Origin of the sequence: Burkholderia sp. Bp8986, assembly GCF_003854225.1 — a bacterium.
Lineage (GTDB): Bacteria > Pseudomonadota > Gammaproteobacteria > Burkholderiales > Burkholderiaceae > Burkholderia.
This window is the reverse complement of record NZ_QTQM01000001.1, coordinates 287,561-344,144: the sequence shown is the minus strand read 5'-3', so window position 1 is coordinate 344,144 and position 56,584 is coordinate 287,561. Positions and strand designations below refer to the sequence as shown.

The window sequence follows — 56,584 nt, the reverse complement described above, 5'->3', positions numbered from 1 at the left end:
ACTCGCTCATCTCCTTCAGGAACGGCGCGTAGCCAGTCGCATAGTGATCCAGAATGATGAACCCCTGCATGCGGATGCGCTTGCGCAGGATCGTGCCCATCAGCGCCGGCACCCGATCGCGGCCGCCCGATACCGCGGTGTCGTCGTACGCCGCGTCGTTGTAATGCGCAATGATTCCGCACACCGGTACGCGCGCATGATCGTTGAGCAGCGGCCACACCGCGTCGAACACGGCTCCGCCGACGTTCTCGAAATAGACGTCGATGCCCTTCGGACAGGCTTCCTTCAGCCGGGCGGCGAATTGCGGATCGCGGTGATCGACACACTCGTCGAAGCCGAGCGTGCCCTTCACGTACGCGACCTTGTCGGCACCGCCCGCGACGCCGACCACGCGACAGCCCTTCAGCTTCGCGATCTGGCCGACCACCGCCCCGACCGCCCCGCTCGCGGCGGCGACGACCACGGTTTCGCCGGCCTTCGGCTCGCCGATCTTCAGCAGCCCGGTATACGCGGTTAACCCCGGCATGCCGAGCACGCCGAGCGCATGCGACGGGTGTGCGAAGTCGCGGCCGAGCGGAATGAGACCGCTGCCATCGGACAGCGAATAGTCCTGCCAGCCGCCGCTCGCGACGACCAGGTCGCCTTCGCGATACGCGGGCAGGTTCGACGCCACGACACGGCTGACCGTGCCGCCGACCATCACGTCGCCGAGCTCGACCGGCGGCGCATACGACGGCGCGTCGCTCATCCGGCCGCGCATGTACGGGTCGAGCGACAGCCAGATCGTGCGCAGCAGCATCTGGCCGGCACCGGGCACCGGTACGTCGCCGGTTTCGAGACGAAAGTCGTTCGGGGTGGGCGCGCCGACCGGGCGCGCATTCAGAATGATTCTGCGGTTTGCTGCCTTGCCTTGCGGCATGGGAACCTCCGTCAACAGGAAGGGACGTGCACGGGGCACGATCGGATCAACGTTGGACAACCGTGATGCGCGAGGCTGCGGCGTTGCCGGCGAATCAGCCGGCGGCCGGGCCGCCGCCTCGCGGGTAAAACAATGTGACTTCAGCGTAAGTAGACCAGTCGTCTAGCGCTCACGCAAAAAACAAGGCGCGCCTGCGCGCGCCCACATTACGACTGCACTCCGTCAGGCTCGAAGGACGGCAGGTTCAGCATCCGCCGTGTTTCGAGCATCGCGCGTTCGAGCGGTTTGCGGTTCCGGTGAATCTTCTCCAGCAGCGTTGCGCCCAGCCACAGCTCGTAAAGGATCGCGGCCGTATGCGCCGGATCGTCGACACCGCCCAGCGAACCGTCGGCCAACCCGGCCTCGATCCCGCCCGCGAGCCGCTCGATGATCTGGCCGGTGCCGCGCCGCAGGACCGCGCGCATCGCCTCCGACAAATCGGACACTTCCGCACCGAGCTTCACCGCGAGGCACTTGCCTTCCGGATCGTCCGCGCACTGGGTGCGCAGCCAGTTGCCCCAGTACGTCATCAGGCGCTGCGCGCCCGTGCCGGCCGGGTGCTTGAGCAGGTTGTCGAGGTGCTCGAGATAGCCTTCGAAATACGATTCGAGCAGCGCCTCGCCGAACGCCTCCTTCGAGCCGAAGTAATGGTAGAACGAGCCCTTCGGGATGCCCGCCGCGGCGAGAATCTCGTTCAGACCGACCGCCGAAAACCCCTTGTGGAGCATGATCGGCTTCGCGATATTCAGGATGTGCTGGCGGACTTCCGCGCCTGAAGATGCATTCATGATGGCGTATCTTAGCAACGATTAGACCGGTCGTCTAGTAACGTCGAGCCGGCAAGTTGAGCGGCACTTTACCCGAATCGCACCGCGTCGCGGACACGTCGTCGCCGCACCGTGGCGCCCACGTCACGCGGGTTTCGGGACGCGCTTCCTCGCGACCGGTTTCGCCGCACGCAGGGCGCCGCCCGCCGGTCGACCCGGCGCCCGGCGCGCGGGGGCGCGTGACGCGCGTTCGGCACGCAATGCGTCGAGTTCGCCGACGTACGCGGCATTGGCCGCGCGGGCCCCGTCGAGCTGGCCTTCGAGCATGCCGCAGCGGTGTTGCGTGTCGGCCAGTTGCGCCTGCAGTGCCGCGAGATCCTTGCGGTGCTGCGTATCGCGCTGTTCGGCACGAGCCGTGGCCGCGTCGAATTCCTTCTGAACGCGTGCGGCCGCGAGCCGTTCGCGGTCGATCTCCTGAAGCGCTCGCTTCTCCGCTGCACGCAAGCGCTCCTCGGCCCGTCCCGCGTCGTCGCGCAGCCGGTCGAGTTGCGACGTGAAATCGGCGCGCGCCTGCGCCAGCGCGCGATCGGCGTCCGCGTTGTCGGACTTCAGCCGCTCGATTTCCGCTTGCAGCGCGCGGCGCGATGCTTCGTCGGCCGCCCTCGCCTGCTCGAGTTCCTGGATGCGCACCTGGGCCGCCAGCAACGCGCTCGTGCGGTGCTCCAGCGCGGTTTCGGTGCGGGACAGGTCGGCTTGCAATGCCGCGACCTCCGCTTTCGCCGCGGCCCGCTCGGCTTCGACTTCGGCGCGCAGTGCATCGAGCGCTGCGGCGGCATCGGCACTCGAGCGGCGCCACAACGCGGCGACGAGTTCGCCCGCTGCCGCCTGCAGATCGGCCGGCAAATCCGGATGCTCGATGCGCACCCGGCTCTTTTCCCGCAACTCGGCCCAGAACTCGCCGAGCACCGCCGTCGGCGTGCTCATGCTGCCCTTGCGCACGAGCTGGTAAAGGCGGTTCGCGGTGGGCGTGACGCCGAAACGGAAGAACATCAACGCGCAGACCTCGCGATAGAGCTCGCGGGTCTTCGGGAAATCGGCTCTCAGGCGGTCGATTTCGGCGATCAGGCGGGATTCGTCGGCAACGAGGTCGGACATGACGGTTTGAGTCGGTAGTTTCGTTAATAATATAACGTAAACCGTTAAATATCCAATTGTCACACCCTAATTGTTTGACATTATTTCTATAATGTTGAAATGAGCGAGGCGTGTGGCGTGTGGAATCGAAGCAGATCGTTTGCACGATTTTGTAATCGCCAGACCAAAGAGCCGCCAATTACCGTTAGTGGGGAGAGATACAAAACCCTGCGACCAAACGGCTAGTACGGTGCTCGCCCGGTGGCGTCACGCGCGCTGCTTCATCAGCCCTGCCAGAAGGGTCAGTGCTTCTGTCAGATCGTCGAACGACGGACCGCCGAGGCAAAGTCGAATTCCGCTCGCCCGATCCTCCGGGTTCACCATCATGGATTCCGGAGGGGTCACCTTGATACGCATCGCTGCTGCGACGGATACGACACGATTGGCAGCGTCACGCTCCATCGGCAGCCACGCGTTGTAGGCGCCGGGATGCGAGACCACTTCGCTCGCGCCGAGCAAAGAGATGGCCAGATTGGATCGACGCCGCGCCTCATGGTGCAGGTCCCGCTGGATCGAGGAGATGACGTCGGTGGCCAGCCATTCCTCAACCACTGCGCAAGAGAGCGCCGACGGCGCCATTGGCAGGTCCCGCAGCGCGTCTTCCGCTGCGTCGTTGAGTCCGGCCGGCAGCGCGAGCACGCCGATCTGCAAACCGGGGCCGAGCGATTTGGACAGCCCGTTCACATGCAAGGTGATCTCGGGCGCCAACGCCGCAAGCGGTGGCGAAGCCGGCTCTGCCGACGCATAGACGCCGTCCTCGATGATCCACGCGCCCGCCCGGCGGCAAATATCCACGATGGCCTGCCTTCGTTCCGTGCCCATCGTTGCGGTGGTCGGGTTGTGCAGCGTCGGCGTGAGATAGACCGCCTTGCTGCCGGTCAATGCGATGCCGTCGAGTGCGTCCGCCAGTGCCCCCGGCGCCATCCCCTGCGCGTCGGTCTCGACGCCCTGCATCCGATATCCGTTGCGCCGAGCCAGCGCGATCGCGCCAGGATAGGTGATCCGCTCGGTCAGAAGCAGCCCCTGCGAGCCACAGGCAAGATCGAAGGCCAACGATAGCGCCTGACGGGCGCCGCTCGTTAGCACCAGATGCGTCGGTTCCACCATCAGGCCCAGCGTTTCGAGCCAGCGAGCCAGCACACGTCGGTGCTCCATATGTCCGGCGGGCGGGGCATAGAGATTGAGATGGTCCGCATCGATCTTGCGTGCGATCCCCGTCAACGTTCGCGCCAGCAAGCGCGCGTCGAGCATGGCTGGCGGCACATTGGACGAAAGGTCGATCTGGCGATCGTGATGCGCCTGGCGGATCGCCACGAAAGTTCCTCGGCCCTTGATGCTGCGCGTCAGGCCTCGCCGTTCAAGCGAGGCATAGGCTTTCGTCACCGTGCCAAGGCCAATCCCCAGTTTCAACGCGAGATCGCGGTGAGCGGGCAGACGGTCGCCTCCCGTCAGCCGCCCCTCGATGATGTCGTCGGCCAGGGCGAGGACCAACCGCTCGGCGGTATTCGCGTCGATGTCGGCAAGTCGTGGTGACCAAGGGGATTGCAGAAGCATGTTCGCCGCCCAGATATTAGTGTCACGTGACACTATTTATGAAAGCAACAAGCGTAACATGCGCGATGTGATTGGATGAGGTCATGCATTTCTGGAGGCGCCTGATCGCCATGACAGGCGTGTGGAGAGTCGAATGTTGAGCCATGTAACTGTTGGGGCGCGTGATCTTGGGCGGGCAGGCCGTTTCTATGACGCGCTGCTCGCTCCGCTCGGACTGAAGCGTCGCGTCGTCACGTCCGATGGCGGGCCTCCGGCGCTTTGCTGGGTAACCGGTCAATCGCCGCTGCCGCGCTTCTATGTCTACATCCCGTACGACGGTGAGCCGGCGACCATCGGCAACGGCAGCATGGTCGCCTTTCTGGCCCCCTCGCAAGAAGCCGTGAAGACGGCCTACGCGAACGGTCTCGAGCACGGCGGGACGGACGACGGTGCACCCGGGTTACGCCCCCACTACGGTGACGGCTACTTCGGCGCGTATCTGCGCGACCCCGACGGGAACAAGGTCCATATCGTTCATCGCGGAGACCTCCAGCCGTAACGCTGGAGACGCCCCGCATCTTTGGAGAAACCCGAATGATCGCCAGTCAGATCGCACTCGCCTACGGCACCTATCTGATCGCCACCGCCAGCCCCGGACCGAGCAACATGGCGATCATGGGAACAGCGATGCGCGACGGCCGTCTGCCGGCCCTCGTTCTGGCTGCCGGCGTCATCACGGGCTCACTCTTCTGGGCGATCCTGGCGGCGACCGGCGTTTCCGCCGTGCTGGCGGCCTATGCCGAGGCGCTTTTCGTCATCAAGATGGTTGGGGGTGTCTATCTGCTCTACCTGGCGTTCCGCACGGGCAGATCGGCGCTGAAACCGGGCTCCGGCTTCGCGAAGATGGAACCAGGACGCTCGACACCTCGCTATCGGCGGCTCTACCGCCAGGGCATTCTCATGCATATCGGGAACCCGAAGGCGGTTCTGGCCTGGATGGCAATCATGTCCCTTGGGCTTCAAGAGCACGCCCCCGGCGGCACCTTGCCGGCGATCATCGGTGGTTGCGCGTTCCTCGGCGTCATCGTGTTCGGTGGTTATGCGGTCCTCTTCTCGACCGCTCGGATGATCGCCCTGTATACCCGTCTCCGGCGCTGGATCGAAGGCACGCTATCCGCGGTGTTCGCCGCTGCGGGAGTCAATCTGCTTGCCTGGCAACGTTGATATCCCGGCTTGTCGGCGCCATCACGAACTGACCTGAATTGAAAGAGCGATGTCATGACCTTTGCGATCCATATGATCGATGTCTTCGGCGCCGGGCCGCTTTCGGGCAATCCGCTGGCGGTCGTCATCGGTGCCGATGCCCTGGCAACGGATGACATGCAGCGGCTGACGCGGTGGTTCAACCTGTCCGAGACCGCTTTTCTCTTGCCACCCACGCATCCTGAGGCGGACTACCGGGTCAGGATTTTCACGCTGGACAGGGAGATGCCTTTTGCCGGGCACCCGACGCTCGGCAGCTGTCATGCGTGGCTCTCGACGGGCCGCGTGCCGAAGAGCGAAGCGGAAATCGTCCAGGAATGCGGAGCCGGGCTGGTTCCGATCCGACGCAATCACGAGCGGCTTTCCTTCGCCGCCCCGCCGCTGATCCGCTCCGGCGCGCCGACACAGGATGAATTGGACCAGGCCCGGCGACTGCTGGGGATCGAATCCGGCGATGTCCTTGATGCCGCCTGGATCGACAACGGTCCCGGATGGCTGGGCATCAGGCTGGTATCGGCGGAAACGGTGCTCGCCCTCAATCCGCTCCGCGGTTGGCCCGGCCGGATCGATGTCGGCGTTATCGGCCCTCATGCAACAGGCGGCAACGCGGCCTTCGAGGTTCGCGCCTTCTTCAGCGACCATCTGGGCACCGTCGTCGAAGACCCGGTCACTGGAAGCCTCAATGCTTCAATGGCGCAGTGGCTGTTCGCGACAGGTGTGGTTGACGACGACTATGTCGCCGCCCAGGGGACACGCCTCGGCCGCCATGGCCGCATTCATTTGACCCGCGACGAGGCTGGTCAAATCTGGGTCGGCGGCAAGACCCGCACGCATGTCGAAGGCCGGCTCGGCGGCCTTTGAAAAGGCAAACGAGAAAGCGGCAACCGGATGTACGGGCGAGCCTCTTTTGCATGATGCCTCCATCGCCGAGCGTCACGTGCCCCGTCGACCGTTGTCGCTGGCTCGCCAGAGGAATGCGGCCGACTCCGACGGATCGACATCGGCCTCTACTTATCCCAGCGGCACCACGCTCCCGAGCAGGATTCGCACGAGTGTCGCCTGGCGCGTCACGCCCGTCTTCGAGAAGATCGCGCGCAGGTGCGTGCGCGCCGTGTTCTTGCTGATCCCCGATTCCTCCGCCGCCTCCTCGAGCGTCAGCCCGTTCGTCAGCAGCAGCGCGAGCGACGTCTCGGCGGGTGTCAGGTCGAACAGCTTGCGGATGATTTCCTGCGCGCCTTGCGGCTTGCGGTCGGGGTCGCGCAGGAACAGCGTGACGGCCGGCCGGCGCTTGTTGTCCTCCGACCAGTCGGACAGCAGCACGGTGCGCACCAGCAGCCCGAGGCGCGGCTTGTCGAAGCCGCGCGTGATCGGCATCGCCTCGACGATCGCCGCGGCCGTGCCGTGGTGCCCCATCACCGCGTGGCGGATCAGCCGCTTGAGCGTGCGGTTCTCCTGCGCATCGGTCGCCTCGATCGTGCCGCGCGCAATCGTCAGACCGTTGTTCTGCTTCAGGATCTCGTCGGCGACGCCGTTCATGTCGATGATCGTGCCGTTCTCGTCGAGCGTGATCGTGCCGATCTGCATCCGGTTGATCGCGTTGGCATAGATCGACCGCTCGACCTCGGCCGTGTCGAGCCGCGAATGCAGTTCGACCGCCCGCTTCAGGTGCGGCAGCAGCAGCGCGCAGATCGCCTTGTCGCGCGCGGAGAACTGCTTCGACGCATGATTGCGGCACACGCGGAACCGGCACTCGACGCCCGAAGGCGTGCGCAGGTCCGCGCCGAGGATGTAGCGCACGTCCTGCGGCTTCAGGAACTGCTTGTACAGTTCGCTCGACAGCCAGCCCGTATCGCCGAACACGTCGTCGACCGTGACCACGCGATCGGCCGGCAGGCCGACGAACGGGTCGAGCGAATAGTAGTAATTGTTGTACGACGCCTCGCCGTCCCCCGGCACGACCGGGCCGAACTCCGATGCATGCACGGACAGCGGCGCGCGACGGTCGCTCGCGGCCGCGCGCAGGATCAGCGTCACGTAGCTGGCCTGCAGCAGCCGGCGAACCATCTCGAGCGCGCCGGCCCACGGCGGCGTTTCCATCGGCCCCTGGTAGATGCGCGCCATCAGCTCGCTGAAATCAGCGACGCCGATGTCGGCCTCCTCGCTCGTTGACTGGCTCTCTTGGGGGGCCCATCTCGTCTCCATCAGCACGCTCCATCCTCCATGCAACTTGTGTTCGGTGCGATTCATCCGCGCCGCCATGATTAAGACGTGTCTTAATTCCGGCGTCATCGGGACATTCACTGAATGGTGAGCTTTGGCCATCCGGACGTGCGAACCATCGTCCAATCGGATGATGTGGCGCCCTGCCCGCTGCGCTGGAATGCCCGTCAGGCCGTGCCGGCAAGCATCCGGCGCGGGCTCAGGGAAAACCGCGATGCGGGTTTACCTGATTCAGACCGCATCCGATTCAGACAGGAGTTCCAATGCCGCTCGACCCTCAGGCGCAGGCGCTGCTCGCCGCGCTCGCCCAAGTGCCCGCGATCGATTTCGATCGACTGACCGTGCCCGCGTACCGTGCGAGCCTCGCCGGAGGCAGCGCGTTCGCGCCCGGCGACGCGATTGCCGCCGAAGAGGACTGGCAGATCCCGGCGCCGGGTCGTCAGTTATCCGCACGACTGTATCGGCCCGATGCCGACGGGCCGTTGCCGCTGACCGTGTTTTTCCACGGTGGCGGCTTCGTCGCGTGCGGAATCGATTCGCACGCGAACCTGTGCCGCAGTCTTGCCAGGCGGGCGCGCACGCTCGTGCTGTCGGTCGATTACCGGCTCGCGCCCGAAGCGCGCTTCCCGGCAGCCGCGCAGGACGCTTGCGACGCGGTGCGCTGGGCCGCCGCCGGTGCGCGTGATCTCGGTGCGCGCGCCGGGGCGATCGCCGTGGCCGGCGACAGCGCGGGCGGCAACCTGGCCGCGGTCGCCGCGCTGCAGTTGCGCGGCTCGGGCATCGCGATCGCACACCAGTTGCTGCTGTATCCGGTCGTCGATTGCGCGACCGAGCATCCGTCGTACGAATCGCTTGGCGAAGGCTATTTCCTGACGGCGGACGCGATGCGCTGGTTCAAGCGCCAGTATTTCGACGACGGCGCCGACCGCGCATCGCCGCTCGCGAGCCCGCTCGGCGTGGCGGACCTGTCGGGCGCGGCGCCGGCCACCATCGTCAGCGCGGAATTCGATCCGTTGCGCGACGAGGCCGAAGCGTACGCACTGCGTCTCGCGCAGGCCGGCACGCCGGTCTCGCTCGTGCGCTGGCCGGGCCAACTGCACGGCTTCGCGAGCATGCTCGGCGCAATCGACGCGGCCGATCGCGTGCTGACCTTCGGCGCCGACGCGCTGCGCCGCGCCTTCGACGCGACGGAGGCGCAATGACGCTCGCCAGTACGCCGGAAATCGTCGACGAGCTGCGTGCGGGGCGGATGGTCCTGCTCGTCGACGAGGAGGACCGCGAAAACGAAGGCGACCTCGTGATCGCGGCCGATCACGTGACGCCCGACGCGATCAACTTCATGGCGCGCTTCGGGCGCGGGCTGATCTGCCTGACGCTGACCGCGGAGCGCTGCGAGCAACTGCGTCTGCCGCCGATGGCCGATCGCAACGGCACGCCGTTCGGTACCGCGTTCACCGTGAGCATCGAGGCGGCCGAAGGCGTGACGACCGGCATTTCGGCAGCCGATCGCGCGCGAACGATCCGCGCGGCGGTGCGCGCGGGCGCGCGTCCCGACGATCTCGTGCAGCCCGGCCACGTGTTTCCGATCGCCGCGCGCCCGGGCGGCGTGCTGGTGCGCGCGGGACACACGGAGGCCGGCTGCGATCTCGCGGCGCTCGCCGGGCTCACGCCCGCGTCGGTGATCTGCGAGGTGATGAACGACGACGGCACGATGGCGCGGCTGCCCGAGCTGCGGACGTTCGCCGCGCATCACGGGCTGAAGATCGGCACGATCGCGGACCTGATCCATTACCGCCGCGAGCACGAGTCGCTCGTCGAACGTGTCGGCGAACGGCCGCTGCATACGCCGTGGGGCCGGTTCCGCGCGATCGAGTATCGCGACACCGTGCACGGTGCGCCGCATCTTGCGCTGGTGCGCGGCGAGCCCGATCCGTCGACACCCGTGCTGACGCGCGTGCACGAATGCCATTCGCTGCTCGACCTGCTCGACGCGGAACCGTCCGCGCATTCGTGGCCGCTGCACGCGGCGCTGCAGCGGATCGACGCGGCCGGTTGCGGCGTCGCGGTGCTGCTCGACTGCGACATGCGCGGCGACGCGATGCGAACGCCGGCCGGCCACGCACGCCGTGACGGCCGCGTGACGGGAATCGGCTCGCAGATCCTGCGTGAGCTCGGCGTGCGGCGGCTGAACGTGCTGTCGAGTCCGTTCCGGCTGCCGGCGCTGTCGGGGCACGACCTGGAAATCATGGCGTTCATCCCGCTCGGCAACGACGATCCGGAAAGCGCGGGCGCCGCCGATGCGAGCCCGCTGCGGGCGGCGTGATGATGCCGGGCTGACGGGCTGACAGGCGCGTGCCGCGCGTCCTGGCGCCGCCCCACGGGTTTCCGCTTGACAGGCTATCGTTTGTTTTTATGAAATACAGTCTCGGGTTTGTATTTTGACGATACATACCATAGACTGTATTTTTCGATTACAAACGATCGCCTGTCATTGCGCGGAGAGCCCATGGCATTCCCTGTCCAGACCTTGAGCCAGTTGCGCCCGATCCTCGTCGGCTTCCGGAAGTCGGCGGGGTTCACGCAGGCGCAGCTCGCTGCCCGCCTCGGCGTGACGCAACAGTCGTACGCGCAGCTCGAAGCCAATCCGTCCACGGTCAGTATCGAACGTCTTTTCAAGGTGCTGAACGTGCTCGGCGTTCGCCTGGCGCTCGAGCCGGGCACGCCGGACGACGCAGCGGCGCCAGCTGGCACCGCGCCGGCGCCCAAGCGCACGCCGGCCGCGCGCGGTCGCTCGTCCGGTTCGCCCGGTTCGTCCGAGCTGCCGGCTCGCCCGCCGGCCGCTGCGAAGGCCCCATCCGCCGCCACGCGGAAACGGCCCGCCGCCGCCACGCCCGGCAAGCCTCGGGGCACCACACGGGAGGACTGGTGACGATGGCCCGCCGCCCCCGCCACGACCGCCTCGATCTGTGGATGAACGGCATCCCGGTCGGCTACTGGGAAGTCCGGCGCGGCGTCGAGCGCCTCGTCTACCTGCCGGCGTGGGTCGACGATCCGCAAGGCCGTCCGCTGTCGCTGTCGCTGCCGTTCACGCCGGGCAATCAGCCGCACCAGGGCGCGATCGTCGCCGACTACTTCGACAACCTGCTGCCGGACAGCCAGCCGATCCGCCGCCGCATCGCGCAGCGCTACCGGCTCGGGTCGACGGCGCCGTTCGAACTGCTCGCGTCGATCGGCCGCGATTGCGTCGGGGCGCTGCAGTTGTTGCCCCCGGACGAAGCACCGGTCGACCTCGAATCGATCGACGGCACCGCGCTCGACGATACGGCCGTGGCCGACGTGCTGCGCCACGCGACCGCCGCGCCGCTGCCCGGCCACGCGGAGCCGGACGGCGAGCTGCGCCTGTCGATCGCCGGCGCGCAGGAAAAAACCGCGTTATTGCGCGACGGTGATCGCTGGCTGCTGCCGGCGGGCAGCACGCCGACCACGCATATCTTCAAGCTGCCGCTGGGGCGCGTCGGGAACATGCAGGCCGACATGCGCACGTCGGTCGAGAACGAATGGCTGTGTTCGAAGATCGTCGCCGCGTACGGCCTGCCGGTCGCCACGTGCGACATCGGCCGGTTCGACGACCAGAAGGCGCTGATCGTCGAGCGTTTCGACCGCCGTCCGTCCCGCGACGGCACCTGGATCCTGCGGCTGCCGCAGGAGGACATGTGCCAGGCGACCGGCACGCCGTCGGGCGCCAAATACGAATCCGACGGCGGCCCCGGCATCGCGACGATCATGGGCATCCTCGCGAATTCCGCCGAGGCCGCGCGGGACCGGACGAACTTCTTCGTCACGCAGTTCGTGTTCTGGGTGCTCGCGGCCATCGACGGCCACGCGAAGAATTTCAGCATCGCGCACCTGCCCGGCAACACGTATCGCAGCACGCCGCTGTACGACGTGCTGTCCGCGCATCCGATCATCGGCACGCGCCGCAACCAGCTGCCGCCGCGGCGCGCCCGGCTCGCGATGGCCGTGTGCGGGAAGAATCGCCATTACGTGATCGGCGACATCCAGCCGCGTCACTGGATCGCGCAAGGCGCGCGTGTCGGTCTGACCGAAGACGTCGTACGCGCGGCCATGGCCGATGTGGCGGCACGCACCGAACCGGTAATCGCCGGCGTCGCGTCGCGCATTCCGGCGGATTTCCCGTCAGACGTGGCCGATGCGATCTTCGACGGGATGCGCCGCCAGGCGCGCAAGCTGGGCGCGGCCGACTAGGCGGTGCGGGCGCCCGGGCGGCGGATCATCCACGTGGACGATGCGATCCGGCGTCGGCTCCGCACAATGGTCGCCATCCCCATTCCGACGCACGCCCGACATGGAACCTGCCGCCCTCGATACTGCGTTCAGCCCGCTGCAGATCGGCCCGCTGACGCTGCGCAACCGCCTGATCAAATCCGCGACCAACGAAGGGATGACGCCGAACGGCGTGCCGTCGCGTGCGCTCGTCGGGTTTCATGAACGCATCGCCGCGGGCGGCGCCGCGCTGACGACGGTCGCGTACTGCGCGGTCAGCGACGACGGCCGCACGTTCGTCGACCAGGCGCGGCTCGATGCGCCCACGGTCCGGCAATTCCGCGCGCTGACCGACGCGGTGCATCGCCACGGCGCGGCGGCGTCCGCGCAGATCACCCACGGCGGCTGCTTCACGTTCCTGCCGTCGCTGTCGACCAAACGTCCGTTGAGTGCGTCGGGCGGGTTCAACAAGGTCGGCGTGATGAGCGGCCGCCTCCTGAAGCAGGCGATGACGCGCGACCAGATGACCGTCATCGCCGACGAATTCGCACGCGCGGCGCGCCACGCGCGCGACGCGGGCTTCGACGCGGTCGAGATCCATATGGGTCACGGTTATCTGCTGAGCCAGTTCCTGTCGCCGCTGTACAACCGTCGCCGCGACGCATACGGCGGCGATGCGGCGCGTCGCGCGACGTTCCCCGTCGAGGTGCTGCGCCGCGTGCTCGATGCGGTCGGCCGCGATCTCGCCGTGGTCTGCAAGATCGGCGTGACCGAAGGCGTGCGTGGCGGCGGAACGCCCGACGACGCATCCGAGATCGCACGGCGGCTCGAGGCCGAGGGCGCGCACTTGCTGGTGCTGAGCGGCGGGATGAACGTCGAGTCGGTGTGGCAGCTGTTCGGCAGCCCGCTGCCCGGCGAGGCGCGCGCGAACGCCGACAACGCGATCGTGCGCACCGCGATGGCGCTGCAGAAGCTCACCGAGCCGAAGATGGGCGCGTTTCGGGAGATGTATTTCCTCGAGCATTCGCGGCAGGTGCGAGCGGCCGTCCGGATGCCGCTCGCCTATCTCGGCGGCGTGCGCTCGCGCGAGAACGTCGCGCTGGCGATGCGCGAAGGATTCGACGCGGTGGCGCTCGCCCGCGCGCTCGTGTTCGAGCCGGGTTTCGTGAACGAACTGCGCGACGGCCGCATCGCGCAATCGGGCTGCACGTCATGCAATCGCTGCGTCGTGTCGATGTACACGCCGGGCGGTACCGCATGCGCGCTCAAGGCGCCGAACGATCCGGCGCCGAACCGTGTGCCGGCCGCGGGCGTGTGACGTTACGCGGTCGCTGATTTCTCAGTCGCACTCGCGGCCGTGGCCACTACCGCGACGACGCCCTCTGCCGCTCACCCGGCGTCGCGGGCGCGGGCCAGCGCCGCGAGGTTTCCTTCCCCGAATCCGTGGTGCCCCTGCCGCTGCACGATCTCGAAGAAGATCTCGCCGGGCCGGCGCTTGACGAAGGTCTGGAAGAACAGGCGCGGCACGCCGTCGTTGCCGATTTCGCCGTCGACCAGCACCGCGCGGCGGCGCAGCGCGTCGAGATCGACGCCGTGCCCCGGCAGCCGCGCATCGACTTCGTCGTAATAGCGCGCCGGCGGTTCGATGAATTCGACGCCGTTCGCGCGCAGCGCATCGACGCTCGCCAGGATGTCGTCGGTCGCCAGCGCAACGTGCTGGACGCCTTCGCCCGGATGGTCCGGCAAATACGCGTGCATCAGCTCGGTGCGGCGCGTGCCTTCCTCGTAGACCGGAATCCGCACCGCGCCGCACGGCGACACCATCACGCGCGACTCTTCCGACACATGCCAGTGCGCGTCGATTTCATGGATTTCGCGGAAGTGCAGCAGGTCGTGATAGAAGTCGAGCCACTCGCGCATGCGCCCCGCGCCGACCGTCTGCGTGAAATGGTCGACCTGCTGCAGGCCCGTGCCCGCGCAATCGAGATCGGTATGCGCGGTCGCGATGTCGATCGGCCGGAAATCGATGTCGAAGATCGAGATGTCGCCGACGCCGCCGCGCTGGCCGTCCCGCCCACGCCAGCGGTCGACGAAATAAAGGTGCGAATCGCCGATCCCCTGGATTGCCGGAATCTTCAGCTCGCCGACCCCGATCCGCTCGCCCTCGAACGCCCACGCGCCGAGCTCGATCGCACGCTCGAACGCGCGCCGTGCGCTGGCCACGCGCAGCCCGATCGCGCACACGCCCATCCCGTATTCCTCTGCATAGCGCGCAGCGAACGAATCGGGCTCGGCGTTGATCAGGAACTGCATCTGCCCTTGCCGGTACAGCGTGACGTTCTTGCTGACATGGCGCGCGATCGCCTTGAATCCGAGCTGCTCGAAGCGTTGCGCGAGCGCGTCCGGCACCGGCGCCGCGAACTCGACGAATTCGAGTCCGGCCATCCCGAGCGGATTGGCGGCCGGATCGGCAACGGGCGGCGTATCGCTGGACAGGGGGTGGGAATTGCCGGGCATTACAGTCTCCGGGGTATGCGGTCGATGGGGATGACGCCCGGCGCGTGCGGCATGCCCGGCCGATGGGGTGGCCGGGTGTCCGCCCGATTCGGGCAGGGTTTTGATGGTCCCGATTTTAACCAGATCGTTCACGCCGGCACACCCTGGCCGAACGGGATACGAATGCCTCGCCTAGTGCAAACCCGGGATTCGTTCGATAATCGCACATAAAAGAGCGATAATCGCGCATTTTGTCCAATCGGCCAATTGCCGTCGCGCGGCGCGCGCCCTATTCTCCGTCCACCCATCGACTTCAATGCAGCATCGGACGCGGCGCCGCCACGATTCCACGATGCGCCATGCCAGGAGACTTCGCCATGACCCCAACCTTCGACACCCTCGACGCCGCCGCCGGCACCCGCGCGCGCAGCCAGGCCCGCAAGGCCGCGATCGGCAGCTTCGTCGGTGCCGTCGTCGACTGGTACGACTTCCTGCTGTACGGGATCGTCGCCGCACTCGTCTTCAATTCCGAATTCTTTCCGAAGGTCAGCCCGACCATGGGCACGCTCGCGGCGTTCGCGACCTTCGGCGTCGGCTTCCTGTTCCGGCCGCTCGGCGGCGTCGTGTTCGGCCATTACGGCGACCGGCTCGGCCGCAAGCGGATGCTCGTGCTGACCGTGATGCTGATGGGGCTGTCGACCGTCGCGATCGGCCTGCTGCCGAGCTTCGCGACGATCGGCTGGTGGGCGCCCGTGCTGCTGGTGCTGATGCGTGCGATCCAGGGCTTCGCGGTCGGTGGCGAATGGGGCGGCGCGGCGCTGATGGCCGTCGAGAGCGCACCGAAGCAGAAAAAGGCGTTCTACAGCAGCGGCGTGCAGGTCGGCTACGGCGTCGGGCTCGTGCTGGCCACGGGGATCGTGTCGATCCTGAGCCATACGCTCGGCGAGGCCGCGTTCAAGTCGTGGGGCTGGCGCCTGCCGTTCGTATTCAGCATCGTGCTGGTGCTGATCGGGCTGTGGGTCCGCAAGAGCATGGACGAGTCGCAGGAATTCGTCGAGAAGGTCGAGCACGGCAATCGCAAGCTGCGCCTGCCGGTGCTGGAGGCGCTGACGCGCCATCCGAAGGCGTTCCTGCTGATCGTCGCGCTGCGGCTCGCCGAACTGTTCACGATGTATATCGTCACCGCGTTCGCGCTCAGCTATTCGACGTCGAACCTCGGCATGTCGCGCGACCTGTTCCTGAACATCGGCCTGCTGGTCGGCGCGGTCAGCTGCGTGACGATCCCGTGCTTCGCATGGCTGGCGGACCGCTTCGGCCTGCGCCGCATCTACCTGATCGGCGCGCTGATCGGCCTCGCGTCGGCGGTGCCGTTCTTCGTCGCGCTGGAATCGCGCTCGATCGCGTGGATCGTGGTCTTCTCGATCCTGCTGGCCAATGCCGCGCACGACATGATCGTGAGCGTCCAGCAGCCGCTCTTCACCGAGTTGTTCGGTGCGGAATACCGCTACAGCGGCGCGGGCGTCGGTTATCAGTTCGCGAGCGTCGTCGGCGGCGGGTTCACGCCGTTCATCGCGGTGGCGCTGGTCAGCCTGGCCGGCGGTTCGTGGCACCTGGTCGCCGGCTATCTCGCGGTGGGTTGCCTGATCTCGCTGGTGGTCGCCGCGCGGATGCGGGCGGCGGAGTGAGGAGATGACCGGAGGGCCGGCCGCAATACGCGCCGGCCATTTTCACACCGGCTACTATCCCCGGCGAGCCGGACGGGCCCGGCCCTCGCCCAACGTCAAACACGGTCAATCCCGCGCGCAGAAGCCCTTTTTGCCCTCTGAACATTCCACGTCACCCGCCGACCAATGGCATCATATGGGCCTACGTCAGTCACAGATACGCCCCCATATCATGTCGAATCTCATCGTCCACGGCGGCACTCCGCTGCGCGGGGACATCAAGCCGTCCGCGAACAAGAACGCCGTCCTGCCGATCCTGTGCGCCACCCTGTTGACCGATCAGCCGCTGCGCCTCGTCGGCGTGCCGGACATCACCGACGTGCGCAAGATCCTCGACATCTTCCGCACGCTCGGCAGCGACGTGTCGGTCGACTTCACGACCGGCATTCTCGAACTCCACCATCGCAACACGACGTTCGACCCGGCCGTTCACCGCCTGCCCGAGGCGATGCGCTCGTCGATCATGCTGATTCCGCCGCTGCTCGCACGCTTCGGCGTCGCGCGCCTCGAGAACGACGTGAAGGGCTGCACGCTCGGCGTGCGCGAAATCGATCCGCACGTCGAAGTGTTCGAGCGCTTCGGCGCGCACATCCAGCGCACGCCCGATTCGCTGATCGTCCGTGCCGACGGCCCGCTGACGGCCAACGATCACTGGCTCGACTACGCATCGGTGACGACCACCGAAAACTTCGCGCTGTGCGCGACGGCCGCCGGCGGCACCTCCACGCTGATGAATGCGGCGTCCGAGCCGCACGTGCAGGAGTTCTGCCAGTTCCTCGCGATGATCGGCGTCGCGATCGAAGGCATCGGCACGTCGCGCCTGTGCGTGACGGGCGGCGGCAAGCTCGGCGGCGGCGAATTCCGCTTTGCCGAGGATTTCCACGAAATCGCGACGTTCCTCGCGCTGGGCGCGATCACCGGCGGCGACATCACGGTGCGCAACTCGTCGCCGGAGCATTTCCCGCTGATCGACCGCACGTTCGCGAAGTTCGGCGTGACCGTCACGCACCGCGACGGCTGGTCCCGTGCGGAACGCGACGGCCCGCTGCGCGTGCGCCGGCCGTTCACGCAGAACATCCTGACCAAGGTCGAAGCCGCTCCGTGGCCGTACCTGCCGGTCGACCTGCTGCCGATCTTCATCGCGCTCGGCGTGCGTGCGGAAGGCAGCGCGATGTTCTGGAACAAGGTCTACGACGGCGCGCTCGGCTGGTCCGGCGAACTGTCGAAATTCGGCGCGCACGTGCTGCTGTCCGATCCGCACCGGCTGATCACGTTCGGCGGCCTGCAACTGACGCCGGCGCGCGTCGAGAGCCCGTACATCATCCGTGTCGCGATCGCGCTGCTGATGGTGGCCGCGAGCATCGAAGGCCGCTCGGAAATCATGAACGCGCTGCCGATCCGCCGCGCGCACCCGCATTTCGTCGAAAACCTGCGTTCGGTCGGTGCGAACGTCGAGTGGACGAGCAGCGAGTAATGGCAATCGGGATGCGGCGGGCGTAACAGGCGCGCCGCATCCGCCGCTTTTTGCATTCGACCGGCGGCGCCGACGCGCCGCTGCCCCTCTTCAGCCATCGGCCGCCGTCGGGTGCGTATCGGCCATGCTCCCGCCTCATTTCCCGTCCCGGCATCGACGTCGTTCGCGTCGACGTGGCAGCATCGATCACACCATTACGGTCACGCCCCTCGGCCGGGATTGCTCGAGCGCATGAGCTGGATGTCGCCGGCGCCAATGCATTGCATCGCTCGCCGAACGCCAGATTCAGACCTGTCCGATTGCCCAAACACCTGTCGAAGCCATAGGCTGCGTTCCTGCCCAAGCGAATAGCCGCACACACGGCAACTCGCACTTCAACCGGAATGCAAGCGACATGGAACCTCGATTCACACTGATGCAGATGCGCGAAGTCTGGATCGATGCGTATCGCCACGCCGACGTCGAGCAACTCGATTTCGTGGCAAGCCCGCACTTCTTTATCCAGCACGAAAATCGCTTTCGTCCGAAAGCGCAGTTTCTCGCTCGAATGCGCGCCCTGTCGGCCGAACGGGCGACGGTCACACGTCGTGTTGCATACCGGGATGACGCGATACAGATCGCCGAGCACGCGCAATGGGCGACGATATCCGGAACTGGATTCGTCTGGCACGACGGAACGATGGATTCTCGCTTCGATTTTCTGGAGCTGTGGTGCGTGAGCGACACCCGATGGCGGATTGCCGCGCTTTGTCACGAACACACGTGAGCCCGAGAACCTCGCGCTGCCTGACCGCCCGTCGCGACCAGAACGCCGGACGAGCGCGTGCCCGAAACCGCCGGCGCTCAGACAAACGGATTCCGCAATACTGGATCACCCTCCACCCGCAAGCCGTCATGCATATCTTCGGTGTACAGGTACTCGCAGCCCTCGATCGAGGCCGTTGCCACGATGCACGGGCTGCAAGGCCGCACAGCCGGCCGAACGGATAGCGCCGGCTGGCCGCATGTCGCATTGTCCGCCGCGCCGCGCGATAATCGCCCACTCCCGCACGAACACCGCGCACGACGCGCCCCCGACCATGAAAAAGCCCGACCTCGACCGACGCGACTGGATTGCCGGCCTCGAAAAGGGCCTGATGATCCTCGAGGCGTTCGACAGCCAGCACGCGCGGATGACGCCGACCCAGGCCGCCGCCCGCACCGGCCTCACGCGCACAGCCGCGCGGCGCTACCTGCTGACGCTCGAATCGCTCGGCTACGTGTACACCGACGGCAAGCTGTACGGCCTCACGCCTCGCGTGCTGCGGGTCGGCTGGTCGTACTTCGATTCGGCGCGCCTGCCGCGCACGGTCCAGCCCTATCTGCAGCAACTGAGCGCGTCGCTGAACGAATCGGCGTACGTGAGCGTGCTCGACGGCTGGGAACTCGTGTTCATCGCCCGCAACGGCGTGTCGCGCGTGATGACGACCGGCTTCGTGCTCGGCGCGCGCGTGCCCGCCCCGCTGACGTCGCCGGGCGTCGTGCTGCTCGCGCATCAACCGGATCGCGAGGCCGTCCGCACGTGGCTCGACGACACCGAACTCGCGCCGTTCACGCCGCACACGATCACCAACAAGGCACGCCTGCTCGAACAGGTCGACCACGCGCGCGACGCGGGCTTCGCGGTGATCGAGCAGCAATTGCAGGTCGGCGTGCGCGGCATCGCGGTGCCGCTGAAGAACCGTCACGGCGAAGTCGTCGCCGCGCTGAGCACGAACATGCCGATCGGCGCGGAGACGACCGACGCGGCCGTGCGGCGCGTGCTGCCGCATCTGCAGGAAACCGCGCTCGCGATGCTCAACGTGCTTTAGGGATTCACGCGAGCCGCGCGCACGTCATCCCGCGCACGACATCCGTCACGCCCGTCACCCGATCCGCCACCACCGCGGCAACAGATCGCGCACCTCCCGCCGCCGGTAACGATCGTCGATCAGATGCACGACGCCCTCGTCGTGTTCGGTGCGGATCACGCGCCCGGCCGCCTGCACGACCTTCTGCAGGCCCGGGTACAGATACATGTAGTCGTACCCGTTGCCGAAGCGCGCCTCCATCGCGCGCCGCATCTGTTCGTTGACATCGTTGACCTGCGGCAGCCCGAGCGTCGCGATGAACGCGCCGATCAGCCGCTCGCCGACGAGATCCACGCCTTCCGAGAACGCACCGCCCAGCACCGCAAAGCCGACCCCGCGCCCGCCCGCGTCGAAGCGCGCGAGAAACGCGTCGCGCTCGCTTTCGGCCATGCCGGGCGCCTGGGCCCACACGGGCACGTCCGGATGACGCGTCTGCATCAGCGCGACGACGCGCCCGAGATAGTCGAAGCTGCTGAGGAAACCGAGGTAGTTGCCGGGCCGTGTCGCATACTGCGCGGCGATCAGGTCCACGATCGGTTCGAGCGAACGGTCGCGGTCGCGCCAGCGCGTCGATACGTGGCTCGCGACGCGCACGGTCAGCTGCTCGGCGCGGAACGGCCCGTCGACGTCGAGCCAGCCGGTGTCGGCCGGCAACCCGAGCGTGTCGCGATAGAAATGAAACGGGCTCAACGTGCCGGAAAACAGCACGGTCGCGCGCGCGGCGTCGTAACGCGGCGCGAGAAAGCCGGCCGGAATCACGTTGCGCACGCACAGCGTCGACTGGATGCGGCGCCGGCGCCCGGCCGGTGCGACGCCGTCGAGCCCGGCCTGGCGCGGCAGCGGCTCGCCGTGCAGCGTCGCGTCGAAGATCGACGCGCCGTCGAACGCATCGGCGAGCACGCCGAACTGGATCGCCTCGAAATGAAAGCGCAGCAGCGCGTCGCCGTTCGCGCGCGGCGCATCGGTCAGGTGTTCGCCGATCGCCGCGACGAGGTTCTGCACGGCCGACACGATCGGCCCCGGGATCTCGGGGTATGCCGCATAGCGCTCGGCCTGTGCGCGATTGAGCGTGCCCCACGCGCGCGCGAGCCGGTCGAACGCCTTGCGCAGTGCCGCGGGCGCCGCCTCGCGCGCGGCCGCGAACGCGAACGGGTCGAGCGATGCGCTGTACATCTTGCGGGCGCGATCGAGCAGGTTGTGCGCCTCGTCGACGAGCACGCCGACGCGCCACTGGTTCTGCTGCGCGAGCGTATGCAGCATCGCGCTGCCGTCGTAGTAGTAGTTGTAGTCGCCGATCACCATGTCCGACCAGCGCGCCAGCTCCTGCGCGAGATAGTACGGACAGACGTCGTGCGCGAGCGCCGCCTCGCGCACGGTATCGCGATCGAGCAGCCCCGCGCCGATCGCCGCGTCGCGCGCCGCCGGCAGCCGGTCGTAGAAGCCTTGCGCAAGCGGGCACGATTCGCCGTGACACGCGCGGTCGGGATGCTCGCATGCCTTGTCGCGCGCGACGAGCTCCAGCACGCGCAGCGGCAGCGCCGGCGTGCCGGCGCCGAGCGTGGTCGCCGCTTCCAGCGCGAGCGCGCGACCGGGCGTCTTCGCGGTCAGGAAGAACACGTGATCGAGCTCGCCCTCGCCGCACGCCTTCAGCAGCGGAAACACCGTGCCGAGCGTCTTGCCGATGCCGGTCGGCGCCTGCGCCATCAGGCAGCGCTCGTCGCGCGCCGCGCGATAGACGGACACGGCCAGCTCGCGCTGGCCGCTGCGGAATCGGCCGTGCGGAAACGTCAGCGCGCGCAGCGCCGCATCGCGGGCCGAGCGGTGCGCGGTCTCGCGCTCGGCCCAGCCGACGAAGCACGCGCACTGCTCGGCGAAGAACGCGGCGAGCGCGCTTGCGCCGAGCGTCTCGGTCAGCACGGTCTCGCGCTCCGACACGATGTCGAAATACACGAGCGCGACGTCGATTTCCGCGAGTCCGCGTGCATCGCACATCAGGTGCGCATAGACCTTCGCCTGCGCCCAGTGCAGCGCGCGATGATTGGCCGGCATCGCGTCGAGGTTGCCGCGGTAGGTCTTGATCTCCTCGAGCCGGTTCGCGACCGGATCGTAGCCGTCCGCGCGCCCGCGCACGGTGAGCGTGCCCCACGTGCCGGTCAGCGCGATCTCGGTTTCGTAGCGCGCGCCGCGCTTCGACGTGACGGCGCCATGACCGGCAATGCCTTCGAGCGCGGTCGGCGCGGGCGTGAAGCGCAGGTCGAGATCGCCGCGCCGCGCGGTGAATTCGCACATCGCCCGCACCGCGACGACGTAGCTCATGCGGACAATCCCGCCGCTTCGGCCTGCTCGACACCGGCTCCGGCCCATTCGACATCGACGACACGCACCGGCATGCCGTGCGCGAGGCAGTACGCGAGCCAGCGCGTCTGGTTGTCCTGCAGCCGGTCGCCGGGGCCCTTCACCTCGATCAATTCATAGCGCCGCTCGCCGGGCCAGAAACGGACGAGATCGGGCAGCCCCGAGCGGTTGCCGCGGATATCCGCGAGCAGGCGCGTGAACCACAGCCGCAGGTGCTCAGGCGGCAGGCAGGCCAGCGCCTCGTCGAGCAGTTCGCCGGTCAGCACGCCCCAGAACACGAACGGCGATTGCAGCCCCGTCTTCGTCGCGAAGTGCCGGCGGATCGTGTCGCGGTACGCGCCCGAGTCGAGTTGCGCGAAACAGGCGGCGAACGCGTCCGTGCGGCGCACGGCGAAATCGGGCGCGTGCAGGTCGGCCGGGCCGCGCTGGAACGGGTGAAAGAACGCGCCGGGCACGGCCGCGAACACGGGCTCCCAGCACAGCAGGCCGAACAGCGAATTGATCAGCGTGTTCTCGACGTAGTGAACCGGCGCATCGGGCTGCGCAAGATGGTCGCGCACCGCGTATTCGACGCTGACGAACGCTTCAGGGCGCATCAGCACGAGCGTCTCGCGCGGCACGTCGGGCGTGCTGCCCGCGCGTTCGACCCGCTGCCCGAGACGGCGCTGCAGGCGCGGCAGCATCCGCTCGACGCGCTGGCGCTCCTCGTCGCTTTCGAAGCCGCCTCGCGCATCGAGCGCCAGCGCGAGCGCATCGGCGTCGCGGCCGCAGCGTTCGAGCACGCGAATGCGCCGGTGCCGGCTGCCCGGCCACGCGCTGCGCGCATACGCGTCGAGCGCGGCAGCCCAATCGGCGCGGCGCTCGCAGGTCTGCCCGAGCGTGAACAGCAGCTTCGCGCGGCGCGTCGCGAGCCACGGCTGCGCGCAGCCGACCGCGTCGATCGCCTGCAGCAGATCGTCGAACGGCTGGTCGTCGGGCCATGCGTCGAGTGCTTCTCGGCAGGTCTGCAGCGCGAGATACGCGTCGACGTCGTCGCGCTGCTGGAACGCGCGCGACGACGGCGCGAACGGCACGCTTTCGTACTGGAACACGCCGAGATCGGCGAGCACGAATTCGCTCCAGTCCTGATGCAGATTGCCGAAGAACATCAGCCGCAGGCGGTCGCACAGCGCGCCGACCGTCACGCGCAGCACGCGATCGTCGGCCTGCGCGCACCATGCGTCGAGCGGTTGCGCCACGTCGTGCGCGGGCCGCAACCGCTCGAGCCACTCGGGCTTGCGCTCGCCCGCGTGCGCTGCGAGCGACGGGAACATCTTCAGCAGGTCGGCCTTGGTCGACAGCACGAACAACTCGTCGAGCGTGAGCGCGGGGGCCGGATCGACCCAGCCGAGCTCGACGAGCGGCGCGGCCGCGTCGAGCGTGCTGCCGATTTCGTCGTACGCGAGCTTGCTCGCGCGGAAGTCGGCGCCGCTGCGCATCAGCATCCGCACGAGCAACGCACGCGACCCTTTCGGCAACTGCGCGAAATGCGCGAGAAACGCATGTTCGCTCGCATCGAGCAGGTCGTCGTAACGCTCGCCGAGCCAGGCCAGCGCGCGTTCGAAATTGGTCAGGTAGTAAAACGCCGGGGGCGTCGGCGATGCAGGCGTCACGGGGATCGATCACTGTACGTTTGTACAGGTCGGAATCATATCAAATGTGACGAAAAATGCCGCATGCCGCGCACCGCCATGCGGCTGCCCCGCCGGCGCCGATCCGGTCAGAACTGGTAATTCACCGACATGTCGAACACGCCGTTCGTCGACTGCTGCGTGATCGGGCTGCGCCGTGCGCGGCCGACGAGCTGTTCGATCGCGCCGTCCATCGTCACGAACCAGTGCTTGTTGACGAACCACACCATCGTCACGCCCGCGCCGAACGACTTCATCCCCGCGCCCGACGAATAGGCCGGCAGCCCCGAGCGCGCGGAGGCCCCCGCGGGCACGCCGAACCAGCTGTTCATGTAGCGCGAATCGGCGAACGACACGGTCGGCCCGGCGAACCAGAAGAAGTGTTCGTTGCTGCCCGGCATCGGCATGTACGCGGAGAAATCGCCGACCCAGCCGTTCGAGCCGCCGATGCTGCGCCGCACATCCGCGCGCAGCACGAGCGGAAAATCCTTCGAGATCACGTAGTCGGCCGCGAGCTTCATCACCGGCGCCGCGTTGATGTTGTCGAGCCCGTTCAGGTGGTCGAGATCGTCGGCCGAGCGGCGTCCGAGGTCATAGCCGACCGACAGGCTCACGCGCCAGTTGGGCCCGCGCAACACGTTCGCGCCGAGCCCGTCGCCCGTCGACAGGAAGAACAGGTCGCGATAGCGCACGTCGAGATTCGGGCCGCCCATCACGCGATAGCGATCGGAACCCGCGTAGCGCGGCTGCAGCGTCATCGCCGCGCCAACGCTGACCTGCCACGTGGGGACGGTCGGACTGAACAGTTTCTGCAGCGGGACGCCCGCCGAGTATTGCCATTCGCCGAGCGGCGACGGCGTCTGGGCCGACGCGTCGCGGGCACCGGCCGCCGCGAGCGCGGCGAAGGCCGACAGGCCGGACACGAACCGGCGGGTGCCGGGCGACAACAACGGGCGGGCAACGGTCATCAAGGCGGTCTCCGTCGGTTGCACGAAACGAACCTGAGGGAAAGCGCGTCGCAGCCTGGCCGGCTGCAACGGCGAGCAGCCGACGGCGCGAACGTAGCGTGCGCTGAATTGTGAACATCCTACGCTGGCGCGCGCGAAGCCGCAAAGCGCCCGTTGACCGCGGGCACTTTGCCGTATTCCGGCATGAACCGGCGCTGGGTTGCGGAATCAGAAACGCTCGACGTGATAGTCGCCGGCGAGCGCGGCCGGGCTGCGCTTCGCCATCATGCGCGAAAAGCCGTCCGCGAGACGCCCGAGCGCGAGCTGCTTCTGGCTCGCGTCCCAGTGCGTGTAGGTGTCGTAGGCGGTGTCGTCGAACGACACGGTGACGGCGACCGGGCGCCCGCTCGCGCGAAAGCCGATATGCAGCACGCCGCCCGGCAACTCCTCGATGTGGTAACGCAACGAACGCGACTCGAAATAGCGGCCCAGCACCTGGGCGATCGCGCGCTTGTCGGGCGATTGCACGTGAATGTCCATGATGGTCCTCCTTTCTGTGATCGCGCGGCCGGCCGCGGTTCGCTGCCCTCGCCCGGCATCCGCATCGGCGGCGGCTGCGACGGCGGATCGCCTTGCGGCAGGCCCGGGAGCACGGGCGGATCGAACGGATCGTCGTGCTCGGGCAGCGCCGGATCGGGATCGAAGTCGGGCGTCGGCTCCGGACGGTGCAGCATGGATCGTGTACTCATGTCGCTCCTGCGCGGCGGCTCGCGCGTGTCGATGGGTGCGGCGAGCGCGCGCAAGCAGCGTGCCTGCCCGGCGGGCAGCCGCGCGCCGGTCATGCATCGTAGGCCGCCATCACCAGCCACAGCGTGCGTCCTTCGGCGGCGAGGCGCGCCGCGAGTGCGAATCGATCGGACGGCGCGCATCGCGCGGCGAGCGCCCGCCGTGCGCTTTCCGGCCCCGCGTAGACGGTAGGGTTCAGCTCGCGAACCTCGTCCTTCCCGTCGAACATGCGCCGCTCGGGCCGGTGGATCTGCGATTCGCGCTTCCATGTGTCGAAACGCTCGCGCACCTGACTGAAATCGCCGCCGCACACGTTCGCGTCGTAACGTATTCTTTCCCTGGGTTCATTCATCACGATGTCCTCTCGTCCACGCCGGCGGCGGGCCGGCCACGTCTCAGCCCGCCCGGCCGGCTCGACGGCTGCAAGCGTCATGCCGCCCGCGCTGCGCGGGTACGGTGCTTGCACCCCTCGTACCCATAAGGAGGTTCGATCATGACCGCATCCGCCCCCGGTAGCCTAGACGCCGTGTCACCGGCTGCCAGCCCGCTCTCCCTGGCCACGTCGCGCAAGCCGTCTGACGACAAGACGGAAGAGCGCATCGACGAAGGGCTCGAGGAGACGTTCCCGGCCAGCGATCCGCCCGCCGTCGGCGGTGCGACCCGCATCGACCCCGCCAGGCCGTCCGGCGAACGCGAACGTCGCGCGCCCGACGCCCCGCCACCGCCCCGCGATCACGGCTGACGGCGGCACCCCGGCCCGCGATGCGCGGCAGCGTAGCGTCGCCCGGCCGGCCCAACCGGAGTGAAGTGATGAAACGCATCGAACGTGCATGGCACGAAGTCAGCGGCGCCGCAGGCGTCGCGGCGCTCGCCGCGATCGAGAGTGCGCTGGTCCTCGCAATCGTCGTGATGACGGGCGTCGGCCACTGAGCGTCGCTCGCGGCCCGGCCACGGCTGCCGCCGTGGAAGATGTACAAGCCGGCTGGCAAATTTCTCCGTGGCCCGGCCGCGCAGGCCCGGCCTGTGCCGATTGAACGCGGCACGCGTTCTGCTTCCATGTCGTCTCGTTCACGAAGGAGGCGTTCATGTATCGCGTCAATGAAATCATGTCGCGCGACGTGGTCTGCGTCGCGCCGACCGACACGATTCGCCATGCGGCCGAATTGATGCAGCGCTTCGACATCGGCGTGCTGCCGGTCTGCGACGACACCGGGCTCGTCGCGATCGTGACGGACCGCGACCTCGCAGTGCGAGCGCTGTCGCACGGGCATTCGTCCGATACCCCGGTGAAGGTGGTCGCATCCGCGCCGGTGCAGTGGTGCGTGGAAGACGACGGCGTCGGCGACGTCCAGCAGCGGATGGCCGACGTGCAGTTGCACCGGATGCCGGTGCTCGACGCCAATCACCAGATCGTCGGCATCGTGTCGCTGGGCGACATCGCGACACGCGCGGGCGGCCCGGCACGCGACGAGTTGGCGAACACGCTCGAGGACGTGTCCCTGCCGCGCCGCCGCTGACCGCGGCCCTCACCCGTGCGGCCCGCGCGCCGTGTGCGCCGCGCCGCTTCGACCAGGAGAACAGCGATGACAACGGACAGACCGTCGCGCACGCAGGCGCGCATCGTCGGCGACCGCGGCCGTTCGGCCGGCGGGCCGGGGCCGGACGTGATGGCCGCCGGCACGCTGGAAGACGATCGCGTGCTGACGCTGGACGGCGACGACATCGGCAAGATCACGAACATCATGCTCGATATCCGCTCGGGCCGGATCGCGTATGCGGTCGTGTCGTCGGGCGGGTTGCTCGGGATCGGCGACAAGCTGCTCGCGGTGCCGTGGAACGTGCTGACGCTCGACGCCGGGCGCCGCTGCTTCGTGCTGCCGGTTTCGACCGAGCGCGTGCGCGACGCGCCCGGCTTCGAGAAAGACCGCTGGCCGACGATGGCGGATCCCGCCTGGGCCGAGGGGCTGCACGCGTACTACGGCGCATCGCCGTACTGGCTGATCGAGGAAGGCGAAACGGTACTCGACGCGCCGCCCTTCGAGGCGTCGCCGGAGGGCCCGGAAAGCGACACGCGGCCGCACTGACGGACGCGCCGGGGCGCGCGGATCGCCGTGCGGATCAGTGCGCGGCCGCGATCGCACGCTCGAGTGCGCGCGCGGCGCTCAGGTGCGCCTTCAGCGTCGGCAGCGCATTGACCGCGAACGCGCGAAGCTGCGGGTCGTGGCCGTCGCGCGCCTCGGCTGAGTAGAGCCGGATCGCCGCGTCGTGCGCGTTCGGTCCCGCCAGCTCGATGTACCCCTTGTCGAACGCATGGCCATTCTTGCTTCGCAGCGCATTCACCGCCGGATCGACCAGCATCCGCGTCTGCACGGGCAAGCCCTTTTGCGTGCCGAGCCGGCGCAATTCCGCGGTCATGCGAACGTGATCGTCGATCATCCGGCGCGCGAAGGCCTTCACGCGCGGATTCGACGACCGGTCGAGCGCGAGCTGGCTCGCCTGCAGCTCCGTCTTGCCGACGATGCCCGCCTTATCGATGAATTCGGCGTCGATGCCGCTCGGCCGCCGCGTCATGTCCGCCTCGTCGGCGGTCGGGCCGGGACTGACGACGCCCGGCGCGACCTGAACGGACGATGCCGGCGGCGCCTGCGCATGCGCCGGCGCGAACGCCGGCACGCGCAACACCGCGAGCGCACCCGATCCCAGCAGGCACACGATGGCGGCAACCGCGGTGGCTCGGCGGAGATTCCTGTCGCTCGTTTTCATCCGGACCTCCGTATCGGTCGACGGATCGGCCCTGCCGAACGCGGCAACCGGCCCGTCATGCGGGACGATGCGCGGACGCGGGAAATCGGTCCACGCGCCTTTGCTCCATGCACCCTCGACACGCTCGATCCACAATGCGGCGGTTACCCGCAGCGTGCGCTCCGCGAACGTCGTGTCATACGTGACTTCCCGCGGATCCGCAGCCTGTCGCACACACCGCGCGAACGTCGATGTTGGGCACGACCCGAATCGCCGTCGCGCGTCGCCGCTCGTCGGGCACGCTGCCCGTCGACTCGGCCTGCCGCCGATGCTGTCGCGCCGGGCAAGGTTCGATCCCTTCATCGTGCCGCCTGGCGCGGGATGCGGAGGCCGCCGCGCGTCAGCGATGCCGCTCGGCGCTCGACACGTCGACGATGACGCTGGCCAGCGTCGGCATGTCGACCGGCTTGCACAGATACGCGTCGAAGCCGGCGGCCATCACGCGGTTCCGGTCCGCCGCACCCGCATGCGCGGTCACCGCGACGACGGGCAGGCGCCCGCTGCCGTTCGGCAAATGGCGGATGTGGTCGAGCAGCCAGAAGCCGTCGCCGTCCGGCATCGCGAGATCCGACAGCACGACGCTCGGGTGCTGCCGCGCGACCACGTCGAGCGCGTCGCGCCCCGATTGCGCGGTCGACACCTGCGCACCGAGCGTTTCGAGCGCCGCCGCGAGGCTCGCGCGCGACGTCGCATCGTCATCGACCACCAGCACGCGCCGGCCGTCGAGCGCGACCGCCGCCGACGCACCGCTCGGCCGTAACGGCTGGCCGTTCGGCATGTCGGCACCCCAGTCCACCGGCAGCATCACGGTCACGGTCGTGCCGCGCCCGGCGCCATCGCTCGCAGCCGTCACCTCGCCGCCATGGAGCCGTGCGATGTTGCGCACGATCGACAGGCCGAGTCCGAGCCCACGCTTGGGCGAGGCCGACGCGCCTTCCGGCCGGTTGAACGTATCGAACAGATGCGGCAGGCGTTCCGCCGAAATGCCTTGGCCGGTATCGGCGACCGACAGCCGCACGCGCGCGCCGGCCCGGGTCAGGGACACCTTGATGCTGCCGCCCGGCGGCGTGAACTTGATCGCGTTCGACAGCAGGTTCGACAGCATCTGGCGCACCCGCTCGCCGTCCGCGGAGATCACGCAGTTGGACATCGCGCACGCGATCGACAGTTCGAGACCGTTCGCCTCCGCCGTCGCGCCGAGTTCGCGCACCGCCTCCCGCACGACGCGCACGAGATCGACGGGCGCGCGCTCGAGCCGCATCCGCCCCGTCGCGAGCGACGAGGCGTCGAGCAGGTCGCCGACCATCCGCGACAGCGAGCGTGCGCTGCGGTCGATCGCATCGATCGCCTGGTGAGCGAAGCTCTGGCCGTCGGCGCTGCGCATCACCTCGACCCAGCCGTAGATCACGTTCAGCGGCGTGCGCAGTTCATGCGATACGGTGGCGAGCAGTTCGTCCTTCAGCCGGTTCGACTCGTCGGCCTGCACGCGCGCGTCGCGCGCACCGCGTAACGAACGCAGGTTGCGCCGCTCGCTTCGGCGGCGATCGCGCGCTTCGCGCAGCGTCATCGACATGCCGGTGCAGTTGCCTTGCGCGTCGACGATCGGCGCCGCCACGAAGGTCGCGCGAAAGCGGCCGCCGTCGTGGCGCAGGCACAGAATGTCGAGCGGGCCGGCGGGGGCGCGCGCGTTCGCGAACGACGTGGGGACCGGATGCAATCGCAGCCAGCGCGGCGCGATCAGCGTCGTGACGTCGTGGCCGATCACCGCCGCGGCATCGATGCCGAACAGGCGCCGCGCGGCCGGGTTCCAGCTCGTGATCCGCCGGACCGCATCGACGCCGACGATCGCGTCGGGCGACGCATCGACCACGCGGCGTAGCAGGATGTCGTCGAGCGAGCGCGCCGCGGGTGCCGGTTCGCGGCGCGGCACGCGTGCGTCGTTTTCCTCCACATCCTCGGCCCCGCGCAGCCGATCGTTTGCGAGCAGCGGCTTGACGACCATCACGAGCACGCATTCGACGAAACCGATCGCGACGAAGGCGCCGGCCTGCGCGAGCAGCGCGGGCAGCGTCACCTCGCGCCAGCCCAACGCGCCGATCACGACCGCGCTCGCGGCGATCGCGGCCAGGCCGCCGCCGAACGACGTCAGCCAGGCCGCAGCCGCAACACCGGCGTAGAAAGGCAGCTGTGCAAACGGTGCATGTACGCCGACGACGTGCATCGCCCACGCCTGCAGCGCGGACGCCACCCCGACGGCCAGCACGACCCATGCGCCCTGCCGGAACAGTTCACGGGTATGGATCCTCATCGTGTCCCTGCATCGCCCCGGCGACCGTCGCTCGACGGCTCCCGCCTCGGCGGTCGGCATGTGCCGTCGAGCGTTCGGGGGCGAGCCCAAGGGCCGGCGCAACGCGCGTACCCGCGGCACGGCCGCGCGGCGGCTTCGCGGCGCGGCGCGCTGCGCGTGCCGCCGCGCCGCGTCGCTCGGCCGCCCTGCCGCGTTTGCGCGGAACGCGGGCGCTGCCGACTTGCGATTTTTCATCGGTCGGCTGCAAAAAAGCATCGACACGCGGTGTCGGCTGCCGCCTGTCGGCATCGTGCCCCCGTGATCGCGTATTTCTTCGATCCCCGCACCGGACATTGTAAATTTCTAAATCGCGGCACCTTCCGTGCGGTTTCGCTGTCGATGATAGATATTGCAATGAAGGGAACGTGCGGTGCCGATTTTCAAAACGGCCCGCCGACGCTTATGGCTGAATCCGCAAACCGTCCGAAGCAAGGCGCCGACCCGCGCCGGCTGTCCGGCCGCTCCGCGGCGATGCGCACGCTGCTCGGCCGTATCGAGAAAATCGCTCCGACCCGCGCCAGCGTGATGATTGCCGGCGAAAGCGGGGTCGGCAAGGATATCGTCGCGCGCCGGCTGCACGACCTCAGCACGCGACGCGACGGGCCGTTCGTGCCCGTCAACTGCGGCGCGATTCCGGCGGACATCGCCGAAGCGCAATTGTTCGGTCACGAAAAAGGCAGCTTCACCGGCGCGATCGCGCAACGGGAGGGGTTTTTCGAAGCCGCGTGCGGCGGCACGCTGTTGCTCGACGAGATCGCGGAGATGCCCGCGTCGCTGCAGGTGAAGCTGCTGCGGGCGCTCGAATCGAACACGATCGTGCGGGTCGGCGGCACCGATTCGATTCCGCTCGACGTGCGCATCCTGTCGGCGACCCGCCACAATCCGGCCGATGCCGTGCGCGACGGCCGGCTGCGCGAGGACCTGTTCTACCGCCTCGCCGCGTTCGCGCTGTATGTGCCGCCGCTGCGCCAGCGCAGCGGCGACGTCGAGGCGATCGCGCATGAGTTCGTCGATGCGCTCAACGCGCGGCACCGCTCGCACAAGCGGCTGACCGACGCGGCGATCGCCGCGCTGCGCGCCTATTCGTGGCCGGGCAACGTGCGCGAGTTGCACAACACGATCGAGCGCGCGTACATCCTCGCGGACGACGGCATCGACGTCGCGTTGCCGAGGCCGGCAGCGCCGCCCGACCACACGTCGGACGACGCGATGGCGCTGCCGCTCGGCGCGACGCTGCACCATGCGCAGCAACGTTTCATCGCGGCGACGCTGCAGCACTTCGACGGCAACAAGCCGCAAGCCGCGAAAGCGCTCGGCATCAGCCTGAAGACGCTCTACAACCGGCTCGCGCTGATGCGCGACGACGGCCGCCCCTGAGCGCCGCCGCGCGCCGCGGCGCGCCCTGCGTCAACCGGCGCAGGTCATGCGACCTTGAACTGCCCGACCGTCGTCGCGAGCGCGTTCGCCTGCGTCTGCAGCGCGGTCGCGGCCGCGGTCGACTGTTCGACGAGCGCCGCGTTCTGCTGCACCATTTCGTCGAGCTGGGTGACCGCGCGGTTCACTTCCTGGATGCCGCGCGTCTGCTCGTTCGCCGCGTGCGTGATCTCGGAGATGATCGTCGTCACGTTGGCGACGTTCGACACGATCTCGCGCATCGTCTCGCCGGCCTGGCGCACCTGCCCCGACCCGGCCGACACGCTCGCCACCGTCGATTCGACCAGCACCTTCACCTCGCGCGCGGCCTGCGCGCTGCGTTGCGCGAGACTGCGCACTTCCTGCGCGACGACCGCGAAACCGCGGCCCTGCTCGCCGGCACGCGCCGCTTCGACGGCCGCGTTCAGCGCGAGGATGTTGGTCTGGAACGCGATCCCGTCGATCACGCCGATGATGTCGCCGATCCGGCCCGACGCTTCCTCGATCTTCTCCATCGTCGACACGACGTCCGATACGACCACGCCGCCGTGCGACGCGATCCGCGACGCCGCGGCCGCGCGTTCGTCGGCCTGGCCGGCAGCGGCCGCCGACTGGCCGACCGTCGCGGTGATTTCTTCCATCGACGCGGCCGTTTCCTCGAGGCTCGCCGCCGCCGATTCGGTGCGCGACGACAGGTCCTGGTTGCCCGCGGCGATTTCGTTCGCGGCCGTGCGTACCGATTCGCTCGCGTCGCGGATCTGCCGCATCACGTCGTTCAGCTTGTCGACGAAACTGTTGAACGAGCGCGCGATATCGGCCACCTCGTCGCGGCCGTCGGCCGGCAGGCGCTGCGTCAGGTCGCCCGTGCCCGAGCCGATCGACGCCATCGCCTGACGCACCTGAGACAGGCGGCGGAACGCGGTCGTCGTGATCGCGCCGACGATCAGCGACGCGACGCCGACGATCACCACCAGCGTGATCAGCGACGCGGTCAGCAGCGAGCGCATCCCGGCCGTCGCTTCCGATTTGTCGAGCAGGACCAGTGCGTACCAGTCAGTGCCCGGCACGGCTTGCGCGCGCACCAGCTTCGCGTCGCCGCCGACGTGCACTTCGACCGGCGCGCTCGACGCCGCCAGCGTCGCGGCGCCGATGCCGCCGAGATCGGGCGACACGTCGGCGACCGGCTTCAGCGTGAGCTTCGCGTCAGGATGCGCGACGACGTGGCCGCTGCTGTCGATCAACATCCCGAAACTCGCGGGCGTCGGGTGGATCGACTTCACGTTCGCGATCACGCTGTCCATCGCGACGTCGGCGGCGACGACGCCCTTCAGCGCACCGTCGCGCAGGATCGGCACCGCGAACGTGACGACCAGGTTGCCGGTGCCCGCATCGACGTACGGCGGCGTGACGACCGGCTTGCCGGCCTGGGCGGCCTGCTTGTACCACGGACGGCCGGTCGGGTCGTAGTCGGGCGGGATGCCGGTCGGGTCGGAGAAATGGAACACCTTGTCGGCATAGCCCGCATAGACGTTCGTGAAGCCGCCCGCCGCGGCCATCTGCTTGAACACCGGCAGCGGATCGGGCGACAGCGCGGCGTCCTGCAACGACGCGATCATCCGGCTTTTCGTCGCGACCCAGTCGCCGATGCCGACCACGTGGCCGCTCGCGACGGAGGTCAGGTTGCGGTCTATCGCGTCGTTGTTGTACGCGCGTGCGATGAAGTAATTGATCAGCGTGGTGGCGACGAGCGCGAACACGACGATGGCGACGCACGCGGCGAGGATGCGGGTGCGGATGGACGAGAACATGGCAACGACTCGGTAAGGGAGCGCGAACGCCCGGTGGACGAATTCACCGGGTAAACGGCATCCGCGCCGCTTACTTGAGGCCGTTGTGTCGATTCGGTCAAATATATGAAGAAAGGCGCGACCGGCAGGCAGGCGCGTTGTCGGTATGCAGGCGTGCAGCGGTGCCGGTGCCGGAGGCGCGCGCGGCGCTCAGGGGCCTTCCGCTGTCATGAGGCACCGCGGCGCCGGTCGCGCCGATCGTCCCTTACAGACGGCGGCCGGTACGCGTATCCGGCTCGTCGCGCGGCGTACTGGCCGGCGTGTCGCGCTCGAGTTCGTCCTGCCTGCGCATCCGTTCGCGCAGGTGGCGGATCGCGAACACGTGGATGTAATCGTGCACGCGGGCATCGGACGACAACGCTCGCACTTCATCGTCGAGCATCGTGCGCAACTGATCGGCGCCGATCGCGCGCTCTGCGGCGACGGCCTTCAAGGCATCAAGCAAATTGTCCTGTGACATCGACGGGCTCCTGACGGTCGAGGAACGAAAGGAAAACATGACGCTATCGGAAGATTAAAGGCTGGACAGCCGCCCGGCGTACGATGCGCCGAAGCGTGGTTGCGCGCGATCAACGGCACCTTGCGTGCCGCCGCGCCGATCCGTCGCCGGACCGGCCCGCGCGCAGGATTCGCGGCGCCCAGGCCCGCGAACGACTGGAAGGATTGCCACGCCACCCCGAGGCGCGGCACCGTGCGATCGCTCGGACGATGAACCGTCGCGCGATGCCGATGCAGTGTGGGACCTTAGACCCGCGAAAGTCCTGCGTCAAGCGACGCGCGACGGCCGCAATTCGTCTGTTCGAATGCACCGGATCGGGGCGCCGCACATCGCGCCTGCCCGCCTGCCCGCCTGCCCGCCTCGCGCCGCAGCGGCGGCTCGCCGGTCCGACGTGTCAGCGGATTCCGATACCTCGCACGCAACGTCTGACAGCGACTTCAGCACGCACCGATTGGCAGCGCGGTCTCCGCGGCGGATACTGATGTCATGAACGACGCGTTCATACCCGGTCATCGCTCAGCCGGCCCTCGAGCCGGCACGCGGGGTCGGGCGCAGGGAGACCCATCATGATTCATCGCAACTTCCCGGCGCGGGACGGACATCGGCGCACGCGCATGCTGGTCACGACCGCCGTGCCGGCCGCAATACGCCCGCCGGAAGATCTCGACGCGTTGCTCGCACTCGCGCGCGAATCGGGCTTGCTCGTCACGCTCGACGGGCAGATCGGCCGCGAAAAGTACCAGAGCGTCGCGGGATCGGTGCTCGCGCTGCAGCGGTTCGCCGCGGCTCTCCGCGCGCGGGCCGGTGCCGGCGCAACGGTCGTCGTGAGGCAGCGCCGCAAGACGCGCCCCGGCTGGCCGCGGCTGCGCAATCGCACGCCTGGCGGACGAGGCCGACTGCATGGCGTGCGTCGCGGTGCATGCGTATGCCGCGACGCGCACCGCCAGCGCGACCTGCGAGCGCCTCGCGCCGCGTAAAGGCCTGAACGCGGGGCCTGAACGCAGCCGACGCCGCACGCGGCCGCGTGAGGGCTGCGGCACCGCGCCGGGCGCGCAGCGCATGCCGCGATCCAGACCGACTCCGCGATCGCGCGATCGCGTGGCATCACGCGCCGTTCCACACGGCGACATCGACGAAGACAATACCTGCGAGGAAAAGAGTCAGCACGGGGCCAGGAAAGCGGACGGGGTGCAATGCACCCCGTCCGTTATCCAAGGCAGCCGCCGGCTGCCTACCCTCGTGCCAGAGAGTTCGTGATCGGCCGATGCGCGATGCGCTGCGCGGCACGGCTCAGGAAATCGGCTGAATCGCAACGGCGTCGGACATGCGCCGGTTCGCGCGGTTCCGGACCGACGTGTCGAATCGCGACGTCGGGTACGGACGACGGACCATCCGCCGCATGCACACGCACCTCGTGCGACTATCTCATGCAAAACGCGCGACGTTTCTGATGCAGGTCAATGAAAGTCCGCTTCGCATTCGTCGCAGCGCAATCCTCACGCGGCCTCGCGCACGAGCAGCACCGGCACCTGCGCGAGATGCGCGACCCGGCGCGCCACGCTGCCGATCAGCCAGGCCGCGATGCCGCGCCGGCCGTGCGTGCCGACCACCAGCAGTTCCGCATGCCAGTGCACCGCGTCGCGCATCAGCGCATGGGCGACGTCGTCGCTGGTCGGACGGGTTTCGACGATGCCGCGCTTGGTCGGGTTCCCCGTTGCATGGAACAGCGGACCGATCCGCGCCAGCGCATCCTCGCCCTCCGCGCGATACGCATCCTCGAGCGCGCGCACCGGCACGAGATCCGTCAGACGCACCGCGCGATCGACGACATAGGCCGCGTACAGCAGCGTCGTCGGCACCGCGAAGCCGAGCCCGACGCGCACCGCGTGCAGCGACGGCTCGCTGCCGTCGACCGCGAACATCAGGCGCTGCAGCGGCCCGTCCGACGGCCGCACATAGTCGGCGGGCACGATCAGCAGCGCGCAGCGCGCGCGCGCGGCCAGCGTGTCGGACACCGCCCCCTCGACGAGCCGCAGCAGCCCATGGTGCGGATTGGCGCCGACCACGAGCACGTCGGCGTGCCATGCCGACGTGTCGTTCGCGAGCGCATCGGCCACCGTGCCGCCCGTGAGCGACGTATCGATGATCATCTGTTCGATCCCCACGCCGCTGCCGGCGAACAGTTCCGCGATGCGTTCGAGCGTCGCCTGAGCTTCACGCGTCATCTCCTCGCGCGCGGAGGTCAGCAGCGCGTCGACGCGCGGGATGTCGGGCAGCACGAGACGCGGATTGTCGATCGCGCAGACGATGCGCACCTGCATGCCGGGACGCAGCAGCGTGCGCGTGTAGCGCGCGGCGGACAGCGACTCCGGCGTCAGATCGACGGCCAGCGAGATCCGCGCGAGCGGCGGGATGGTCGGGGTGGACTGCATGGCGAAAGCCTCCTTGCGGACGCGTCGTCGCGAACGACGACCGGAGCTTCGCGCGGGCAGCGGCGAACGACGAACGGCGGACGGACGGCCGACGCGGTCGCGCGGATCGGCGGACGGCCACGCGAAGCGCGGACAAGCGATTCAGACAGCATATGTCGTCCGGCCCGCACGTGCATGATCGCGATCAATACCCGTGCGGGCCGCGATGCGCCGCGCACACCTGTGCGGCGCGCGGCGCGGCGACTTTCGGCCGCTTGGCTTACGACTTCGTCGACGCGGGCGCGCTCGACCGGTTCGCATGGAACACCGCGTATGCGATGCCGAGCAGCACGATCCAGACCGGGCCGATCACGAGCGCGACGCGCGTATCCGGCGAGAACGCCATCAGCACGACGACCAGCGCGAGAAACCCGAGTGCGACGAACGAGCCGAGCGGATAGAACGGCACGCGGATCGGCAGGCGCGCGATCCTGTCGGCCGACAGCGTGCGGCGAAAGCGCATCTGCGCGATCAGGATCACGCACCACGTCCAGATCGCGCCGAACGTCGACACCGACGTCAGCCACGTGAACACGTGCTGCGGCGCGAGATAGTTGAGCAGCACGCCGATCAGCAGCAGCGCGACCGACACGGCTACGCCGTACACCGGCACGCCGTTGCGATTCACGCGGCCGAGCATGGCCGGCGCCTGGCCCTGCTGCGCGAGGTTGTAGAGCATCCGCGCCGTGCTGAACAGGCCGCTGTTGCACGACGACAGCGCCGCGGTCAACACGACGAAGTTGATGATGCCGGCGGCGGCCGGGATCCCGAGCCGCGAGAACGTCATTACGAACGGGCTGCCCTGCGTGCCGATCTGGTCCCACGGATAGAGCGACATGATCACGAACAGCGCGCCGATGTAGAAGATCAGCACGCGCCAGAACACCGAGTTCACCGCCTTCGTCAGCGACTTCTCCGGATTGCGCGCCTCGCCGGCCGTGAGGCCGAGCATCTCGACGCCGAGATACGCGAACATCACGATCGGCAGCGCGCCGATCACGCCGTCGATGCCGTTCGGCATGAAGCCGCCGTGGGCCCACAGGTTCGAGATGCCCGTCGCGACGCCGCCGTTACCGGTGCCGAACGCGATCATGAGGCCGCCGCCGACGATCATCAGCACGATCGTGACGATCTTGATCAGCGCGAACCAGAACTCGAATTCGCCGTACAGCTTGACCGCGATGAAGTTCACCGCGCCCATCGCCGTGAGCGCCGCGAGCGCCCAGATCCAGTTCGGCACGCTGGGGAACCACATGTGCATGTAGACGCCCACCGCGGTGATTTCCGCCATGCAGGTGACGATCCACACGAACCAGTAGGTCCAGCCGGTCAGGTAGCCCGCGAGCGGGCCGAGGTAGTCGCGCGCATAGCGGCTGAAGGCGCCGGCGACCGGATTGGTGATCGCCATTTCACCGAGCGCGCGCATGATCAGGAAAATCGCGATGCCGCCCAGCAGGTAGGTCAGCAGGATGGCCGGGCCGGCCGTGCGGATCGCGGCGGCCGAGCCGAGGAACAGGCCGACGCCGATCGTCGCGCCGAGCGCCATCAGGTTGATGTGCCGCTCTTCCAGCCCGCGGTGCAGCTGGTCTTCTGGTTGTTTCAAGTCCGTCTCCTGGCAGCCGCGAACGGGCCGCCGTCATTGTCGATGTCAATGCGCGACCGTTCATGCCGATACCGGCAAACCGAAAACGAAAAATCCCCGCCGCCGTTTTCCGGATGAAAAACGCTGCGGATACTGCGTCACTCCGATTGGAATTACCGTTGATTATCGGTATTTTCCGGAACAATCCCGAAAAACGGATCTGGCCTTTCACGGAATACGCCCGTGCGGCCCGCGCGACACGGCTGTACGCGTGGCGGGCGGCAATGGGATCAATCGCTTTCGGCGCGAACGAACGCGCGTCGAATGTGCGCAATCAAGCGCACGCAATATGCAGGCGGGATTATAAGAATAATCGGATGTTTCGCGCCAGCCGATTTTCCCGGAAACGGGAAGCGTGAGATCGGAGGCGAAATCGGCACGTGCGCGGCATCCCGCGCACGATTTACTTCGATAACGGCCGGACTGTCGACCTTGTCGACACCCGTCAGGCTCGATCCGGTCGATGCAGCGAGATTACGATCGCCCCGCATCCGGGTTCGAGCGCCTGCCCCGCCCCGGTCACGATCACGTCCGGGAATGCAGCGACTTCATCTCGCACCACGCCGAACACCGGTTTCGCGTCGCCAGCGCCGATTCCTTGCGGTACCGCCGCGTCAGTCCGAAACGCGCGCAGTCGATCGCTGCCGGCCGGCGCCAACGGCAATGACCGCGCCACCGAGTATCGCCATGCCGATCGAGGTCAGCGTCACGACGAGCGCAACGCGCCCGTGACCGGAGAAGAGCCCCACAAGCAGCCCGGCAAGCGGCTGCGTCGCGTTATTCAGCAGGACGATGACGCCCGTCGTCTTGCCATAGTCCCGAGGGGGAATGATGGCCTGCCGGGCGCTGCGTATGTACACGTTGAACATCTTGTCGAAACCGATGACCAAAAGGAAACCGGCGACGTACATCGCAATCGAGCCGGCCATGCCCATCGCGAGGCCGCCAGCCGCGATCGCGACGAATGCGACGATGCCGAGCCGCTCGCGCGCCACCTCGATACGCGCGACGAACAGCAGGATCGCGACTGTCGCGACGGCACCCGTGACCTGCAGTCCGGCATAGAAACCGCCGGACTGCCGAAACGCACCGGTGACCATCGCAGCCGACGTCGCAAGTGTCGTCCCGATCACGAGGTTTTCCGCCGCTGCGAGCAGGATCAGCCGCAACAGCCCCGGCAGCGTGACGACATGCTTCAGCGCCACACCGAACGGTGCATACCACGGCCCCACCGAGCGTTCCGGAGGCGCAACGCGTGCCGTGCTGGTCCGTTGGCAGACGAATGCCAGCAAATCCGCCGAGACAAACAGCAGCGCCGCGGAAGCGACAGCCCACTCCCAGTCGCGATACCCAAGCAGCGCCGCCGCGACGATCGGTCCAAGCACGACGCCCAGCTGATCGGCGAGCTGCGTATAGGACAACACTTTTTCGAAGCGCTGCTGCGGAAAGATCTGCGGCAGCAACACCTCACGAGCGACGAGACCTTGGCTCGTGAGTGCGCCGCATACGGCGGACAATGCGATCAGCCATCCGATTCCGCTCCAGGCGACATAGCCGGCGATGCCGATCACGCAAGCGACGGCCCGGCTGGTCTGGCTCGCTCGCAGCACGCGGATCGGTGACACACGGTCGCTCAGTGCGCCACAGACCGGAAAGGCGATGAATCGCGGGAACGCCTCGACGAAAAAGGCGAGCCCGGACCACGTCGCTTTCCGAGTGACCTGAAAGACGACGAGCGGCACCAGAAAGAGCAGCATCTGGTCTGCGAGCCGCGACAAAAAGAAAGAACCCAGAAAGGCCGGCTGATCGACGCGCATCCCGCGTATGCCCCTGCAGATTTATTCCACCTTCACGACGTTGTTGGCAAAGGGACTGATCCGCTTGGGCTGTTCGGGACCACACACGAATTGGGTGCACGCTTCGGACACTTTCCGTCATGAACGGAATCCCGCGCACGACTCACTTCGACAACGTCGCGCGCACCGTATATTCGCCTGCGAGCGCCGCATGTTCCGGCCGCACGAAATACCTCGATGAATCGAGATCGGCCGGCAGCGGCTCGACCGGATAGCCGTGCTTCTCCCACGCGTCGAGGCCGCCCTTCAGCGCCTTGATGTTGTGCAGCATCTTCTTGCGCTGCATCTTCGCGATCAGGCGCTTCGCGGTCGCCTCGTTCGGGCACACGCAATACACGACGATCGGCCGCTTCAGCAGCTCCGGATCCAGCAGGTCCGGCGAATCGAGATCGACCGGCACCGCACCGGCAATCCGGTACGGCTCGCGTTCGCGAATCGCGCGCGGCCGCGCATCGAAGATCAGCGGCGGCTCGTTCGACGTCATCATCTCGACGAGTTGCGGCGGGGAGATGCGCACTTGCGCGAGGTAGCGGCGGAACTGCACGCGGCGCACCCAGCGGTACAGCAGGAACGTGATGAAGATCGCGAGGAATGCGTCGAGGATCGTGCCGCCGCTCGCGCGCACCCACAGCACGAACTGGACGATCTGGTCGTGCACGGCCGCGCCGCCGATGAGCCAGAACGCGGCCCACAGCGACGCGCCGGCCAGATCCCAGAACAGGAACACGCCGACGCCGATCGCGGTCGTGCCGAGCAGCGGCGCCGACACGAGGCCGAGGCCAGGGAGGAATTTGGAGAGGACGAGCAGCGGCGCGCCGTATCTTTCAAATACATTACGCGCGAAGCGCAGCGTCGTGTCGAGCGACAGCGAGAATCGCACGAGCCCGTTCAGCAAGCGCCGGCCGCGCGTGCGGCCCATGAAGAACCACAGCGAATCGGCGAGCATCGCCGCGCCGATCGCCGCCACGAACATGCTCGCCCAGGACGCCTGCCCCATCGCCGCCATCGTACCGCCGAGGATCAGCATCGGCACGGCCGGCACCGGCACGCCGAGCTGCGTGATCAGTACGCTCGCGAACACGGCCCACGGGCCGAGCGACGAGGGAATCGCGATGGGAAAGTGCCACACGGCGGCGCTCCTGGAAGACATGCGGACCGTGCGACGGGGGCGGCCGTCGATACGGCAAGCAGCGATCGCCACGGCACGTCCGCGGCCGATCCTGCACCACCGTGCATTCTAAACGGGTTTGGCCGCGGCCGCGCGGAACGGCTGCCGTCGAAGGCGGCTCGGTGCGGCCGGCATGGCCGCCGGCACACTCATGCGTCGGAGCGCTGCGCGAGCCCCGCGACGTATTCCGCATACTCGGGGAATGCGGCGGCCAGCGCCGTCGCGTCCGCGAGTTCGAATTCCGCAAACTCGAACCCCGGCGCAACCGTGCAGCCGACGAGCGCGACGTGCTCCGGCGACGCGCAGCGCGCGCCGAACCAGCGCCCGGCCGGCACGACCGCCTGGAATACGGTGCCCGGGTGCGTGAGCGGGTTGCCGAGCCGGTGGATCGTCAGGCCGTCGCGCTCGTCGAGCACCCATACTTCGAGCGGATCGCCCGCGTAGAAATGCCAGACCTCGTCGGAACGGATCCGGTGCCACGACGAATACGCGCCGTCGCACAACAGGTAGTAGATCGCGGTCGACGCCGCACGCGACGCGCCGTCGGCCGGACGCACGACCGTATCGGCCGCGCGGTAGGTTTCTCGGAAATAGCCGCCCTCGGGGTGCGGTTGCAGATCGAACTGTTGAATCAGGTCGGCGGCGGAGATCGGCATGGCGGATGACGTCGATGAAGGAGTGAACCGGACACGCAACGCGCGGCCCATCCGATCGACGATGCGATCGACCGGCGGCGCGTGCCGCTGCGTCGATCGCCGCGGCCATGCACGCGGCGACCGGGTCGCGCGCGGAACGCGGCGCGCGACGATGAAGCGAACGCCGGTCGATGCTGCCAGAAGTGCAGGCCACGATGCAACCGGCGCGACGTGACACCGCCGTTGCGGCGCAGCGTATGCGCGGTATGGCGATCGATGCAACGGACGAACCATCGAACCCACATCACGCCGGCGCCCGCGCGGCAGCCCCTGCCTGCCGCCGCTCACGCGTCGGTGCCGTACCGCCCCGTCACGCGGTCGCCGCCGCGGCCGGCTCGTCGTGCCGCACCAGCAGCACGGGCCGGTCGGCCGCGCGCAGCAGCGATTCCGCGACACTGCCGAGCAGCAGCCGGCGCAGGCCGTGGCGCCCGCTCGTCCCCATCACGATCAGATCCGCGCCGACCTCGGCCGCCGTGCGCATCAGCACTGCGGCAACATCCTCGCCGTACGCGTCGATCGCGCGCACGGTGCCCGCCACTTGCCGCTGCGCGAGCGCCGCTTTCGCGTCGTCGAGCACGGGTGTCGCCGCAGCGGTTGCCGCCGCGTCGCCATCGCGTTCGGCCGCAAATCCCGCATCGACGTCGACGAGCTGCGGCCGGTGCTCGACGACATACGCGCACGTGACCTCGCCGCCGGATGCCGCCGCGATCCGGATTGCCTCGTTCAGCGCGAGACGCGCACTCGGGCTGCCATCGAGCCCGACGAAAATCCGCTTGTACATGGTCCACCCTCCGACCGGGCACCCGTCGCGCATCGCGCATACGGCGTCCCCGTCACCGCAAGCCGGCCCGATGCCGGCTCGCCTGCCGAACAGTCTGCCCCACGTGCCGACGCGCCCGTTGACGCGCGTCAAATGCGGCCGGGACGCCCGCTACACCGCCCGGCTATCTCATTTTTAGCTGACCCTATTACAAAAAACGCGTAAAACGCGCACAATTTCATCTTGAAAATAGACGTCGCACGCGGCCGGTGCGAGTTTTTCCCGGTTTTTCCCGGTTTTGCCGCGCTGCCCGCGTGCCACGGGCGGCCCCGACACCAGAATGGCCATCGAATGACCACCGCCAGTGGAACCCCGTCGCGTGACGCCCGAGGGCCCGCGCGTTTCCAGATCATGTTACGCCAGCCGCTCGCGGCTGGCGTCGTTACGCTGTTCGCCGGCGCGGCGCTGTCGCTCGGCGTCGCGCTGCTCGTGCGCGAGCAGTGGCAAGGCGCCGTCCATACGCGCTTCGAACGCCGCACGACGCACGTGACGGCGATGCTGCGCCACGAGCTGCAAGGCAGCGTCGCCGTGCTCGAAAGCGCGCGCGGCGCATTCGCGCTTGCGCCGCAGATCACCGCCGAGCAATGGCGCCGGTATGCCGACACGCTCGATCTCGACAGCGGGCGTTCGCCGATCCGGCAGCTCGGCTATGCGCCGCTGTCGACCGCGGCGCGCAGCGCCCTCGCCGGCCACGCGCCGATACCAGCCGGCCCGCTCGCGGTGGCCACGCTCGTTGCGCCGGCATCGAGCTCGGCCGGCGTGCGCTTCGGCGCGCCGGACCAGGCTCCGCTGGCGCACGCGCTGCGGACCGGCGATATCGCGCTCGGCATCCATCCGGCCGACAACGATACGTCCCGCGATGCGCGCACCCTCACGCTGTTCGTCCCCGCGACGGCTTCGTCGCGCACGGCCGTCGCCCATGACGCCGGCGCGGACGGCGTGCTGTTCGCGGAAGTGAGCCCGAATCGCCTGGTCGAGCGCGCGCTCGACGCGGAACGCGGGCTCGACCTTCGGATGAGCGCGGGCGACGATCCGCACCCGATCGCGAGCGCCGAGACGACGACCGACGAAGCCTCCGCGTCACCCGACTTGATGCGGCGCACCGACCAGCTGAATTTCGGCGGAACCGTGCTGAAGCTCGCCTATTCCGCGGACGGCCGCCCGAGCGCGACCGGCGCGCAGCGCGCGGCCGGCACGGTGCTCGCCGCGGGGCTGATCGCGTCGTTCGCGTTCGCGGCGCTCGTCCATGCGCTGCTGCGCGGCCGCGCCGGCCACGCCGATACGGGCGCCAGCAGCCGCGGCATCCTGAACGAGGCGCGGATGATGGGCATCATCCGTTCGTCGATGGAAGCGATCATCACGATCGACGAGAAGCAGACGGTGGTGATCTTCAACCCGATGGCCGAACAGGTCTTCGGCGTGTCGGCGATGGAAGCGATCGGCGCGCCGCTGTCGCGCTTCATCCCCGAGCGGTTTCGTGCCGCGCATGCCAAGCACGTCGACCAGTTCGGCGTGACGGGCGTGTCCGAGCGACAGATGGGCCGCCAGCGCGTGCTGTTCGGGCTGCGCGGCAACGGCGAGGAGTTCCCGATCGAGGCGTCGATCTCGCAGATCCGCGATGCGTCGGGCAAGCTCTATACGGTGATGCTGCGCGACATCACCGAGCGGCAGCGCGCCGAGAATGCGCTGAAGCAATCGCGCCAGGAGCTGCGCGAACTCTCGGCGAACCTGCAGAACGTGCGCGAAGAGGAAAAAACCCGCATCGCGCGCGAACTGCACGACGACCTCGGCCAGCAACTCACCGCGCTGAAGATGGACCTGTCGGTCATCGAGCAGCAACTGCGCACGCCAGAGCATGCGCAACCCGAAGTCGGCGTGCTGTCGCACCTGCAGGGCATGCGCCGGCTGATCGACGCGACCGTCGCGTCGGTGCGGCGCATCGCGGCCGACCTGCGCCCCGTGATGCTTGACGATCTCGGCCTCGTGCCGGCGATCGAGTGGCTCGCGAACGACTTCACGAACCGCTACGGCATCGACGTCGAGCGCCACATCGAAACGGGCGGCCTCACGTTCACCAGCGCGGGGGCGACCACGCTGTTCCGGATCGTCCAGGAAGCGCTGACGAATGTCGCGCGCCATGCGGACGCGACGCGCGTCGCGCTGCGCCTCGACATCGAGGAAGGCTTCTGCGTGCTGCGCGTCGCGGACAACGGCCGCGGCGCGGCACCGGTCGGCACCGCCCACGAGGACAAATCTTTCGGCCTGATCGGCATTCGCGAACGCGCACACATGCTGGGCGGCAGCGTGACGATCGACACCGCGCTCGCGCGCGGCTTCTCGATTACCGTCGCATTCCCGCTCGGTTCCGTACAACAGGAAACCACCCTCACATGATCAAGGTGCTCATCGCCGACGACCATACGCTCGTGCGCGACGGTCTGCGGCACATCCTCCAGAACGCCACCGGATTCGAAGTGGCCGGCGAAGCATGCGACGGAGCGTCGACGATCGCGCTCATCCGGTCGACGCCTGCGCAGGTGCTGGTGCTCGACCTGTCGATGCCGGGCCGCAACGGCGTCGAACTGATCAAGCAGATCAAGGACGAGAAGCCCGCGCTGCGCGTGCTCGTGCTGACCATGCACGCGGAACAGCAATACGCGGTGCGTGCGTTCCGCGCCGGTGCGTCGGGTTATCTGACCAAGGAAAGCGCGAGCGCCGAACTGGTCGGCGCGGTGACCAAGGTGGCGTCGGGCGGCGTCTACGTGAGCCTCGCGATGGCCGAACAGTTCGCGCAGAGCCTGAACGAGCCGGCCGAGACGCTGCCGCACCAGCGGCTGTCCGATCGCGAGTTCGACGTGTTCCGCCGCATCGCCGCCGGGCAGACGCTGACCGAGATCGCGCAGGCGCTGTGCGTCAGCGCGAAGACGGTCAGCACCTACAAGACCCGGATCCTGGAAAAGATGCAGATGCCGCACGAAGCGGCGCTGGTCCGCTACGCGCTGCGGCACAAGCTGCTCGACGAAACGGACGACGTCTAGGCGAACGGGCCGGCGAACCATGCCGGCCGCGCGACGTGCGCTATAAGCTGGCCGGACGTCGCGCAGCCGTTACTTCGCCGGCACCGGGCACGCGAGATCGCCTTCCTCGCAGGACAGATAGCCCTTCAGCGTCTCGGTGCGGGTCTTGGTCAGATCGTCGAGGCAGGTCGACACGACCATCGGATAGGCGCTGCCGCCTTCGGCATTCGCGCTGGAGAAGTTGCATTCGGCATCGCGGTAGGCGATCCACGCGCGCTGCGCGTTCACGAGTTTCTCTGCGAGCGGCTTCGCATCGCGCAGGCGCGCGGTGACAGCCTGGTAGGTGCGGTTCAGCTCCGCGTCGGATTTCTTGTACGCGCGATCGGCACATGCCGTCATCGCCGCCTGATCCGTCGCGTCCGCGCAATTCGCCTGTGCGTGGGCAAGGTTCGCCGTCAGCGCCAGCGCACACAGCAGACCGGTCAAGACACGCATGGATGCTCCTGTTTGTTTTCGTTGAAGTCGTGGAACGTGATGCCGGGCTTGCCGCCGCGCCTCGGCGCGCGGCGTCGCAGGCCGGCCGGCGCTACCCCATTCGCCGCGGCTGCGGCTACGGTAGCGTGGCGATGCCGACCGGGATGCTAGCGCACGCGCGGCGGATTGTCAGCCGGCGCCACGCTTGGCCGCGCACGCAAAAAAGCCCGCACTCGACATGAGTGCGGGCTTTTCGATACGGCTTTGCCGGCGGCCCGGAGGCCGCGCGGTGAACGGCTTGCTCAGTGACCGAAGTACACCGACGAACGATCGGCTGCGGCCGGCACGGTCACGCGCTGGCCCGACTGCGACGTCGCCGCCGGGTTCGCGCCGTAGCCCGTTGCATCAGCCTGCGCACCGGTGTTCTGGGCTGCCGCGATCTTCGCCTGTGCGGCCTGGATGTTTTCCGGATAGTTGATCCAGTCGTTCGGGTTGTAGCCGGCCTTTTCCAGCTGGGCCAGTTCGGCACGCACTTGCGCGCGCGTCAGCGGCTGCTGGTTCGATTGAGCGAACGAGACGACCGGTGCGGCCACCAGAGCGGCCAGTGCAACTGCCTTGATCAGCGATTTCATGATGCGTTACCTCCAGATTTGTCTTGTCAGGCGCTTCGGACTGGGTAGTCGTTGCGCATGAGTGAAAGTCTAGGCGGCACGACTATCAGGGTAAATACTTAAATCGCAAATTCACTGTTGACCGAAACCGTACAATTGCCGCGCATTCGATCGAATCATCAGATGATTATGGCCGCATCCGCAGCCAATAGGCTCTGCGCGCACTCGCCCGGCTCGCGCGGTGCGGATCGATTCACCGGGCCGTGGACGACCGCCCAGCGGTTGCCACGTTTGCCCCGCTTCTCCGTTCGACACCTCAGCGGACCTGCTCCGCCTCCACCGCCCCCGACGACAGGTCGAACAGCAGCGCCTTGAGGCGCATCCGGTCGGCGGCAGCGACTTCGTCGAACGCCGCGTGGTGAAGCGTCCAGCCCGACCCGGCCGGATCGGCATGCACCGCACGCACCGTCCCGTCGAGCGTCAGCAGCGCGACACGGTCCTCGTCCGCATACGGCAACTGCACGCGCAACGGCTCGCCGGCCGCCGCGAGCGGCCGGTCGACCGCGATCGACAGTCCGTTCAGGCTGAGATCGCGCACGATCCCGATGCCGTCGGCCTGCGCCGGCCCGCCGGTGCAGCGGGCCGCGATCCGTACCGGCACGCGCGGCTCCGCGCGCGTGCGCAACCGGTCGACGAAGCCCGGCGGCGACAGCACCATGAACGGCGCGGCGCCCGTCGCCTGCACCGCTTCGACCGTCGCACCGAAGCGCGACACGGCCGACCGGCCGATCGCGACCGCCTCGACGTCGTCGCCGCGGGCAAACTCGAGCACGACCGCCGGCTGCGGCTCGACGAACAGCGCGCCCGATGCGCCGACCCCGATCAACCGGCAGCGCTGCAGCACGCGGGTCGCGCCGACCCGCCGCCGGATGCCGATCGCGGCGCCGGCCGACAGCCCCATGCGCGTGGCCGCCGGCACGGTGTCGTGCGCCGGCGCGGCAGGCTCGGCGTCATCGCGCCGGCGCACGGGCCGGAAGTGATCGAACAGGAAGTCATGCTGCGCGGGATCGCGCAGCGTCGTGCCGGCGGGCAGCAGCGCGGCGCCGCCGGCATCGTAGAGATCGAAGCCGAGCGGGACGCCGGCGGAGATGTCATCGCGCGCGAGCGCGACGTGATCGGTGATGAGCCGCATCGGAAAGGCGCGGAGCGACCGCGCGAGCTGTCGTGACAACGTTATTACGGCAGCCTCGCGCGAAATCTGAACGGCTCGTTACTCCGAACCGCTGGTCGCGTCGGGTGAAGCCGGTGTCGGCGCCGGCGCCGGCGTAGCGGAAGGCGCGACGGCCGGGGCGGAGCCGAGGCCGCCCCCGGCGTTGCCCGGGCTCGTCGCATTGCCGCCCGTCGCCGGCGGCTGCGCGACCGGCGGTTGCGACGCCGACAACGCAGCGGCCGATGCCGCCACCTCGGACGCGGGCACCCATTCCTCGACGATGCCGCCGGATGCCGCCTCGGGCGCCGACGCGCCGGATGCGGCCGACGCCGCGGCTGCGTCCGCCTCCGGCTCGCGCTCGATACGCTGCGTCCTGACGGGCGCCGCCGCCTGCTTCGGCTCGGGACCGAACCAGCCGTCGACCAGGTCCGTCACCCGTTCACGCACCGAAGCGAACCAGCCGGGCGACGGTTCGGTGTCGAATTTCAGCTTCGTGTCGACGATCCGGGCGCGTTGCGCGCGCTGGAAGAAGTCGCCGACGATCGGCAGCGCGCTGTGCGCGCCTTGCCCCCAGTAGTCGCTGCGCAGCGTCACGCGGCCGTCGTCGAAACCGACCCACGCGCCGGCCACCAGCCCGGGCTGCATCAGGATGAACCAGCCGTCCGCGTTGTCCTGCGTGGTGCCGGTCTTGCCGGCCACGTCGCCGCGAATGCCGAAGCGCGTACGGATGCTGCTGCCGGTGCCGCGCGTCACGACGCCGCGCATCACGTCGAGCAGCGTCTTGTCGGTTTCGGCGTCGAGCGCGCGCTCGGGCGGCGCCGGCGCGTATTCGGCGAGCACCTCGCCCCGGCGGTTCTCGATGCGCGTCACCATTTGCGGCTCGACGTACAGCCCGCCGTTCGCGATTGTCGCGTACGACGCGACCATCTCCTTCAGCGTCACAGGGCTCGTGCCGAGCGCAAGCGACGGCACGCGCTCGAGCGGGCTTTCGCGCACGCCCATGTCGCGTGCGAACCGCGCCACGGCCGCCGGACCGACCTTCTCCATCACCTGCGCGGTGATCCGGTTGCGCGACAGCGCGACCGCGTCGCGCAGCGTCATCGGCTTGCCCGTCGGCGGCGCGTCGTCGTTCGGCCGCCAGATCTCGCCGCCCTTCAGCGGAATCTCGACCGCCTGGTCGATGAAGGTGTCGTCCGGCTTCATCCCGTTCGCGAACGCGACGCCATAGACGAACGGCTTGAAGGTCGAGCCCGGCTGACGCCGCGCCTGCGCGACGTGATCGAACGGCTCGTTCGTGAAGTCGCGGCTGCCGACCCACGCGCGAATCTGCCCGTCGCGCGGATCGATCGCGACGAAGCCGGCCTGCACGTCGGTCTTCGCCTTGCACAGCGCGCGCATGAAGCCGCGGTCGGCGGCGAGCTGCTTCATCGCGGCCGCATCGTTCTTGCCGGCGTCCTGCGCGGCCTTGTATTCGGGCGACTCGCGCATGAAGGTGCGGAACACCTCGTTGTCGGTGCCGCAGCCGTCGCGGCCGCTCCACGCATTGTTCGCGATGCCCTGCAGCTGGTTCGCCTGTAGCGTCAGCGCCTGGGTCGCCATCTGCTGCAGACGCGAATCGATCGTGGTGCGCACGATCAGCCCGTCCGAATAGATGTTGTAGTCGTTGCGGTCGGCCCAGCCGATCAGCCATTTGCGCAGTTGCTGCGCGAAGTGCGGCGCGGGCCCCGGCGGCTCCTTCTGGCGCTCGAAGTCGATGCGCAGCGGCCGGCGCTGCAACTGCGCGAACTGCGCCGGCGACAGCTTGCCGTACTTCACCATCTGGCCGAGCACCGTGTTGCGCCGCTGCAGCGCGCGCTCGGGATTCAGCACCGGGTTGTAGTAGCTGTTGCCCTTCAGCATCCCGACGAGCGTCGCGCTGTCGAGCACGTCGAGCTCGTCGGCCGACTTGTCGAAATAGGTGCGCGCGGCCATCTCGACGCCGTACGCGTTGTACAGGAACGGCACCGTGTTCAGGTAGGTCTCGAGGATCTGGTCCTTGCTGTAGACGGCCTCGATCTTCAGCGCGGTGATCGCCTCCTTCATCTTGCGCGTGAGCGTCGGCGCGCGGCCGATCTCGTCCGGATACAGGTTGCGCGCGAGCTGTTGCGTGATCGTCGAGCCGCCCTGGCGGCTGCCCGAGAACGTATGGAGCGCGGCCGACGCCGTGCGCTTCCAGTCGAGACCGTGATGCTCGTAGAAACGATGGTCCTCGGTGGCGATCAGCGCATCGACCATGTGCGGCGAGATCTGCTTGAGCGACACCCATTCGCGGTTCGACGGCTTGAATTCCGCCAGCACCTTGCCGTCGGCGGACAGCACCTGCGCCGGCTGGTCGACGCGCGCCTTGCGGATGTCGCCGATGCCCGGCGTGAACGGAATCAGCACCAGCACGTACAGCAGGAACAGCGCGGGCACGGCGGCAGCCGCGCGCAGCACGCCGCGGCGCGTCGGATGACGGAGATGGTGCCAGGCGCTGGCCAGGACACGCTTGACGAGCACGGCGGCAGCGGCCGCGACGGGTTGGGCGCGCGCGACCCATTTGGCACTGAGGTCACGCACTGACGACACGTTTCGGCGATTCACGCGGGTGGGGGATCTGCTGGAAAGGCTGCATCGTACCAAAACTCGCGCGGCCCACCGGCCGGCGGCCGTCCCGGGCCTGCGCGAACGGCGTCCGGGCGTGCGTTTTTACAACAAAAAAGGCGCGCGCCCCGCAACGGGGCCGCGCGCCAAGCCTGGTACAACGGTGCCGTGCGCCGCTGCTCAGCGCACGAGAAAACCGTAGGTCAGCGGATCGCGCTCGTCGACGATCCAGTTCGCGAATCCGCAGATGTGCGCGCTGCCCTCCACTTCCGGGATCACGGCCGGGATGTCACCGACCGTCGTCTCGCGCAGCACGCGCCCCTTGAACACGGTGCCGACGATCGACTCGTTGACGAGCGTGTCGCCGGCCGCGAGCCGGCCGCGCAGGTACAACTGCGCGACGCGGCCGCCGGTGCCGGAGCCGGTCGGCGAGCGGTCGACCTCGCGATCCGCGAACACGCAGCAATTTGCCTGCGTCGAGCCCGGATGGCGCGGCGCGTTCGCGATGATCGTGCCGTAGATATGGTTGATCTCCGGAATCTCCGGATGCACGACCGGATATTTCGCGTTCGCGGCGGCTTTCACTTCGGCGCCGAAGCGGATCAGCTTCTCCACGGCCGCCTCGCGCACCGGCAGGTCGAACGGCGCGCCGTCGACGTAGAAATAGAACGCGCCGCCATACGCGATGTCGCCGGTCACGGTGCCGAACGACGGCGTGTCGACCGACACGTCGCGCTGCCAGATGAACGACGGCACGTTGACGAAGCGCACCGGCCCCGCATGCTCGCCGTCCCATTTCACGAACGCCTCGATGAAGCCGCATGGCGCGTCGATGCCGACGCGCGTCTCCGGCACCGTGCGCTGCACCCAGCCGAGCTCGACCGCGGCGGTCGACAGCGCGATCACGCCGTGCCCGCAATGGTCGCTGTAGCCTTCGTTGTGCACGAAGATCACGCCGAAATCCGCGTTCGGCGACACCGGCTCGGTCAGGTAGCCGCCGTACATGTCGGCGTGGCCGCGCGGCTCGAACATCAGCGCGCGGCGGATCTCGTCCGCGTTCTCCTTGAGCCATGCGCGGCGCTGGACGATCGTGTCGCCGGGCAGGCGCGGCAACCCGCTCGTTACGATGCGGAACGCTTCGCCGCCGGTATGGACTTCGACGGTGGAAAGGGATCGGGAAATTTTCATGAAGATCGAATGCGTGAAGACGAACGACGGCGCACCGGCGCCGTCGTTCCGGTAACGGTTTTACTTCGCGTACGGTTCGGGCAGCCCGTTGCGGATCACGTAGACGCTGGTCGGCGCGCCCTTCAGGTCGCCGTGTTCGTCGAACGAATAGGTGCCCGCGACGCCCGCATAGTTCGACTTCGCCAGCTGCGCGAGCAGCTTCGCCTTGTCGGTGGTCGTGCCGGCCTTGACCATCGCGTCGGCGAGCAGCTTCATGCCGTCGTAGTAGTTGACGCCGTAGACCTGCGTATCCGTGTGATAGGTGTCGTGGTACTTCTTCAGGAATTCGCGGCCGGCCGGCGTCTTCTCGAGCGCGACGCCGCCCTGCGCGCAATAGACGATCGACGCGGCCTCGCCCGCGACCTTGCCCATGTCGGCCGAGCAGATGCCGTCGCCGCCGAGCAGCTTCGCGCGCAAGCCGCGCTGCTTCATCTGCTTCGCCATCGGCGCGCCCTGCGCCGCATAGCCGCCGAGGAAGATCACGTCGGGATTGCTGGCCTTGATCTTGGTGAGAATGCCGAGGAAATCGGTGGCCGACGAGTTCGTGTACTCCTGGTCGACGATCTTGATTCCGTTCGCCTTCGCGACGTTCATGAACTGCTCGGCGACGCCCTGCCCGTACGCGGTGCGATCGTCGATGACCGCGGCGGTTTTCGCGTTCAGCGTCTTCGCGGCGAAGGTCGCCATCGTGCCGCCGAGCTGTTCGTCGCTCGCGCCGATCCGGAAGATGTTCTTGAAGCCCTGCCGCGTGAGTGCCGGGTTCGACGCGACCGGCAGCATCGGGACGCCTGCGTTGCTGTACACACGCGATGCCGGGATGGCGACGCCCGAGTTGTACGGCCCGAGCACCGCGACCACGCCCTTGTCGACCAGGTTCTGCGCGACCTGCACGCCCGCTTTCGGGTCGGCCTGGTCGTCGTCCGACACCAGCTTGAACGTGACCGTCTTGCCGGCCACCTTCACGCCCGCCTTGTTGAGCTCGTCGACGGCGAGGCGCGCGCCGTTTTCATTGTCCTTGCCGTTCGCGGCCTGCGGGCCGGTGAGCGGCGCGGAATGGCCGATCATCACGACTTCCTGCGCGTGCGCGGCGCTCAGCGCGCCGGCGGCAACGGCCACCGAGAGCGCGGTAACGAAGTGTCGCATGGAGTCTCCTGATTGGTTTTGTGTGAAACCAATGTAGGACACATGTGGTCACCATGCAAGCAATTTCAAAAAGATTTTTGCGATTCTGGTCATTTTTTAGACCAGAGCGAGGTGACGCGCATTACTTCGGCGTGATGTCGCGACGCACGCGAAGAATGTGCTGCTCGACATAGAACGCGGCCGCATCGGCGTCGCCGGACACGATCGCCTCGTAGATCAGCCGGTGCTCGGACACGTAGAGCCGGATCCGGCCCGCGTCGTAGATGCCGTCGTCCTTCAGCCGCTTCCACAGCGGCTGGTCCATCGTCTTCGCGACTTCGTCCGCGATCTTCACGATCAGCGCGTCGCCGGTCATCAGCGCGAGCTGCCGGTGGAACAGCCGGTCGCTCTCGTTCCACAGCGCGCGCTGCTGCGGATCGTCGATGTCGGAGACGGTTTCCATCTGTGCGAGATAGCCTTCGGCGACAGGATCGGCGCGACCGTGCGCGGCCGCGAGGCGCGCGATCGCGGGCTCGAGGATGAGCCGCACGTCGAGCGTCGACGTCGGGCTGAAGTCGGCATCGGGCGCGCCTTGCGGGTCGCCGCGCTGCGCGAGTACGTCGAGCGGCGCCGGCACGACGTAGGTGCCCGAATTGCGCTTCGTGAACACGAGCCCTTCGTTCTGCAACGCGCCCAGCGCCTCGCGCACGGCCGGCCGGCCAACCTGGAACAGCGCCGCGAGTTCGCGCTCCGACGGCAGCCTGGAATCGGCCGCGTAGCGCCCCGCGCGAATCTCGTCGCGAATCCTTTCGGCGACCTGTTCGTAGATCTGCAGCGGCCGGAAACCGGCTTCGAGCGATTCGGGACGTGCGGACATCATCTGGGGCTCCTGCCCGGTCGGGTGGGGGATCGGGAATGCGTCGCACTATACCGGAGCGGTACCGGCGCCGGTGCGCGCGACGCCCATCTGGACGGATATTAGAACCAAAATCGGTCGTCCGCTGGCTTTTCCGGCTTGCCGGGTGGCCGGAAACTGGTATAGATTTGATCCAGACCGCCTGCCACCGCGACAGCCGGCCGCCTCCGTGGCGAGCGCGCGATGCGCCCGTCACCCACGCCCACCGCCCCAACCGACCGACACGATGACCGCCCTCTCCCGGATTCCCTCTTTCGACGCCGCCGAAACGGCCGCGCTGCTCGACTACCCCGCGCTGCTCACGACGCTCAGGCACACCGTCGCCGAATACGCGGCGGGCGAGATCGTCAGTCCCGAACGCCTGGTCGTGCCGCTGCAGGCCGGCGGCGTGATGCTGTCGATGCCGTCGAGCGCGCGCGACCTCGCGAGCCACAAGCTCGTGAACGTGTGCCCCGGCAACGGCGCGCGCGGGCTGCCGACGATCCTCGGGCAGGTGAGCGCATACGATGCGACGACCGGCGAGCTGCGCTTCGTGCTCGACGGCCCGACGGTCACCGGGCGCCGCACGGCGGCCGTTACCGCGCTGGGCATCCAGGCGCTGCACGGCGCCGCGCCGCGTGACATCCTGCTGATCGGCACCGGCAAGCAGGCGGCCAATCACGCGGAAGCGCTCTCGGCGATCTTTCCGGACGCGCGCCTGCACGTGCGCGGCTCGCGCGCCGACAGCGCGGCCGCGTTCTGCGCCGCGCACCGCGCGCAGGCGCCGCAGCTCGCGCCGCTCGACGGCGATGCGATTCCCGATGCGATCGATGTCGTCGTCACGCTGACGACGAGCCGCACCCCCGTCTATCGCGAAGCAGCACGCGAAGGCCGCCTCGTGGTCGGGGTCGGCGCGTTCACCGCGGATGTCGCCGAGATCGACGCCGATACCGTGCGCCACAGCCGGCTCGTCGTCGACGATCCGGCCGGCGCGCGCCACGAGGCCGGCGACCTGATCGTCGCGCAGGTCGACTGGCAGCAGGTCGCGTCGCTCGCCGACGTGCTGCGCGGCGCCTTCGCGCGCGGCGGCCCGTTGCTGTTCAAGACCGTCGGCTGCGCCGCATGGGATCTGGCCGCGTGCCGCACGGCACGCGACGCGCTGGCCGCGCGCCGGCACGGCTGACTCGACGGCGGCGGCGACCGGCAACCCGCCGACCGCACCACGCACGCCAGCCAGCGCGGCTCGGGCGGCGCCGCCGCCTTCCCGTACGCGTTGTAGGAATCGCCCTACAACACGTCGAAGCGGCCTACACAAACTTCCAGTTCGGCCGATTTCATTTTTGGCGGCGCAACACGATACTGCCGGCATGAATGCCAGCCTGTCACCCGCCGTCGCGCTCAGGGTGTTTCTCGTCGATCACGCCATCGCCGTCCGGCAACGGATCGCGCTGCTCGTCGGCGCGATCCGCGGCGTCGCGGTCGTCGGCGAAGCGGAAGACGGCCAGGACGCGTGGTTGCACATCCGCAGCAGCCACGCGGACGTCGTGATCGTCGACCTGCGGCTCGCGGACGGCAGCGGTCTCGACCTGATCGGGATGCTGTCGAAGGCCACGCCGCGCGTCGTCACGATCGTGCTGACGAACCACTCGGCGGCGGCATTCAGAGAGGCATGCGCGGCGGCCGGCGCCGATTATTTCTTCGACAAGACCGCCGAATTCGACGCCGCATGCCGCGTCATCGAATCCCTGGTGCACGCTCGCGCGCACCACCCCTGATCGAGCCGGAGTGACTCATGTCTACCGCCACTGCCTGCGCCACCGCCCCGCCCGTCGCGCCTCGGCCAACGACTCCACTTCGTGCGGTCGCACGCACCGACGCCGTCAAAACCCCGGCCGCGCGCTGCTCGGGCTGCGCGATGCGCTCGATGTGCCTGCCGCCCGACCTGACTGCGGACGAGTACGGCCGCCTCGACGCGATCATCTGCTCGACCCGGCAGGTTCGCCAGGGCGACGCGCTGTTCCGCATCGACGACCCGTTCCACAGCATCTATGCAGTCCGTGCGGGCTCGTTCAAGACGGTGATGATGCATCGCGACGGCCGCGAGCACGTGACCGGCTTCCAGATCGCCGGTGAAACGCTCGGCATGGACGGCATCGGCAGCGGCCAGCACTGCTGCGACGCGATCGCGCTCGAGGACAGCGTCGTGTGCATCATCCCGTTCGGCGCGCTCGAGGCGGCGTGCCGCGAGATGAAGCCGATGCAGCATTTCCTCTACCAGATGCTGAG

At 68.3% G+C, this 56,584-nt stretch carries 51 protein-coding genes (2 of these 51 cut by a window edge); 23 read left to right on the top strand and 28 right to left on the bottom strand.

All coding sequences use genetic code 11. The features are described 5' to 3' along the window. From DID99_RS01515 to DID99_RS01500, 4 genes are all read right to left on the bottom strand, one after another. A protein-coding gene (locus DID99_RS01515; RefSeq protein WP_124665915.1) for an NADP-dependent oxidoreductase crosses the window boundary here: on the bottom strand, window positions 1-919 show its 5' portion. Its footprint begins 140 nt before the window's first position; 919 of the gene's 1,059 nt are visible here — the first part of the coding sequence; the start codon lies at window positions 917-919; the stop codon falls past the left edge of the window. Window positions 920-1,125: 206 nt separating this feature from the next. Continuing rightward, window positions 1,126-1,746 carry a TetR/AcrR family transcriptional regulator gene (locus DID99_RS01510; RefSeq protein WP_124665914.1) on the bottom strand — a complete coding sequence of 207 codons (621 nt, stop codon included), beginning with the start codon at window positions 1,744-1,746 and terminating at the stop codon, window positions 1,126-1,128. 123 nt (window positions 1,747-1,869) lie between these two features. Continuing rightward, window positions 1,870-2,880 (bottom strand): DNA-binding protein, encoded by a 1,011-nt coding sequence (locus DID99_RS01505; protein WP_124665985.1) that lies wholly within the window; start codon window positions 2,878-2,880, stop codon window positions 1,870-1,872. A gap of 246 nt (window positions 2,881-3,126) precedes the next feature. Continuing rightward, window positions 3,127-4,473 carry a PLP-dependent aminotransferase family protein gene (locus DID99_RS01500; protein WP_124665913.1) on the bottom strand — a complete coding sequence of 449 codons (1,347 nt, stop codon included), beginning with the start codon at window positions 4,471-4,473 and terminating at the stop codon, window positions 3,127-3,129. A gap of 133 nt (window positions 4,474-4,606) precedes the next feature. Between DID99_RS01500 and DID99_RS01495 the strand changes: the two genes are divergently transcribed. From DID99_RS01495 to DID99_RS01485, 3 genes are read left to right on the top strand one after another with little or no spacing between them, the layout of a single operon-like run. Next, window positions 4,607-5,011 carry a VOC family protein gene (locus DID99_RS01495; protein WP_124665912.1) on the top strand — a complete coding sequence of 135 codons (405 nt, stop codon included), beginning with the start codon at window positions 4,607-4,609 and terminating at the stop codon, window positions 5,009-5,011. A 35-nt stretch (window positions 5,012-5,046) separates the two neighbouring features. Beyond that, complete coding sequence (locus DID99_RS01490) at window positions 5,047-5,676, top strand: LysE family translocator (RefSeq protein WP_124665911.1); 630 nt, start codon at window positions 5,047-5,049, stop codon at window positions 5,674-5,676. 54 nt (window positions 5,677-5,730) lie between these two features. Beyond that, window positions 5,731-6,576 carry a PhzF family phenazine biosynthesis protein gene (locus DID99_RS01485; RefSeq protein ID WP_124665910.1) on the top strand — a complete coding sequence of 282 codons (846 nt, stop codon included), beginning with the start codon at window positions 5,731-5,733 and terminating at the stop codon, window positions 6,574-6,576. A 150-nt stretch (window positions 6,577-6,726) separates the two neighbouring features. Here DID99_RS01485 and DID99_RS01480 read toward each other — a convergent pair whose 3' ends face one another. Beyond that, on the bottom strand, window positions 6,727-7,917 hold the full coding sequence (locus tag DID99_RS01480) for a helix-turn-helix transcriptional regulator (RefSeq protein ID WP_044843154.1): 1,191 nt from the start codon (window positions 7,915-7,917) through the stop codon (window positions 6,727-6,729). Window positions 7,918-8,198: 281 nt separating this feature from the next. On the opposite strand from DID99_RS01480, the gene DID99_RS01475 reads away from it, so the two are divergent. The 5 genes from DID99_RS01475 (at window position 8,199) to DID99_RS01455 (ending at window position 13,537) form a co-directional block, all read left to right on the top strand. Next, on the top strand, window positions 8,199-9,137 hold the full coding sequence (locus DID99_RS01475) for an alpha/beta hydrolase (RefSeq protein ID WP_124665909.1): 939 nt from the start codon (window positions 8,199-8,201) through the stop codon (window positions 9,135-9,137). Continuing rightward, window positions 9,134-10,258: a bifunctional 3,4-dihydroxy-2-butanone-4-phosphate synthase/GTP cyclohydrolase II gene (gene ribBA, locus DID99_RS01470; protein ID WP_124665908.1), complete on the top strand. Its 1,125-nt coding sequence runs from the start codon at window positions 9,134-9,136 to the stop codon at window positions 10,256-10,258. Before DID99_RS01475 ends, ribBA begins: the two co-directional genes overlap by 4 nt. Before the next feature lie 183 nt (window positions 10,259-10,441). After that, a complete protein-coding gene (locus tag DID99_RS01465) occupies window positions 10,442-10,864 on the top strand; it encodes a helix-turn-helix transcriptional regulator (RefSeq protein ID WP_124519468.1) in 423 nt (140 codons plus the stop codon). Between the two features lie 2 nt (window positions 10,865-10,866). Continuing rightward, on the top strand, window positions 10,867-12,201 hold the full coding sequence (locus DID99_RS01460) for a type II toxin-antitoxin system HipA family toxin (RefSeq protein ID WP_124665907.1): 1,335 nt from the start codon (window positions 10,867-10,869) through the stop codon (window positions 12,199-12,201). Between the two features lie 100 nt (window positions 12,202-12,301). Beyond that, the gene (locus DID99_RS01455) at window positions 12,302-13,537 is read left to right on the top strand and encodes an NADH:flavin oxidoreductase (protein ID WP_124665906.1); all 1,236 of its coding nucleotides are present in this window, start codon (window positions 12,302-12,304) and stop codon (window positions 13,535-13,537) included. A gap of 71 nt (window positions 13,538-13,608) precedes the next feature. Here the strand turns inward: DID99_RS01455 and DID99_RS01450 are convergent, their stop codons facing one another. Then, the gene (locus DID99_RS01450) at window positions 13,609-14,736 is read right to left on the bottom strand and encodes a 4-hydroxyphenylpyruvate dioxygenase family protein (RefSeq protein ID WP_124665905.1); all 1,128 of its coding nucleotides are present in this window, start codon (window positions 14,734-14,736) and stop codon (window positions 13,609-13,611) included. 356 nt (window positions 14,737-15,092) lie between these two features. Between DID99_RS01450 and shiA the strand changes: the two genes are divergently transcribed. From shiA to DID99_RS01420, 4 genes are all read left to right on the top strand, one after another. Next, on the top strand, window positions 15,093-16,400 hold the full coding sequence (gene shiA / locus DID99_RS01440) for a shikimate transporter (RefSeq protein WP_124665904.1): 1,308 nt from the start codon (window positions 15,093-15,095) through the stop codon (window positions 16,398-16,400). Window positions 16,401-16,611: 211 nt separating this feature from the next. Next, the gene (locus DID99_RS01435) at window positions 16,612-17,913 is read left to right on the top strand and encodes a UDP-N-acetylglucosamine 1-carboxyvinyltransferase (protein ID WP_044843107.1); all 1,302 of its coding nucleotides are present in this window, start codon (window positions 16,612-16,614) and stop codon (window positions 17,911-17,913) included. 394 nt (window positions 17,914-18,307) lie between these two features. Beyond that, on the top strand, window positions 18,308-18,679 hold the full coding sequence (locus DID99_RS01430) for a DUF4440 domain-containing protein (protein ID WP_124519472.1): 372 nt from the start codon (window positions 18,308-18,310) through the stop codon (window positions 18,677-18,679). 313 nt (window positions 18,680-18,992) lie between these two features. Then, window positions 18,993-19,763, top strand: a complete 771-nt coding sequence (locus tag DID99_RS01420) for an IclR family transcriptional regulator C-terminal domain-containing protein (RefSeq protein WP_124484841.1) — start codon at window positions 18,993-18,995, stop codon at window positions 19,761-19,763. A 54-nt stretch (window positions 19,764-19,817) separates the two neighbouring features. Here DID99_RS01420 and DID99_RS01415 read toward each other — a convergent pair whose 3' ends face one another. The 5 genes from DID99_RS01415 to DID99_RS01395 all read right to left on the bottom strand — a co-directional run bounded on the left by DID99_RS01415 (window position 19,818) and on the right by DID99_RS01395 (window position 25,912). Next, on the bottom strand, window positions 19,818-22,118 hold the full coding sequence (locus DID99_RS01415; protein WP_124665903.1) for an ATP-dependent DNA helicase: 2,301 nt from the start codon (window positions 22,116-22,118) through the stop codon (window positions 19,818-19,820). Continuing rightward, window positions 22,115-23,809, bottom strand: coding sequence for a VRR-NUC domain-containing protein (locus DID99_RS01410; protein WP_124665902.1), 1,695 nt, complete (start codon window positions 23,807-23,809; stop codon window positions 22,115-22,117). Before DID99_RS01410 ends, DID99_RS01415 begins: the two co-directional genes overlap by 4 nt. A 107-nt stretch (window positions 23,810-23,916) precedes the next feature. Beyond that, window positions 23,917-24,795, bottom strand: a complete 879-nt coding sequence (locus DID99_RS01405) for a MipA/OmpV family protein (protein ID WP_044843101.1) — start codon at window positions 24,793-24,795, stop codon at window positions 23,917-23,919. Window positions 24,796-25,002: 207 nt separating this feature from the next. Beyond that, complete coding sequence (locus tag DID99_RS01400; protein ID WP_044843100.1) at window positions 25,003-25,314, bottom strand: hypothetical protein; 312 nt, start codon at window positions 25,312-25,314, stop codon at window positions 25,003-25,005. 298 nt (window positions 25,315-25,612) lie between these two features. Continuing rightward, a complete protein-coding gene (locus tag DID99_RS01395; RefSeq protein WP_124519568.1) occupies window positions 25,613-25,912 on the bottom strand; it encodes a hypothetical protein in 300 nt (99 codons plus the stop codon). A gap of 141 nt (window positions 25,913-26,053) precedes the next feature. Here DID99_RS01395 and DID99_RS01390 point away from each other — a divergent pair, with 141 nt between their 5' ends. The 3 genes from DID99_RS01390 (at window position 26,054) to DID99_RS01380 (ending at window position 27,644) form a co-directional block, all read left to right on the top strand. Continuing rightward, window positions 26,054-26,302: a hypothetical protein gene (locus DID99_RS01390; protein WP_124484846.1), complete on the top strand. Its 249-nt coding sequence runs from the start codon at window positions 26,054-26,056 to the stop codon at window positions 26,300-26,302. A 343-nt stretch (window positions 26,303-26,645) separates the two neighbouring features. After that, a complete protein-coding gene (locus DID99_RS01385; protein WP_044843097.1) occupies window positions 26,646-27,077 on the top strand; it encodes a CBS domain-containing protein in 432 nt (143 codons plus the stop codon). Between the two features lie 66 nt (window positions 27,078-27,143). Next, entirely contained in the window at window positions 27,144-27,644 is a 501-nt protein-coding gene (locus tag DID99_RS01380; protein WP_124665901.1) for a PRC-barrel domain-containing protein, read from the top strand. Between the two features lie 34 nt (window positions 27,645-27,678). Here DID99_RS01380 and DID99_RS01375 read toward each other — a convergent pair whose 3' ends face one another. Beyond that, window positions 27,679-28,323 carry a DUF4142 domain-containing protein gene (locus DID99_RS01375; RefSeq protein ID WP_124665984.1) on the bottom strand — a complete coding sequence of 215 codons (645 nt, stop codon included), beginning with the start codon at window positions 28,321-28,323 and terminating at the stop codon, window positions 27,679-27,681. A 379-nt stretch (window positions 28,324-28,702) separates the two neighbouring features. After that, window positions 28,703-30,670 carry an ATP-binding protein gene (locus DID99_RS01370; RefSeq protein ID WP_124665900.1) on the bottom strand — a complete coding sequence of 656 codons (1,968 nt, stop codon included), beginning with the start codon at window positions 30,668-30,670 and terminating at the stop codon, window positions 28,703-28,705. A 378-nt stretch (window positions 30,671-31,048) separates the two neighbouring features. Here DID99_RS01370 and DID99_RS01365 point away from each other — a divergent pair, with 378 nt between their 5' ends. After that, window positions 31,049-32,086 (top strand): sigma-54-dependent Fis family transcriptional regulator, encoded by a 1,038-nt coding sequence (locus DID99_RS01365; protein WP_124665899.1) that lies wholly within the window; start codon window positions 31,049-31,051, stop codon window positions 32,084-32,086. Between the two features lie 44 nt (window positions 32,087-32,130). Here DID99_RS01365 and DID99_RS01360 read toward each other — a convergent pair whose 3' ends face one another. Together DID99_RS01360 and DID99_RS01355 are read right to left on the bottom strand one after the other, a co-directional pair. Further along, on the bottom strand, window positions 32,131-33,930 hold the full coding sequence (locus DID99_RS01360; RefSeq protein ID WP_124484850.1) for a methyl-accepting chemotaxis protein: 1,800 nt from the start codon (window positions 33,928-33,930) through the stop codon (window positions 32,131-32,133). A gap of 244 nt (window positions 33,931-34,174) precedes the next feature. Further along, entirely contained in the window at window positions 34,175-34,429 is a 255-nt protein-coding gene (locus DID99_RS01355; RefSeq protein ID WP_124484851.1) for a DUF3562 domain-containing protein, read from the bottom strand. 605 nt (window positions 34,430-35,034) lie between these two features. Here DID99_RS01355 and DID99_RS01350 point away from each other — a divergent pair. Continuing rightward, a complete protein-coding gene (locus tag DID99_RS01350; RefSeq protein ID WP_124665898.1) occupies window positions 35,035-35,445 on the top strand; it encodes a hypothetical protein in 411 nt (136 codons plus the stop codon). Between the two features lie 519 nt (window positions 35,446-35,964). Here DID99_RS01350 and DID99_RS01345 read toward each other — a convergent pair. The 5 genes from DID99_RS01345 to DID99_RS01320 all read right to left on the bottom strand — a co-directional run bounded on the left by DID99_RS01345 (window position 35,965) and on the right by DID99_RS01320 (window position 42,261). Beyond that, complete coding sequence (locus tag DID99_RS01345) at window positions 35,965-36,900, bottom strand: universal stress protein (RefSeq protein ID WP_124519574.1); 936 nt, start codon at window positions 36,898-36,900, stop codon at window positions 35,965-35,967. 259 nt (window positions 36,901-37,159) lie between these two features. Continuing rightward, window positions 37,160-38,542, bottom strand: a complete 1,383-nt coding sequence (locus DID99_RS01340) for an amino acid permease (protein WP_124665897.1) — start codon at window positions 38,540-38,542, stop codon at window positions 37,160-37,162. A 653-nt stretch (window positions 38,543-39,195) separates the two neighbouring features. Next, on the bottom strand, window positions 39,196-40,398 hold the full coding sequence (locus DID99_RS01330) for an MFS transporter (protein ID WP_124665896.1): 1,203 nt from the start codon (window positions 40,396-40,398) through the stop codon (window positions 39,196-39,198). 142 nt (window positions 40,399-40,540) lie between these two features. Then, the gene (locus DID99_RS01325; RefSeq protein WP_124519578.1) at window positions 40,541-41,566 is read right to left on the bottom strand and encodes a DedA family protein/thiosulfate sulfurtransferase GlpE; all 1,026 of its coding nucleotides are present in this window, start codon (window positions 41,564-41,566) and stop codon (window positions 40,541-40,543) included. 188 nt (window positions 41,567-41,754) lie between these two features. Continuing rightward, window positions 41,755-42,261, bottom strand: coding sequence for a cupin domain-containing protein (locus DID99_RS01320; protein WP_124519479.1), 507 nt, complete (start codon window positions 42,259-42,261; stop codon window positions 41,755-41,757). On the opposite strand from DID99_RS01320, the gene DID99_RS01315 reads away from it, so the two are divergent. Next, window positions 42,260-42,475: a hypothetical protein gene (locus tag DID99_RS01315; protein WP_124665895.1), complete on the top strand. Its 216-nt coding sequence runs from the start codon at window positions 42,260-42,262 to the stop codon at window positions 42,473-42,475. The genes DID99_RS01320 and DID99_RS01315 overlap by 2 nt on opposite strands. A 135-nt stretch (window positions 42,476-42,610) precedes the next feature. On the opposite strand, the gene DID99_RS01310 is transcribed toward DID99_RS01315, so the two are convergent. Continuing rightward, the gene (locus DID99_RS01310) at window positions 42,611-43,081 is read right to left on the bottom strand and encodes a universal stress protein (protein WP_124484858.1); all 471 of its coding nucleotides are present in this window, start codon (window positions 43,079-43,081) and stop codon (window positions 42,611-42,613) included. Between the two features lie 390 nt (window positions 43,082-43,471). Here DID99_RS01310 and DID99_RS01305 point away from each other — a divergent pair, with 390 nt between their 5' ends. After that, window positions 43,472-45,514: a PAS domain S-box protein gene (locus tag DID99_RS01305; RefSeq protein ID WP_124519582.1), complete on the top strand. Its 2,043-nt coding sequence runs from the start codon at window positions 43,472-43,474 to the stop codon at window positions 45,512-45,514. Next, a complete protein-coding gene (locus DID99_RS01300; RefSeq protein WP_124484860.1) occupies window positions 45,511-46,158 on the top strand; it encodes a response regulator transcription factor in 648 nt (215 codons plus the stop codon). Before DID99_RS01305 ends, DID99_RS01300 begins: the two co-directional genes overlap by 4 nt. 69 nt (window positions 46,159-46,227) lie before the next feature. On the opposite strand, the gene DID99_RS01295 is transcribed toward DID99_RS01300, so the two are convergent. The 7 genes from DID99_RS01295 to DID99_RS01265 all read right to left on the bottom strand — a co-directional run bounded on the left by DID99_RS01295 (window position 46,228) and on the right by DID99_RS01265 (window position 54,283). Continuing rightward, on the bottom strand, window positions 46,228-46,632 hold the full coding sequence (locus tag DID99_RS01295) for a lysozyme inhibitor LprI family protein (protein WP_124484861.1): 405 nt from the start codon (window positions 46,630-46,632) through the stop codon (window positions 46,228-46,230). A 281-nt stretch (window positions 46,633-46,913) separates the two neighbouring features. Continuing rightward, complete coding sequence (locus tag DID99_RS01290; protein WP_124484862.1) at window positions 46,914-47,243, bottom strand: DUF4148 domain-containing protein; 330 nt, start codon at window positions 47,241-47,243, stop codon at window positions 46,914-46,916. A gap of 295 nt (window positions 47,244-47,538) precedes the next feature. After that, the gene (locus tag DID99_RS01285; RefSeq protein WP_124665894.1) at window positions 47,539-48,414 is read right to left on the bottom strand and encodes a PilZ domain-containing protein; all 876 of its coding nucleotides are present in this window, start codon (window positions 48,412-48,414) and stop codon (window positions 47,539-47,541) included. Window positions 48,415-48,492: 78 nt separating this feature from the next. Next, on the bottom strand, window positions 48,493-51,039 hold the full coding sequence (locus DID99_RS01280; RefSeq protein WP_185733717.1) for a penicillin-binding protein 1A: 2,547 nt from the start codon (window positions 51,037-51,039) through the stop codon (window positions 48,493-48,495). A 195-nt stretch (window positions 51,040-51,234) separates the two neighbouring features. After that, on the bottom strand, window positions 51,235-52,242 hold the full coding sequence (gene lhpH / locus DID99_RS01275) for a trans-3-hydroxy-L-proline dehydratase (RefSeq protein WP_124484865.1): 1,008 nt from the start codon (window positions 52,240-52,242) through the stop codon (window positions 51,235-51,237). A 60-nt stretch (window positions 52,243-52,302) separates the two neighbouring features. Then, a complete protein-coding gene (locus DID99_RS01270) occupies window positions 52,303-53,424 on the bottom strand; it encodes a branched-chain amino acid ABC transporter substrate-binding protein (protein WP_124665892.1) in 1,122 nt (373 codons plus the stop codon). Between the two features lie 121 nt (window positions 53,425-53,545). After that, a complete protein-coding gene (locus DID99_RS01265; protein ID WP_044843075.1) occupies window positions 53,546-54,283 on the bottom strand; it encodes a FadR/GntR family transcriptional regulator in 738 nt (245 codons plus the stop codon). A 262-nt stretch (window positions 54,284-54,545) separates the two neighbouring features. Here DID99_RS01265 and lhpI point away from each other — a divergent pair, with 262 nt between their 5' ends. The 3 genes from lhpI to DID99_RS01250 all read left to right on the top strand — a co-directional run. After that, a complete protein-coding gene (lhpI, locus tag DID99_RS01260; RefSeq protein ID WP_124665891.1) occupies window positions 54,546-55,481 on the top strand; it encodes a bifunctional Delta(1)-pyrroline-2-carboxylate/Delta(1)-piperideine-2-carboxylate reductase in 936 nt (311 codons plus the stop codon). Window positions 55,482-55,665: 184 nt separating this feature from the next. After that, window positions 55,666-56,073, top strand: a complete 408-nt coding sequence (locus tag DID99_RS01255; protein ID WP_124665890.1) for a response regulator transcription factor — start codon at window positions 55,666-55,668, stop codon at window positions 56,071-56,073. Window positions 56,074-56,090: 17 nt separating this feature from the next. Continuing rightward, window positions 56,091-56,584: the 5' portion of a helix-turn-helix domain-containing protein gene (locus tag DID99_RS01250; protein ID WP_044843072.1), read on the top strand. 286 nt of this gene lie beyond the right edge of the window; 494 of the gene's 780 nt are visible here — the first part of the coding sequence; its start codon is at window positions 56,091-56,093; its stop codon lies off the right edge, out of view.

Bases quoted from the DNA above. Each gene is read 5' to 3' on its own strand.
- DID99_RS01510 (WP_124665914.1), bottom strand. From the start codon at position 1,746: ATGAATGCATCTTCAGGCGCGGAAGTCCGCCAGCACATCCTGAATATC.
- DID99_RS01505 (WP_124665985.1), bottom strand. From the start codon at position 2,880: ATGTCCGACCTCGTTGCCGACGAATCCCGCCTGATCGCCGAAATCGAC.
- DID99_RS01500 (WP_124665913.1), bottom strand. From the start codon at position 4,473: ATGCTTCTGCAATCCCCTTGGTCACCACGACTTGCCGACATCGACGCG.
- DID99_RS01495 (WP_124665912.1), top strand. From the start codon at position 4,607: ATGTTGAGCCATGTAACTGTTGGGGCGCGTGATCTTGGGCGGGCAGGC.
- DID99_RS01490 (WP_124665911.1), top strand. From the start codon at position 5,047: ATGATCGCCAGTCAGATCGCACTCGCCTACGGCACCTATCTGATCGCC.
- DID99_RS01485 (WP_124665910.1), top strand. From the start codon at position 5,731: ATGACCTTTGCGATCCATATGATCGATGTCTTCGGCGCCGGGCCGCTT.
- DID99_RS01480 (WP_044843154.1), bottom strand. From the start codon at position 7,917: ATGGAGACGAGATGGGCCCCCCAAGAGAGCCAGTCAACGAGCGAGGAG.
- DID99_RS01475 (WP_124665909.1), top strand. From the start codon at position 8,199: ATGCCGCTCGACCCTCAGGCGCAGGCGCTGCTCGCCGCGCTCGCCCAA.
- ribBA (WP_124665908.1), top strand. From the start codon at position 9,134: ATGACGCTCGCCAGTACGCCGGAAATCGTCGACGAGCTGCGTGCGGGG.
- DID99_RS01465 (WP_124519468.1), top strand. From the start codon at position 10,442: ATGGCATTCCCTGTCCAGACCTTGAGCCAGTTGCGCCCGATCCTCGTC.
- DID99_RS01460 (WP_124665907.1), top strand. From the start codon at position 10,867: ATGGCCCGCCGCCCCCGCCACGACCGCCTCGATCTGTGGATGAACGGC.
- DID99_RS01455 (WP_124665906.1), top strand. From the start codon at position 12,302: ATGGAACCTGCCGCCCTCGATACTGCGTTCAGCCCGCTGCAGATCGGC.
- DID99_RS01450 (WP_124665905.1), bottom strand. From the start codon at position 14,736: ATGCCCGGCAATTCCCACCCCCTGTCCAGCGATACGCCGCCCGTTGCC.
- shiA (WP_124665904.1), top strand. From the start codon at position 15,093: ATGACCCCAACCTTCGACACCCTCGACGCCGCCGCCGGCACCCGCGCG.
- DID99_RS01435 (WP_044843107.1), top strand. From the start codon at position 16,612: ATGTCGAATCTCATCGTCCACGGCGGCACTCCGCTGCGCGGGGACATC.
- DID99_RS01430 (WP_124519472.1), top strand. From the start codon at position 18,308: ATGGAACCTCGATTCACACTGATGCAGATGCGCGAAGTCTGGATCGAT.
- DID99_RS01420 (WP_124484841.1), top strand. From the start codon at position 18,993: ATGAAAAAGCCCGACCTCGACCGACGCGACTGGATTGCCGGCCTCGAA.
- DID99_RS01415 (WP_124665903.1), bottom strand. From the start codon at position 22,118: ATGAGCTACGTCGTCGCGGTGCGGGCGATGTGCGAATTCACCGCGCGG.
- DID99_RS01405 (WP_044843101.1), bottom strand. From the start codon at position 24,795: ATGACCGTTGCCCGCCCGTTGTTGTCGCCCGGCACCCGCCGGTTCGTG.
- DID99_RS01400 (WP_044843100.1), bottom strand. From the start codon at position 25,314: ATGGACATTCACGTGCAATCGCCCGACAAGCGCGCGATCGCCCAGGTG.
- DID99_RS01395 (WP_124519568.1), bottom strand. From the start codon at position 25,912: ATGAATGAACCCAGGGAAAGAATACGTTACGACGCGAACGTGTGCGGC.
- DID99_RS01390 (WP_124484846.1), top strand. From the start codon at position 26,054: ATGACCGCATCCGCCCCCGGTAGCCTAGACGCCGTGTCACCGGCTGCC.
- DID99_RS01385 (WP_044843097.1), top strand. From the start codon at position 26,646: ATGTATCGCGTCAATGAAATCATGTCGCGCGACGTGGTCTGCGTCGCG.
- DID99_RS01380 (WP_124665901.1), top strand. From the start codon at position 27,144: ATGACAACGGACAGACCGTCGCGCACGCAGGCGCGCATCGTCGGCGAC.
- DID99_RS01375 (WP_124665984.1), bottom strand. From the start codon at position 28,323: ATGAAAACGAGCGACAGGAATCTCCGCCGAGCCACCGCGGTTGCCGCC.
- DID99_RS01370 (WP_124665900.1), bottom strand. From the start codon at position 30,670: ATGAGGATCCATACCCGTGAACTGTTCCGGCAGGGCGCATGGGTCGTG.
- DID99_RS01365 (WP_124665899.1), top strand. From the start codon at position 31,049: ATGATAGATATTGCAATGAAGGGAACGTGCGGTGCCGATTTTCAAAAC.
- DID99_RS01360 (WP_124484850.1), bottom strand. From the start codon at position 33,930: ATGTTCTCGTCCATCCGCACCCGCATCCTCGCCGCGTGCGTCGCCATC.
- DID99_RS01355 (WP_124484851.1), bottom strand. From the start codon at position 34,429: ATGTCACAGGACAATTTGCTTGATGCCTTGAAGGCCGTCGCCGCAGAG.
- DID99_RS01350 (WP_124665898.1), top strand. From the start codon at position 35,035: ATGATTCATCGCAACTTCCCGGCGCGGGACGGACATCGGCGCACGCGC.
- DID99_RS01345 (WP_124519574.1), bottom strand. From the start codon at position 36,900: ATGCAGTCCACCCCGACCATCCCGCCGCTCGCGCGGATCTCGCTGGCC.
- DID99_RS01330 (WP_124665896.1), bottom strand. From the start codon at position 40,398: ATGCGCGTCGATCAGCCGGCCTTTCTGGGTTCTTTCTTTTTGTCGCGG.
- DID99_RS01315 (WP_124665895.1), top strand. From the start codon at position 42,260: ATGGCGGATGACGTCGATGAAGGAGTGAACCGGACACGCAACGCGCGG.
- DID99_RS01320 (WP_124519479.1), bottom strand. From the start codon at position 42,261: ATGCCGATCTCCGCCGCCGACCTGATTCAACAGTTCGATCTGCAACCG.
- DID99_RS01310 (WP_124484858.1), bottom strand. From the start codon at position 43,081: ATGTACAAGCGGATTTTCGTCGGGCTCGATGGCAGCCCGAGTGCGCGT.
- DID99_RS01305 (WP_124519582.1), top strand. From the start codon at position 43,472: ATGTTACGCCAGCCGCTCGCGGCTGGCGTCGTTACGCTGTTCGCCGGC.
- DID99_RS01300 (WP_124484860.1), top strand. From the start codon at position 45,511: ATGATCAAGGTGCTCATCGCCGACGACCATACGCTCGTGCGCGACGGT.
- DID99_RS01295 (WP_124484861.1), bottom strand. From the start codon at position 46,632: ATGCGTGTCTTGACCGGTCTGCTGTGTGCGCTGGCGCTGACGGCGAAC.
- DID99_RS01290 (WP_124484862.1), bottom strand. From the start codon at position 47,243: ATGAAATCGCTGATCAAGGCAGTTGCACTGGCCGCTCTGGTGGCCGCA.
- DID99_RS01285 (WP_124665894.1), bottom strand. From the start codon at position 48,414: ATGCGGCTCATCACCGATCACGTCGCGCTCGCGCGCGATGACATCTCC.
- lhpH (WP_124484865.1), bottom strand. From the start codon at position 52,242: ATGAAAATTTCCCGATCCCTTTCCACCGTCGAAGTCCATACCGGCGGC.
- DID99_RS01270 (WP_124665892.1), bottom strand. From the start codon at position 53,424: ATGCGACACTTCGTTACCGCGCTCTCGGTGGCCGTTGCCGCCGGCGCG.
- DID99_RS01265 (WP_044843075.1), bottom strand. From the start codon at position 54,283: ATGATGTCCGCACGTCCCGAATCGCTCGAAGCCGGTTTCCGGCCGCTG.
- lhpI (WP_124665891.1), top strand. From the start codon at position 54,546: ATGACCGCCCTCTCCCGGATTCCCTCTTTCGACGCCGCCGAAACGGCC.
- DID99_RS01255 (WP_124665890.1), top strand. From the start codon at position 55,666: ATGAATGCCAGCCTGTCACCCGCCGTCGCGCTCAGGGTGTTTCTCGTC.